The following is a 57,671-nucleotide window of genomic DNA, read 5'->3' on the forward strand; positions in this document are numbered from 1 at the left end:
TTGCCGACCGGACGGATGGCCGTCCTGCCCCGGACCGTGGCGGTCGCCTTCGCGGTCGGCCTGCTGGTCACGGTGGTGAGCGCGTACGCGCCGGCCCGCCGTGCCTCGCGTATCCCGCCGGTTCAGGCCATGCGCGAGGAATTCGCCTCCGCGGGTGATTCACTGCGGGCGCGCACGGTGACCGGAGTGGTACTGGCGGTGGTGGGCATCGTGCTGGTGATCCTGGGCGCCCGCCACACCGGCGGTAGTGCGGCGGCGGTGGTCGGCGTCGGTGCGCTGGGCCTGATCCTGGCCGTACTGTTCGCCTCGCCCGCCCTGTCTCGTCCGGTGCTGGCCGGGCTGGGCTGGCTGATCCGGCCGTTCGGGTCGATCGGGCGGATGGCGCGCAACAATGCCATCCGCAATCCCCGCCGCACCGCCGCCACCGCCTTCGCGCTGACCCTGGGCCTGATGCTCGTCACCGCCATCGGGATGCTGGGCGAATCGGCGAAGGTCAGTATCTCGCGTCTGGTGGACCAGGGTATCGAAGCCGACTACGTCCTCACCGGACCGCAGATGATGGGGGTGCCGACCGGTGCCGCCGCCGCGGTGCGGGCGAAGGTACCCGACGTGGCGCAGGCTGTGGGCCTGCGTGGGGTCGCGCTGAAGATCGGTGACGACGACGAGTTCGGCACCGCACCCGACGGCACGCTGGATCAGGTCGTGAACCTGGACATGCTGAGTGGTTCGCCGACATTGGGGGATTCCGACATCCTGCTGGGCCAGGACGAAGCCGAAGAACACGGGGTGAGCGCCGGCGACCGGCTCCCGGTGAAAACCTTCGACGGTACGGAGATCCCGCTGACTGTCTCCGGGGTCTACGTGGACTCGCAGGTCCTGGGCCCGCTCATCGTGCCGCCGACGGTGTACGAGCGGGCGGTGCCGGTCGCCATGCGGGCCGATGCCGCGGTGCTGATCAAGGCCCGGCCCGGTGCCGACCTCGCGTCCATGCGCACCGACCTGGAGCGCGCCACCGAGGAATTCGTGATCGTGCAGGTCCAGGACCGCGAGGAGTTCAAGGGCGAAAACGCCAAGCAGATCAACAATCTGCTTGCCATCCTGTACGGACTACTCGCGCTGGCGGTGGTGATCGCGGTACTCGGCATCGTCAACACCCTGGCCCTGTCGGTAGTGGAGCGGCGCCGCGAAATCGGCATGCTGCGCGCGGTGGGCACCCAGCGTTCGCAGGTGCGTCGCACGATCTATCTGGAATCCATGTTGATCGCGGTGTTCGGCGCCCTGGTCGGTGCGGTCCTCGGCCTGGGGCTCGGCGTCGGATTCCTGCGCACCCTGCGCGATCTCGGCTTGGACCAGATCGCGGTGCCATGGGATCAGCTGGTGTACATGCTGGTCGGCTCGGCCGTCGTGGGTGTGCTGGCCGCACTCTGGCCCGCGATCCGCGCCGCCCGCACCCCACCGCTGGCGGCGATCGCCGACCTCTGACGCGCCCGTGGTCCGGTCCCGCACGGGCCGGACCACGGAGACCCTGGATCGCGCGTTCGTCCCCAGCGTCAGCAAAGCAGACGGCTGGATCATCGAGTCAGGTCGGAAGCGTCAGCGTCAGAACATCGAACGTGGGCGCGTCATCCCACCCTGGCCGGAGTGCACCGACCCGATACCAACCCCACTTCCGATACCGGCCATAGGCGCGGTCGTTGTCCGGCTCCACCAGCAGCGTCGCCCGCTGCTCCGTCCGCCCCCTCAACAGTTCGTCATGCAACCCGCGCGCGATCCCGCGCCCGGTGTACTCGGTGCACACCATGATCTCCGACAGCGCGAACGTCCGCGCACCCGTCTCCGCGGTGAACGCCGCGGGATCACCGTCGTCGAGTTGCAGGCCACCCCACCACGCGGCGCCCGGCTGCAACGGCCACCCCCATGACTGCCCCGCCGGCGCACCGTCCACGCGTGCCAGCACCAGTTCGAACCCGCTGCTGCGGTCGGGGTTGGTGTAGGCGTCGAACCGGCGCATGAACTCGGCCGGTGAATCGAACGGGTCCCCGGACGCGATGGCGTCCACATAGGAGCGCTGGTACACGTCCTCGACGGTGTCTCGGATGCCGCGGGCCTGGGCGGCGGTGAAGTGCTCGAACTCGGTCATACGATCGCTTTCTGCTGCATGCTGGCCGCAAGGACGTCGAACCGGTCCCGGAACTCCGCCCCCGCAGTGGTTTCCGCTGCGGACCGTACCGGACCCAGAACCTCCAATGTGCGTGCGCTGGCAATCGTTTCGAGCCGCTCCAGCACCGGGATACCGACATCGAGCGCGGTGCGCGCGTCACCGAGGTCCGCATGCGTGGCCGCTACCCATGCGTGGAGATGAGCGGCATTGCGGTCGCTGGCTTCCTCCTGCATCGCAACGTCGAACAGCCCCAGGGCACGCGCCGATTCTCCGACGTCATGCCAGCCGCGGGCCTCATGCCCGCGTATCTCCGACGGCGTCACGAACCGCAGCCACTGCGGGCACTCCTCCACCGGTTCGTACTGCTGGGCGTGCTCGACCTCCCGCCAAGCGGTCAATATCGCCCGCCCGAATGCGTCACGGTCCCCGATGAATCCCCGTGCTTGTGCCTCCCGGACCGCGATCAATGCGTGAATTCGGCCCGGCGCCCGGCCGCGCACCAAGACACGGGCCCGGTCGATCAGCTTCAGCGCATGGTGCGCGCCCCCGCCACGACCGGCGCGCGTCAACGCAATCGCCTGATTGGCCCAGTACAGGCAGGCGCACGCGGTCAGATCCTCATCACCGGCTTCGGTCGCCAACGCCAACGCATCGGTGTAGCAGCGGCGCGCGAGCGGCTGCATCCCGGAGTCGTAGGCCAACCAGCCAGTGAGCACAGCGAGATGCCCGGTAGCGGACGCGAACGCATCCCCGGTCGCACCGTCGTAGGTGCCGGTATCGAGTGTGTGTTTCGCGCGCGCCAACTGCTCCACCGCGAACGCCACCAACTCACCGCTACCGGACACCTGGTCCTGCGCCTCCAACGCATCCACACCCGCGAGGAGCCTCCGCACATCGGCCATCCCGATACGCTCCCTGAACTGCCAACCCGCCGCCATCACGGCGCCGGCCGCGGCTGCCAATATCCCGAACTCGCGACGTTTCACGTCTGTGTGCACTTCCCACGCATAGAGGCCGAGCCCGTCGCTCGACCGGACCGCCGTACCGTCCTCACTGCGCGAGCGGGGCGCGGCCATTTCGGCCGCGAATCGGGCTCGCTGTTCGTCGGTGAGGTTCCGCAGGATGGTGTCCAAACACTCCGCCGCCGGGCCCCGTAACGGTTTCTCGGGTCCGACCCGATGCCATTTCTTGATTGACGGCAATAGATATCCGGCGCGCTCAGCGAATTGCTCCTGCGTTTCGCGGAGCGCGGCAATCCGCAATGCGCGAACTTCCGTCTTGGTCCATCTGCTGACGATCATCCCAGCCCCTTTGGGTGCGCCCACAAGCTCGATATCCAGAGAGTATCTGGTGTGTATCAGCTCTGGGACTCCAACCGAGCAGCCGAATAGGAAACGCTGAATTCAGCCCCGGCGCCGGTTCGACAACCGTCCCAGCTGTACACCTCCGCATACCGTCGGCCGACGAAAATCGCCGGCGCCGGGTGCCTTCCAACGTCGAGCACTGGGAGACATCAACAATGGAACACCTGCCACACCGAGCGTTCCCCCGACCAACGCCGGTGAATCGGGCTATGGCCCAAACCCTCACGATGTGGGACAACACCCCACGCACCATAGAGCGTGTCCATGCTGGGCTGTGCGCCATGGACGCGGGAGAGCCGCATGTCCACTGACCACTGCTGCGAAGCGTCAGCCGGACCGTGGATCTGGGCGTCGGCCTGCGGGATGATCTGCGTCCACAGTGGACGACTGACGCAAGCCAATTGCCCGTCCCGATTCTGCCCACCCCAGTTGGTCCCGCTGGACGAGCACGGCCGCCTCACCGCACACGACGGATTCGTTCCCGGGACTTGCCCATGGATCGGGGTGCGTGTCTTCCTTGGTCCCGGAATGGCACCCGAGGACTTCGAACCGAAGCGGGCGCAGTCATGAGCGCGATCGCCACGGCCGCCCCCACCTGTGTGTGCGCACGGCCATGGGTGAGTATCGCGATGCTAGGCGGTGCCCGTAAACAGCACGCCGACGGCACTTTGATCGTGTCCTGCCCGGACCGTGAGCATTGCCTGCGCGGTGCACCGGTCCAGCACGGCCATTTGGGTGCGCATTGGCGGAACATACCGGCGGCCTGTGCGTGGCCCGGTATCCGGATCATCGACGCCGACACCTGCCCGGGGTGCGGGAAACGCCCATGGGTCCCGGCGACCCTGCTGCGGGTCCGTCGGGCCCTGGCAACCGGGGCGCCGGTAGTGGATGTGTTCTGCCCGTACCTCCGCAGCTGCGGACTGGTGACGGTGGTCGGCGACCGGATCATCGACCAGCACGAGTACACCATGTACGGATACCGGCGGGAGCCCTGCCCGTGGAGCCTGGTGCGTGTCCGTGAAGCACAGTGACCGCCGCCGAGATACGTGCCCGGATCGAACGGGACAGCACAGCCAACCGGTACGTCAACACCGCACATTTCGCCGAGTCCGCCGGTGTGGAACCGCGGCAGATATCGCGGTGGCTGCACACCGGCACGGTATGGGTACCGCGCCCCGCCGTCCTGCTGGGGCGCGCCGCTCAACCCGGGTGGGAACCGGCCGCGATCGTGGACTGGACACCGGGATTGCCCGGCGTGGATCGGCCCGAACCGATTCGGCATCTGTCCACGCCGGAGATGGCCGAGAAATGGCACACCTCACCGCAGCAGCTGTGGATCGACATCGGCGGCGAGTTCGTCCCTGCCCCTGATCTGTGGCTGGGTGGCCGCCCCGGGTGGCGCCCATAGAGCTTCCCGGCATCAGGCCGGGGATAGAAGAAAAGGAGTGACACCTGCCCGTGCACCGCCGAGAGGGGGCGGAGCGCGGGCCGGGTTGCACCCCGCCCTCATATGGTCCGCGCCGTGGCAGTGATCTGGCGGCGTAAACGCAACCCCACCACCGACTCGGCACCCGGGCCGCTGGTTTCGGATGTGTCCAGGCTGACCGCGGCTTCCGCTCCGCGAGTCTGCGATTCTGCCCCGAGGCCGCGATTTCGCCCGGTGTCAGCGGTTCTCGGTGCCCCAGTGCAGGAGATCGCCCCGATTCAGCGCCTGGGCCAGCAGATCCGGGAACCGGTCGGGGGTGCAGGCGAACGCCGGAACACCGAGCGCCGCCAGTGCCGCCGCGTTCTCGCGATCGTAGGAGGGCGCGCCGTCGTCGGAGAGCGCCAGCAGCACCACCACCTGCACGCCGGACTCCTTCATGGCGTGTACGCGACGCAGCATCTCCTCCCGGACCCCGCCCTCGTAGAGATCGGAGATCAGGAAGAACAGGCTGTCGGCGGGCCGGGTGATCAGCGTCTGGCAGTAGGCGATGGCCCGGTTGATATAGGTTCCGCCGCCCAGTTGGGTGCCGAACAGTACATCGACAGGATCGGACAGCTTTTCGGTGAGGTCCACGACCTCGGTGTCGAAGACCACCAGCGAGGTGCGCAGCGACCGCATCGACGCCAGGACCGCACCGAAGACCGAAGAGTAGACGACACTGGAGGCCATCGACCCGGATTGGTCGATCGCCAGGATCACATCGCGGTGCACCGCCTGGGCGCGCCGACCGTAACCCACCAGCCGCTCGGCGATGATGGTGCGCTGCTCCGGTAGATAATTCGCGAGGTTCTTGCGGATCGTGCGGTCGAAATCGATATCGCGCGGTTTGGGCCGGGAGGTCCGGGCCGATCGGTTCAGCGCCCCGCTCACCGCGGCCACCGTCCGGGTCGCGATCCGTTGCTCTATCTCCCTGACCACCTTCGATACCACCATCCGGGCGGTCGCCTTGGTGGTCTCCGGGATCACCCGGTTCAGGCTGAGCAGCGTGCCGACCAGGTGCACATCGGGTTCGACCGCCTCCATCAGTTCCGGTTCCAGCAGCAGCTGGGTGAGGTTCAGCCGCTCCACCGCGTCACGCTGGACGACCTCGACCACGGTCGACGGGAAGTAGGTGCGGATATCACCGAGCCATCGGGCCACCCGCGGCGCCGAACCGCCGAGACCGCCGGCCCGATCGCCGCGCGAACCGCCCGCCCCACTGTCGTAGACCGCGCCGAGGGCTTTGTCGATGGCCTTGTCATCGGCGGTACCGAGTCCGCCGAGAGCCGGTTCGGCGGCCGAACCGAGGACGAGACGCCAGCGACGCAACCGTGCCTCGTCGGGGAGCCCGTGCGGTGCGTTGGTGTTCATGCGGGCACTCCCAGGATGTCGGCGACGGTGCGCAGAGCGAGTAGGCCCCGCTCGGGGTCGGTATCGGTGGGGGCGGCGGGCGCGGCCGGGCGTCCGTCGCGCACGGCTTCGCCGATCGCGCGGCGCTCCCCGGACTCGAAGGCGCCGAAAGTGCGGCGCAGCAACGGGACGACCTCGACGAACTGCGCTTCGGACAGCCCGGCGAGCCATCCGTCGACGAGTTCCAGCAGGGCACGGTCGTGCACCAGCACCAGCCCGCGACCGCCGACGAAACCGTCGACCCAGGCCGCTTTCGCGGCCGCTGTGTTGCCGACCGACAGGGCCGCCGCCAGCCGCCGGGCAGCCTCGTCGGTATCGAACCGGTCGGCATCGCAGAGCAGGCGTACCGTCCGGCCCACCAGCAGTCCGTGTACATCCGGCCGGTCGGCCAGCCGGGCCAGCACCGTCAGCCACTGTTCGGTGGATGCGGCGTGGTCTCGGGTGTGTATCGCGGTGGTGGCGGTATCGAGCTGATCGCGCAGCGCCGCCGCGGTGTCGTCACCGAGACCGGTGACCGCGGCGGGGAGCCCGGCGCAGATCCGGACGAGCATGCTGTCCGCGACGTGGGTGAGGGCGGAGGTATCGGTACCCCGGACGTCTCCGTACCGCAGCGTGCGGAGCACACCCGGCAGCGCCGCCAGCAGATGAGTCATATCGTGGTCCACCGCGGCTGCCGAACCGAGCCGGGCGATCAGTCCGTCGAGGGCACCCGGAAGTTCGGCGAGCAGCGCGAATTCCAGTGCCTCGGTGAGTTCGGTGACCCCGCTACCGGGCCGCGCGGCCGTATCGAGGATCTTCGCCTCGGCCGCCACCCGCACCGTGGTGCCCCACCGGGACGCCTCGATCACCCGGACCGCGAACTCCGGCTCCCAGCGCAGCTCCCAGGTCTCCCGGAATGTGCCCGTCGACCGCACGGTGCCGGCGGCGGGCGTACCCCAGTGCACGCCCAGCAGCCGGAGCCGGTGCAGCAGCCGGGATCTGGCGATATCGCGCTCCTTGCGCAGATCCAGGTCGAGGGTCCGGACCAGGGCTTCCTGTTTCAGCCGCAGGGTTCGGGCCTCGGCTCGTAGATCGGCTTCCAGCGGTACCGTCGGTGCCTCGGGTGGTACGGCGCCGAGGGCCTCGCCGACCACCAGTTCGGAACCGACCAGGCGCAGCATGGTCTCGTCGCCCTCACACAGCACCGCCCGGGTCGCCTCGGTGACCTCGGACAGTCCGGCCAGTGGCCGGGCTCGCAGTGCGGCCAGGGTTTCGGCCAGTCGTACGGCCTCGATGATGTGGGCACTGGACACCGGTAGATCGTGGCCCCGCAATACGCCCGCGACCTTGGTGAGCCAGGATGCGATCGGCCGCTCGGTTTCGCTGAACAGGTGGTGATACCACCCCGGCGAGGTGATCCCCGCGCCGTAGCCGGATGCCGCGGCGAGCCGGGAATGCGTCCACGGCACCCAGGTCAGGGTGGCCTTGACCTTCGGTAGGCCTTTGAGCAGGCGGATATCCGCGGCGGCCGGGCCGAGCGGCTCCTGGAGTGCGGGAGCGTGCCACGCGCCGCAGACGACGGCGATCCGGCGGGCGCCGTCTTTGCGCGCCTTGCGCAGGACTTGTCGCATGTGGGCTTCCCGGATCAGGGTGTGCCGATCGAGTACCAGCGGATCGGGTTCCGGCGGCGCCGGGTCGGGATCGCCCACCCCGCCGACCGATTCGGCCGGGGTCGCCCCGGTCGGCGCGTCGCCCGGCTCGGCGATTACGGCAACAGATTCCGGCCCATCGGTGGATTCGGAGCCGGTATCGGATTCCGGCTCGATGAGCGCGGTCTCCCGGAGCGCGGCCATGGCCTCGATGATGGCTTCGAAGGTCCCGGTGTCCGAACTCGATTCGACCACCGCGTCCCACCAGCGCTCGGCATCGTCGTATCCGCCCGCGGCCGCCAGTTCGGCGAGTGCGTCACGACCGCCGGACCTGTCGTCGGCGGCCAGCACCTGGGCAGCGGGCAGATCGCAGAACCGGACCGGCACATCGTTGTCGACTGCGTAGCGCAGCGCCTGCCATTCCGGGGAGAACACCGCGTAGGGCCAGAACGCCGCCCGCGCCGGTTCCTCGGATACGTAGCCGAGCAGCGCGACCGGCGGTGCCATCGATGTGGCGGCGGTATGGATCACCAGCGGGTCCGCGTCCGCCGGGCCTTCGATCAGCACCGTGTCCGGCCGGAACTCCTCCAGTGCCAGACGCAGCGACCGGGCCGATCCGGGGCCGTGATGCCGTATTCCGTAGATCCGGGTCTGTCCGGGGTCGCCCGCGTCCGCGGGGCTCATCCGTTGATCTCCCGGCAGGCCCGGTAGAAATCGGACCATTCGCGGCGTTCGCGCACCACGGCCTCGAGGTATTCGGTCCATACGACCGAATCGGCCGCCGGATCCTTGATCACCGAACCGATCACCGCGCCCGCGATATCGGCGGCCCGCAGCACCCCGTCACCGAAATGCGCGGACAGCGCCATACCGTTGGTGATCACGGAGATGGCCTCGGCGGTCGAGAGTGTGCCCGACGGGGACTTCAGTTTGGTCCGGCCGTCGGCGGTGATGCCGGCGCGCAGTTCCCGGAAGATCCGCACCACGCGCCGCACCTCCTCGGCGGCGGCCGGGACCTCGGGCAGTTCCAGTGCCGAACCCAGTTGCTCGACCCGGCGGGTCACGATATCGATCTCCTCGGACTCGCTGCCCGGCAACGGGAGCACCACGGTGTTGAACCGGCGGCGCAGCGCCGAGGACAGCTCGTTCACACCGCGGTCCCGGTCGTTGGCGGTCGCGATGATGTTGAAACCCTTGGCGGCCTGCACTTCCATGCCGAGTTCGGGAACCGGAAGAGTCTTCTCCGACAGGATCGTGATCAGGGCGTCCTGTACATCCGAGGGGATCCGGGTGAGCTCTTCGAGCCGGGCGATCGCACCGGTGCGCATGGCGTTGAGGATCGGTGAGGGCACCAGCGCGGCTTCGCTCGGACCTTCGGCGAGCAGCCGGGCGTAGTTCCAGCCGTACCGGATGGCCTCCTCGGCGGTACCCGAGGTGCCTTGGACCAGCAGGGTCGACGAACCGCTGATGGCCGCCGAGAGATGTTCGGAGACCCAGGTCTTCGCGGTACCGGGTACCCCGAGCAGCAGCAGCGCGCGATCGGTGGCCAGGGTCGCGACCGCGACCTCCATGAGCCGCCGCGGACCCACGTACTTCGGCGTGATGACGGTGCCGTCCGTGAGGGTGTCGCCCAGCAGATAGGTCACCACCGCCCAGGGCGACATCGTCCAGGACGGTGGGCGCGGCCGGTCGTCCACGGCGCGCAGGGCGCGCAGTTCGTCGGCGAAGGACTGTTCGGCGTGCGGGCGCAGCAGCGCCGGGGCGGGTTCGGTGGCGACGGTGGTCATTTCAGCTCCTCGAGCATCACGGATCGTTGGTGGAGGTCGTGGGCGAGCAGCCCGAGGGCCTCGGCCCAGTCGTCGGCTGCACAGCGGCCGGCCAGTGCGGTGACCTCGCCCGCGCATTCGGGTGGCAGATGGAGTGCGGCGGTGTGCAGCAGCGAGCGGTGCGCACTGGGATAGGTCCCGGGCGCGCCCCGCCGGGCCGCGGCGGTCCGGGCGCGTTCCTCGAACAGGTGCAGCAGATGCCGGGCCAGTTCCGGTGGCCAGGGGTGGGCCACCGCGGGCAGCAAGGATTCGAGTTCGGACAACCAGGCCGAACCCAGCCGCAGCAGATGCCGGAGCTGCTCGCCGGGCGGTATCAAGGCGAACAGTTCGCGACGGCGCAGGATCGCCAGATTCGACGGCATACCGACGGTGAACAGCGCGTGGCCCCATTCGGTATCGCGCTGGGCGAGCGCCGCGTCCATCCAGCCGTCGAACAGCGGTTGCCGGAAGCGGTCGTCCACCCGCGTCGCGACGGCGCGGACCGGTGGCCCGAGTGGTCCGCGCCAATAGCTCAGCGGCAGTCCGGCGACGAGTTTCCGGAGCCTGGTCGCGGAAAGATCCGGTTGTCCGTTCCAGCGGTACCCGAACTCCGTGGTGCTATCGGTGAAACCGTCGCGGATCGCGCCCTTGTCGAGGGTTTCCGGGATATCGACGATCAGCTCGGATCCCTCGCCGGAACCGGCGTCCGCGCATTTCGACCAGGCGGCAGCGCGACCGGCCATCCGCTCGGCGAACGCCGAGCCGGGCAGCCGGGCGAGCAGCTCGGCGGCCGTACGGCGCACATCCCCGCGACGATCGTCGAGCGCGCGTTCGAGCAGATCCTCGTCCGCGGGGCCCAACCCGTCGGCCAGTACACCGAGCAGTCCGGCTTTCGGCGCGCCCGATTCCCGGGGCCACGCCTCGGCCAGGGCATCGCGTGCGGCAGCCGGGTCGCGGCGCCGCGATTCGATCAGCCACCGCAGGCGTTCCGGCGGCCGGCCGAGGTGCCAGGTCTCGTTCCCGGCCTCCGGTTGTGCGGTATCGCGCCGGGCCAGATCGTGCCAGCGTGGAATCCACCCGGCCAGCCAGCGGCCCCGGGCACCGGCCAGCCGCAGCGCCGCCTCACGCAACTCACCGTTGCCCGCGGCGAACTCGAGCAGCTGTCCCGTGAGCCGCTCCGGGGCGCGGTAATCGTGCGGCGCCGCCGCGGCGAACCATTCGGGGAGGAAATCGGGCCTGGATCCGATGAGCAGGGCCAGCCGGTCGGCCGCCGCGCGAGGGAGCGCCGGACGTGGATCGTCGGCGGCCGGTTCATCGGGCACCTCGACCCGGTGCGGCAGATATCCGCCTCGGGACCAGGCCATTTCCAGGGCGGTGGTCCCGAGCAGCCGGTCGGCGGTATCCCGGCCGGACAGTGCGGCGACAGCCGCGGCGACCGGATCGGGGAGTCCCGGCGGGGTGGCCGCACCTCGCGCGGTGCCCAGCAGGGCGATCGAGGCCGCCTCGGGTGTCGCAGCGATCGCGGAGCCGGTGGAATCCTCGGTCGGGCCCGCATCGTGGAACTCACCGCCGGCCACCACCGAGATCACTTCGAGTCGCCGGCCCGTCCAGGTACCGAAGACGGCCACCGGCCGGCCCCCGGACAGCGCGAGCAGCCGCCAGGGTTGCGCAGGGGATTCCAGTGGTAGTGCCGTACCGTCGCGTTCGGCGAGCAGCCACTCCGCTCCCTGTCGGGCGGGTGTTACTCCGCGCAGCAGTACAGGCCAGGTTTCGAGCCACGGATCGGCGGCCGCCGCGGTGGCGAAATCTGCCAATGCCCCGGCGATGGTGCCGGATCCGGCGGTCTCCGGCGGCTCGGCGGCTACGGGTGCCGCCGGCTCTCGGCCCGGTCCGACCACCGCGCGCAGCGGTGCCGCGACCGGATAGAAGTGCACATCGTATTCGGCCGCCAGGCCGACCGGTGGGGTGCTCGTGATGAAGACCGGGGACCCGAACGAATGGTCGACCAGCAACGCCAGGCGACCGGTGCGCATTCCGTAGAGCCAGGTCAGGCGGGTGTGCACCCGCTCCTCTTCCTCGGTGCGCATTCCGACGGTCAGCCACCGGTCGGCTACCGCGGGTTCGGCCTGTACCGAGTCCGCGGAAATCGGATAGCCGATACGGTTGCGGACGGCGGCCGCCAACGGCGCGGGTAGCTGGTCCAGTCTCCTGTGTGCGGCGATGAGCAGGTGCAGCCACGAGAACCGGCCCAGTATCACTTCCGGCCAGTCCGACCTGCGCACCACCGCATCGGGCAGCCGGCGCATCGCGGCTGCCGGGCCCGGCGCCTGAGCATCCACCAGCCGCGCCGCCACGGCTTCGAACGCGCCATGAGAGCGATCTGTCTGGGCCAGTCCGGTGCGAATCTGGTCGGTGAGCCAGGTATCGAGCTCGGTGAGCCCGGCCTCGACCCGTCCGTGCCGCTGCTGCGCGGTCGCCGGATCGCTGCCGCGGGCCTTCTTCGGCGGCGCGGCCGCCTTCTCGGTTCGCCGGCTCATCCATTCGGCGGCGAAATCGGCCGTATCGGCGGTCTCGGCCACTGTGCCCGCCGACCAGTTCATCAGCAGCGAAAGGGCGTGTTTGCACGGGAACTTCCGGCTCGGGCAGGAGCAGCGGAAAGCGGGGCCGGCCAGATCCACGATCGTCTGGTACGGAGTATTTCCGCTGCCCTTGCACAAGCCCCAGAGCGCAGTCCCGGACCAGCCTGTACCGGACCATTTTCCGGCCAGTTTGCGCGCGGCGGTGAGTGAACTCGTATCGGGTGCGAGTGCTGTCACCTGGTTCTCGGTCCACCGTTGTGTCATCCGGCGGACCTGTTTCGGTCGGTCATCGTGCCCCCGTTTCTCGGTCGCAAGATTTCTATCGCACCCCACCGACAGAATCGCGACGCGGCTCGGCCACCAGTGGAAGAGGTTGTCGCCGAGCCATATTCGAGTTGGTGGGATTCCCGTAAATGTTGCGCGATCCGAGTGTCTCTGGCATTCTGTCCTGTTCGGCCAGACCGAGCCGCCCCTGAAGGGTGACACACCGACGAGCTACCCGACGGGGTTGGCGAGGGGTGGCCATCGGCAGCCGATCGGCCCGGCCGATGACCAGATCCCATCCCCGCGGGTCAGTTCGCGCCATCGACCGCGCAGTTCCCGCGCGCCCGGTTCCGGTGTGGTGTCCGCGACCGTCCGGGACGGCGCCGCGAACAGGCTCTGTCAGGATCGGCCGTCATCGGGTAGCGTTTCGCACAGCTTTCGACCGTACGACCACACACGGGGGCTCGACAGGCGTGTGGCCTCGAGGGGGTGGAGAACTTCGTGAAGCCTGGGCGTGACAGATCCGGGGAGACATCGGTCCGGCCGACCGAATTGATCACGCGCCGCATGGATACCGATCCGGAGATTCCCGGCGAGGTGGCAGCGGTCGTTCGTGCCGCCCTGGATCCGCCGACCGGCGCGGCCGAATCCGTCGCGGGGACACCGGACCCCGGGCTCGACGGGGTCTTCCTGACCGCCATCCGGGTGCGGGGATTCCGGGGTATCGGCCCCGAGACCACACTCGAATTACCCGCCGGGCCGGGGCTGACCCTGGTGACCGGTCGCAACGGTAGTGGGAAATCGAGTTTCGCCGAGGCCGCGGAACTCGCGCTGACCGGTGGTAACCGCCGCTGGGACGGCCGCTCGGCCACATGGCGCGAGGGCTGGCGCAACCTGCACCGGTCCGGGCCGGTCCGGGTGGAACTGGAAATGCGTACCGACGGCCCGGAATCCGGGCTCACCGTCGCGCGGGAATGGGACACCGGCGAACCGCTGCCGGGCGGTGCCTGGACCCAGCGTCGCGGCGACGGTCCGGAGCAGGCGTTCGCCGATGGTCAGTGGGCGATACCCATGGAGTTGTACCGCCCGTTCCTGTCCTACAGCGAGCTCGGCGCATTGGTCGACGGTAAGCCCAGCGAACTCTTCGACGCCCTGCACCAGTTGCTGGGCCTGGACGAACTCATCACCGCGCACGAGCGGATCCGGGTCCGCCGTCTGGATCTGGAGCGTGCGGCCCGGACCGCGCGTCGCGAACGGCAGACCCTCTCGGCGGAACTCGCCGGGGTCACCGATCACCGCGCGCTGCGCGCGGGCGCGTTGCTGCGCGATCCGGCACCCGATATCGCCGAACTCGAGGAACTGGTGGCCGATACCGCCGCCGGCCCGGAACCGGCGGCGTTACGCGCGGTGCTGGCCCTGGAACTACCCTCCGCGGAGCGGATCGCGGTGCTGGCCGGGCGGATCTCGGCCGCCGTCGCCGCCGTCGCCGGGGCGACCGCACCCGAAGTGGTCGCGGATCTGCGCATCCTCGAGCTGTTGCGCGCCGCGTACGCGCACGTCGTGGACCATACACAGCTCGCGGCACCCGTGGATATCCCGGATTCCGCCGATCCGGCGCTGCCCGGCGGCCCCGCCGCCGTCGACGGCCGGACAGTCGAGAGCGCCGGGCCCGGCGCGCACGACGTCGCGCTCTGCCCGGTATGCGGTCACGGCACCCTGGACCGGCAGTGGTTGCTCGATACCGCCGCCGCGATCGACGGCCTTTCGGCGCGTACCGCGGAACTGGCGCGGGCGCGCTCCGATCTCACCGGAGCACTCGCCGATCTCCGGGCGTTGGCGGTGGACCTGCCATCGGAACTCACCACCGCGGCCGAAACGGCCGGTCTCGATACTGTGGGACTGGTCGAAACCTGGGCCCAGTGGGCCGGTCTATCCGAATCCCGGGAACTCGTCGGGCTGCCCGGCCGCCTGCGTACCGTGCACGAGCGCCTGTGCGTGGAGCTGGGATTCGCCCAGCATTGCGCCGGAAAAGAACTCGACCGGCTCGACGAAGCCTGGGCACCGTTCGCGCCGCGGCTGCGCGCCTGGCTCGAACTCACCCGCACCGTCACCACCCAGGCCGCGGAGCTGCAGACCGCCCGCGCGGCGGAGGAGTGGCTGAAAGCTGCCACCGCCCGAATACGCGACGAACGGCTGGCCCCGTTGGCGGGTACCGCGCGGTGGGTATGGCAGACCCTGCGCCAGCAGAGCAGTGTCGAACTCGGCGGAATTCATCTGCAGGGCAACGCGAACAGCGCCCGCCGCGTGCATCTGGAGGTGACCGTCGACGATGTGGACGGTGCCGCGCTGAGCGTGATGAGTCAGGGCGAACTGCATGCGCTCGGGCTGGCACTGTTCCTGCCGCGCGCCACCGTCGCGGCGAGCCCGTTCCGGTTCGTCGTGATCGACGATCCGGTTCAGGCCATGGATCCCGCCAAAGTCGACGGCCTGGCCCGGGTATTGGCCACCGTCGCCTGGGAGCGGCAGGTGGTGGTGTTCACCCACGACGACCGGCTGGCCGAGGCGGTGCGGCGAATGCAGATCGATGCCCGGATCATCGAAGTGCAACGGCGGGAGCGGTCGGTGGTGGAGGTCCGCCCCGCCGGCGACCCCGTGCACCGCTACCTCGACGACGCCCGCGCCCTCCTGCGCACCCCGCAGCTGCCGCGCACCATCGCCGACGAACTCGTCGCGACGTGTTGCCGTTCCGCGTTGGAGGCGGCCAGCCTGGCCCGGGCCAAACGGGTGCTGCTGGCCGATGGAACGGATCACCGGGAGGTGCAGCGGCGCATCGACCGGGCCCAATCCACCCGGGCAATGGTCACTCTCGCGGTGCTGGGGCCCGGGCACCGGATCGAGGACCTGAACAAACAGCTGGCCAAGGAGGGCCGCTGGGCGGTCGAGGTCGTCCGCGACGCCACGGCCGGCGCGCACGTTCCGATCGATCGCGATCTCGCCGAGCTGATCGCGGATACCGAACGCTTCGCCGAGTGGCTGGCCCGGTGAACGGGCGCAGGTCGCAAGGGGCGGGCCGGCGCGGGCGGAGCCGTCCCGGACGGGCGCGGCACCGGCCGACCGGTGATCCGGTACCGCGACTCAGCATCGGCGAAAGGCTGGCGGCGGCGGATCGGCTCCTCGACGGCTCGGTACCCGCCGCCGGCGGCGTCTGGTCGCGCGCGACAGCGTGGATCCTGCGAATCGCGCTCGAGCAGGCGGTGGACGATCTGTGGTCGCGCACCGAACCGGAGTTGGCGCGCTGCCCGATGCGCGCCCAGCTCCTGGCGCTACGGGTCGTCACCGATCCGTTCACCGCGGCCCGGATCGCCGCGCTGTGGACCAGCTTGTCGCACGCCACCCATCATCACGACTACGAACTCGCGCCGGGCGTCACCGAACTGCGCCGCTGGCACGACGACACCGCCCGGATAGCCGCGGAACTGGCCGCCGTGCCCGGATGAACGAACCGATTCCGGTGGGTCCCGGCCCGCCGGGCAGAATCGGGCTGTGGACGATACGATGCCGTGCCCGTGCCGCCGTGGCGAAACCTTCGGCGAATGCTGCGGTCCGCTGCTGGCCGGTCGCCCGGCGCCCAGCGCCGAGGCGCTGATGCGTTCCCGGTTCACGGCGTTCGCCCTAGGCGACACCGGCTACCTGCTGCGTTCCTGGCATATCACTACCCGACCCGGCGAACTCGAACTCGATCCCGACCGCCGCTGGCTATTCGTGGAGATCCTGCGTACGGCAGCGGGCGGCCCGTTCGACGAATCCGGGACGGTCGAATTCACCGCGCACTATCGTGATCCGGCCGGTCCCGGCCGGTTGCACGAGACCAGTAGGTTTCTCCGGGTCGACGGATTCTGGCAATACCTCGACGGTGAGATCGAACGATGGTGACCCCGTGGCGTCGCCGCGGCCGCCCGGCCGCGGGGCCCGCGCGCCGGTAATGTGCCCCTCATGCCGCGTATCGCCATCGAATACTGCACCCAGTGCCGCTGGCTGCTGCGCGCGAGCTGGATGGCCCAGGAACTCCTGACCACCTTCACCACCGATATCGGGGAGGTCGCGTTGATCCCGGGCGAAGGCGGCGTCTTCCGCATCACGGTCGACGAGGTACAGGTGTGGGAGCGCAAAGCCGACGGCGGCTTCCCGGATATCGCCGTCCTCAAGCAGCGGGTTCGTGACCGGATCGACCCGGCGCGCGATCTCGGTCATAGCGACCGTGACCGCGCCGCCGCGGATCCCGACACCGCGAGATGATCCGTGGGCGGGCCGGAGCGGTCGGTATCAACCGGCGAACCGCAGTCCGTTTCCGGCCGCTCATATGTACAGAACCCGGCCCGGGACCGGAATCAGGCGCAGCAACCGCCACCGCAGCAGCCGCCCGCCGGCGCGGCGGGCGCGGATACGGCCGGAGCGGCCGCGCGGCCGGTGGTCGCGAACGTGGTCAGCAGTTTGACCGTGTCGTCGTGACCGTGCGGGCAGCGCGCCGGATCCGAGGCTTGTGCCATCGGACGGTTGACCTCGAAGGTATCGCCGCAGCTGCGGCAGCGGAACTCATAACTCGGCATGGCCGAATTCTAGAGCCGTCCGGCGGCCCGTATTCGCGGAGCGACGCGACAATTCTGAAACCGAAGTGTAACCACTTCGGTCGTACCCTCGAATGCACAGGTAGAGGAGGTCTGCGATGAACGTCCAGTGCTTCGAGGTGACGCCTGCGGTGGGCGATGAGAGCGCCCCGGTGGCGCGGACCGAGTTCGGTACGGTCCGCGGTACCCGGGAAGGCGCGGTATCGATCTGGCGTGGTGTCCCGTACGCCGCCGCGCCCGCCGGCCCGCGCAGGTTCCGGCCACCGCGGCCACCGAACAGCTGGGACGGAGTGCGCGATTGCGTGGTGCCCGGGCAGATCGCACCGCAGGACATGGCCAACACCGTGCCGATCGACCGGTCGCTGGCCATGGGGGAGGACTGCCTCTGGCTCAATGTCTGGGCACCGGCCGCGGCCGCCGCGGAACCCCGCCCGGTGATGGTGTGGTTGCACGGTGGCGCGTACTGCCTCGGATCAGCCGCGCAGGCCGTCTACGACGGCCGGCATCTGGCCGAGGCCGGGGACGTGGTGGTGGTCACGGTGAACTACCGGGTGGGCGCGTTCGGGTTCCTGGACCTGTCTTCGCTGTCCGACGAGTTCGCCCCCAATCTGGGCCTCCTCGATCAGCTGGCCGCCTTGGAGTGGGTGCGGGACAATATCGACGCCTTCGGCGGCGACCCGGGCAATGTGACTCTTTTCGGAGAATCCTCCGGGGCCGGTTGCGTCACCGCGCTGCTCACCGCGCCGCGGGCCGCGGGCCTGTTCCAGCGCGCCATCGCGCAGAGCCCGCCGGCGACCACCGTGTACGGCCGGGAACGCGCGGCCGGCGTAGCCGAACGATTCCGCCAGTTGATGGATCTCCCCCACGCTCGGATCGGTGAATTGCTGGAATGCCCGTTGGAGCGGATCGTGCGGGCCGCGGCCGTGCTGATCGACGAGGTACCGCTGGAGGCTCCCGGGACGCTGGCCGCGGCCCCGGTGGTGGACGAGGACCTGCTGCCCGGCTACCCGACCGATCGTTTCCGGGACGGCCGCTCGCATCGGGTCCCCCTCATCATCGGTACCAACAAGGACGAGGCGTCGCTGTTCCGGCTGTTCCGGTCGCCGATCATGCCGGTGACCCCGGAAGCGGTGAACACGATGCTCGAACAGGTGCAGGCCGGGCATCCCGGACTGTCGGCCGAACGACTCGCGGAGATCACCTCGGTGTACCCGGACCTGGCCAAACCGCGGGGAGCGCTGGCCATGTCCACCGACGCCGCGTTCCGGATGCCGGCGCTGTGGGTCGCCGACGGGCACGCCCAGCACTCACGAACCTGGATGTACCGCTTCGACCACGCCACCCCCATGCTGCGCGCGGCCCGGGTCGGTGCCGGCCACGCCACCGAACTACCGTACGTTTTCGGCAATTTCGGCACCTTCGACCACGACCCGACTTTCTGGCTCGGCGGCCGCAAACAGGCCGTCGAGGTCTCGGGCCGGATGATGCGCCGCTGGCTGGCCTTCGCCGCCCACGGGGTCCCGGCGGCCCTGGACGGCTCCAAACACTGGCCGCCCTACCACCCCGAATCCCGGGAGACGTTGCTGATCGACACGATCGATCGGGTAGTTCCCGATCCAGAGGGTGATCTGCTCACGGCTTGGGGGGAGCGGGCTGTCGGCTTTGCGTGAAGGGCGGTCGTCGGATGCAGCTCTGGTCTGCGGGTCCAGCGGCCGACATCCCTCGGCGGGGCCCGCCCCGGTTCTGGAGCGACGTAGCGAAGGAGCGCAGCGACTGAGCGAAGGAGTGAAGAACCGGGGTTGATAGGGCTCCGCCCCGCGGCGCCGAAGGCGCCGCCAATAAACACAGCTACACGTCGGTGGAGAAACGGATACCGCCGTCGGGGATCTCCACCCCGGGCCATACCCGGGCACCGCGCAGCAGTTCGCAGCGGGCACCGATACTGGCGCCGTCGCCGATCACGCCGTCGCGGACCAGCGCGCGGGGGCCGATACGGGCGCCGAAGCCGATGATGGATCGTTCGACTGTGGCCCCGGCCTCCACCTTGGCGCCGTCGAACAGGATCGCGCCGTCGAGTCGGGCGCCGGCGCCGACTTCCGCACCGCGGCCGACGACCGTACCGCCGATGAGCAGTGCTCCGGGTGCGATACCGGCGCCTTCGTGTACGAGGGATTCGCCGCGCTGGCCGGGGAGAGCGGGGGAGGGGGCGATACCGCGCACGAGGTCGGCGGAGCCGCGGACGAAGTCCTCGGGGGTACCCATATCCCGCCAGTACGAGGTGTCGACGTGTCCCTGGACGCGGGCGCCTTCGGTCAGCAGGGCGGGGAACACTTCGCGTTCCACCGACACCGGGCGCCCGGCCGGGATCTTTTCGATGTACTCGCGCCGGAAGACATAGCAACCGGCGTTGATCTGGTCGGTCGGCGGGTCCTGGGTCTTCTCCAGGAAGGCAGTGACGCGGCCGTCGGCGTCGGTCGGTACGCAGCCGAAGGCGCGCGGGTCGCTGACCCGTACCAGGTGCAGGGTGACGTCGGCCGCGGTCTTCTCGTGGGTCTCCAGGATGGACCGCAGATCGGTACCGCCGAGGACGTCACCGTTGAACACCATGACGTTCTCCGCGGTGAGCCGGGACAGCACATTGCGGATACCGCCGCCGGTGCCCAGCGGTTCGGTCTCGGTGACGTACTCGATCTCCAGACCGAGGTCGGCACCGTCGCCGAAGTGCTCCTCGAAGACCTCGGCCTTGTAGGAGGTGCCCAGCACCACATGGGTCAGGCCGGCGCCGGCGATCCGGGTCAGCAGATGGGTCAGGAACGGTACCCCGGCCGTCGGGAGCATCGGTTTGGGCGCCGACAGGGTGAGCGGCCGCAGCCGCGTCCCCTTTCCGCCGACCAGAATCACCGCGTCCGCGCCTGCTTGTGATGCCATGGAGCTCCCTTGTTCCCATTCGATCATCGACCCGGCACGGAACCGGTGGTTGTCTATCCGGCCAGTTCCCGCTCCCGTGCACGCAGAGCGGATCGAACCGCAATCCGGCAGCGCACCGCAAGTCCGGCCTTCAGCGCCCAGCGCAGCGGGGCCTGCCACCAGTGCGGATGCCGGTCGGCCTGGAAGCGGTAGGCGCTGGCGTGGTGGGCGGGCAGCATGGTCTCGGGGTGGCGGCCGGCGGCGTGTCCCTTGGCGTGGGTGACCTCGGCGCCGGGGACGAAGACGTTGTGCCAGCCGGCCCGGCCCATCCGGTCACCGAAATCGACATCCTCCATGTACATGAAGTAGCGGGAATCGAAGCCCTCGATCGAGTCGAACGCCGCGCGCCGCACCAGCAGGCACGAACCGGACAGCCAGCCGACGGTGCGTTCGGAGATCTCCTCGTTCTCCTGGCGGTAGCGGCGGGTCCAGGGGTTGGTCTTCCAGACGGCGCCGAGAATCGCGTGACCCGCGCCGTCGAGGATCCCGGGGACCGACCGGGCGGAGGGGTAGACGCTGCCGTCGGGTTCGAGGACCATCGGCCCGATGGCACCGGCCCGGGGCCAGCGCTGGGCGGCCTCGAGCATGATGTCGATGGAATCGTTGCCCCAGCGGATATCCGGGTTGGCGATCAGTACGTATTCCAGATCGGGGTCCAGTTCGGCGACGGCCCGGTTGATGGCACCGCCGTAACCGATATTGCCGCCCGTCGGTAGGAAACGCACATGGGCGTTGGCGTCTGCCACTAGTTCGGGGACGCCGTCGGTGGAGCCGTTGTCGGCCAGAATGACCTGCGGCTTCTCCGCGGTGGCCGTTGTCAGGGTGCTGATGAAATGCTCGAGATGTTCGCCCGGCGAATAGGTGACCGTGACCACTGCCAGACGTGGGCGGTCGTGCGGGTTATCGGAAGCGCTCACAGCGCACCACCCTAATGGGAGGCCCGGGTCAGTGCCTCGGTCAGCGCGGATTCCCACGGGCGCAAGGGTGTCAGTCCGGCGTCACACCAGGCGGTGCCGGACAGTACGGAGAATGCGGGCCGGGAGGCGGGCCGGGGGAATTCCGAGGTGGTGCACGGCCGGACGCGTTCGGGATCGGCGCCGATCCCGGTGAACACCGCACGGGCCAGATCGAACCAGCTGGCCCGTCCCGCGTTCGTGGCGTGCAGCACAGCGGGCGCCGCGGGATTCGCGGCCAGTTCGAGCAGACCGGCGGCCAGATCGGCGGCGAAGGTGGGAGAGCCGATCTGGTCGTTCACCACCGATACGGTGTCGCGTTCCCGCTCGAGCCGGCGCATGGTGGCCACGAAATCGCCGCCGGTCCCGGAGTACACCCAAGCCGTCCGCACGATGTGGGACCGTGGGCAGAGTCCGCGGACCGCGCGTTCCCCGGCGAGTTTGGAGCGGCCGTACACGGTGGTGGGTCCGGTGGGATCGGACGGTTCGTACGGAGTGGTCGCGGTGCCCGGGAAAACGTAGTCGGTCGAGACGTGGACGAGCCGGGCACCGGCGCGGGCACAGGCCGCCGCCAGTACCGCCGGGCCGGTCTCGTTTCCGGCGAAGGCGGCGGCGGGTTCGGATTCGGCCAGGTCGACCGCGGTGAACGCGGCACAATTGAGGACGGTATCGCCCGGGCGGACCACTGATTCCACGGCTGCCCGATCGGTGATGTCGAGCTCGGACCGGGTGAAAGCGCGGACAGCGGGTATCAGCCGGAGTAGTTCACCACCTACCTGGCCACCCGCCCCGGTGACGAGGAGGCGGTCGGCTGATTCGGTTCCGGGCGGTACGGCGGCGCTCACCGGCTCAGTCTGGCACGCCGTCGGCCGCCGAATCGGGGTCACCCGGGCTGCTGTTGGTTAGCCTGCGTGGTGCGGAAGGTGTTTTCGGCGGCATACGCGAAGTGGGTCGGGGTCCTCGACCGATCCGTAAGGGGAGAGGAAGTCGAAGGTGGCGCAGCGTGGGGAGCCGACGTTGTGGAGTCCGGTGCGGGTTCTGGTCGCATCGGTTGCTCTGATTGTGCTGATCGCGACCGGGTTCGCCTGGCGCGGTGTGGATTCCTTGGTCTCGAATATCGAGCGGATCAGTGATCTGGGCCTGGGCGGGCATACCGACGGCGCGGTGGACATCCTGCTCGTGGGCGTGGATTCGCGGACCGACGCCAAGGGGAATCCGCTCAGCGATGCCGAGCGGGCCATGCTGCACGCCGGTGACGAGATAGGCACCAATACCGACACCATCGTGCTGGTCCGCGTTCCGAACGACGGCCGGTCGGCCACGGCCATCTCGATTCCGCGGGACGCCTACGTCGCTATCCCGCGCATGGGTAAGGGCAAGATCAATTCCGCGTACGGGATCACCAAACAGACCGTGCAGGACGATCTGCTGGCCGAGGGTGCCTCCGCGGAGGACGCGGAGGCGCAGTCGACGCAGCGCGGGCGGCAGGCGTTGATCGAATCGGTGGCCGGACTCACCGGTATCACCGTCGATCACTACGCCGAGGTGAGTCTCCTGGGCTTCGTTCTGCTCACCGACGCGGTCGGCGGCGTGGACGTCTGTCTGCGTCATGCGGTGGACGAACCGATGTCGGGAGCGTATTTCCCGAGCGGCCGGCAGAAACTGGACGGACCCCAGGCGCTGAGCTTCGTGCGGCAACGTCACAATCTCGAACGCGGCGACCTGGACCGGATCGTGCGCCAGCAGGTGTTCATGGCCCAGCTGGTCCATCAGGTGGTCAGTGCCGATTCGTTGAGCAATCCGAGCCGCTTGCGGGAGCTCAGCGACGCGGTGGGGCGCACCGTGGTGCTCGACGAGGGCTGGGATCTGCTCGGGTTCCTGAACCAGCTCCAGGACCTCGCCGCCGGCGAGGTGACCTTCGAGACCATTCCGGTCGCTGATCTCAACGGCACCACGTCCAACGGGGAATCGGTGGTCCGGGTCGATCCCGACGAAGTGCACGAGTATGTCGCGGCGCTGGTCGGCGAAGAGCCCACCAGCCGCCCCGCGACCGAGACCACCACGCCGAACGTCAACCCGTCGAATGTCGAAGTGTCGGTCTACAACTCGAGCACCGTCTCGGGGTTGGCGAACGCGGTCGCCCAGGAACTCATCGATCTGGGTTACACCCAGGGGGCCGTGGGTAACTATTCCGGTGGGTCGTCGGTGTCGCAGAGTCAGGTGCGCGCGCCCTCGGCGTCGGATCCGGGCGGGAAGGCGGTCGCGGCCGCGCTGGGCGGGCTTCCCGTCGTATCGGATCCCTCGATCGCGACGGGAGCGGTGAACGTGGTTCTGACGAGCGGCTACGCTGGCCCCGGATCCGGTAGCGGAGACGTGATCGATTTCGGCAGTACGTCGACCTCGGCCACCCCGGTACCGCCCGCGCCGCCTATCGCGGCGGCCGAAGACGGACCCACCTGTGTGAATTGAGCGCCGAAAGCAGACGATGCGTGACATAGACCAGGCAACGACCCTCCCCGAAGCGGTACTCGAGCCGATTCTGGAACGCGACCCCACGGGCCCCCGTGTGACGTGGTACGACGATGTGACCGGTGCCCGGATCGAGCTGTCCGGGCTCACCCTGGCCAACTGGGCCGCCAAGACCGGCAACCTGATCCGTGACGAATTCGGGCTCACCCCGGGCGCGCGGGTCGCGGTGCTGCTACCCGCGCACTGGCAGACCGCGGCGGTCCTGCTCGGCTGCTGGTGGGCCGGAACCGAAGTGGTCCTGCACGCCGATCCCGACGCGGAACTGGTGTTCGCGGCCGCGGAGCGGCTGGGCGAGACCGAGGACGCGCCCGAGGTGGCGGCGCTCTCACTGGACCCGATGGGCGGACCGGTCCGCGATCTGCCGATCGGGGTCACCGATTACGCGACCGCCGTGCGGGTGCACGGCGATCAGTTCCTGCCCGGCGGCACCGGTGCGGCCCTGGACGGTATGCCGGTGTCCGAGGTGCTCACCGAGGCCCGGAAATCGGCCGCGCGGCAGGGTCTCTCGGAAGGCGATCGGGTGCTCTCCAGCGCCACCTGGGACACTCCGGCCGAATTGATCGACGGCTACCTCTCGGTGCTCGTCGCGGGCGCCTCCCTCGTACAGGTGGCCGATCCCGATCCGGCGCTGCGGGATCGGCGCGTGGAAAGCGAACGGGTCACCCACATCCTCTGACACGATTTCTCCTACCACGGTAGGTCCTGGGTTCCGCCTCCGGCAGGTTCCCGGGCCGCCGTGCGGTGCGTAGCGTTCGTAGCGGTGGTCCTCCGGTGCCGGTGGACGTCGAAGACAACCGGGCCGACGGCCGCCGCACGCGCGTCACGGGATCGCCGGGCGCGACGTCGCGCAGGGAAGCCGTCGGCACGACAGGAGTGGGTGGGATGAAGCCGGAATATATTTTCCGCTGGGTGAATCAGCACGGGCTGATCCGGGTCGCGAAGAAGGCGCAGCTGCGCCGGGGGGATCTGTTCGCCCGCCTCAACGGCGGGCCGGAGGGAATCACGAACCCGTATGCGTTGATCGAGGAACTGCGTGGAGAGGGAGGATTGCACCGGGCCGGGCCGGTCTGGATCACCATGGATCACGCGTTGGTCCGGGAGATACTGCGGGACAACCGGTTCGGAGCGGGTATGCCCGCGCTGCTCCGCCCGCCGGGGTTCGCCCGCCGGGCGCTCGCCCGGCGTCCGATCCCGGCCAACCCGGTCGATCCGCCCTCCATGCTGATGATCGACCAGCCGGAACACACCCGGATGCGTAAACCGGTCGCGGCGGCGTTCACTCCACGCGCCATCGGCCGCCTGCGCGATCGCGTCGTGACGGTCACCGATGAACTGCTCGCTGCGCTGCCCGATGACGGGCCCGCCGATCTCGTCGGGCAATTCGCCGCGCAGGTGCCGATCGCCATCATCTCCGAGATGCTCGGATTCCCGGACCGCGATCGTGAGATGTTCCTGCAGTGGGGCGACGCGATCAGTCCGCTGCTGGATCTCGGGATTTCCTGGAACGCCCACGAACGTGCCATGCGCTCCTCGGAAGAGGTGCAGCGTTATCTGCTCGCCCATATCGAGCGGCTGCGCGCCGAACCGGGCGACGATATCCTCAGCAGCCTGGTCGGCAAGGGCGAATTGTCCACCTACGAACTCTGCGCGTCGGCGACCTTGCTGATGGGCGCGGGTTTCGAAACCACGGTCAACCTCATCGGCAAGGGCATCGTGCTGCTACTCGAACATCCCGACCAGCTGGCCCGGTTGCGGGTCGAGCCGGAACTGTGGCCGGGCGCGGTCGAGGAGATCCTGCGATTCGATCCCCCGGTGCAGACCACCGCCCGCGTGGCGCACGCCGAGATGGAACTCGCGGGCCGCCGGGTGCGCAAAGGCGCCACCGTGGTGTTGTCGCTGGCGGGTGCCAACCGCGATCCGGTCATGTTCCCGGACCCCGCCCGCTTCGATATCACCCGTGCCAATGCCAAGGAGCACCTGGGCTTCAGCAGCGGTATCCACGCCTGCCTCGGTGCCAGCCTGGCCCGGATGGAGGCGGCCCACGCACTGCGCGCCCTGTTCGAACAGTTCCCCGATCTGCGGCTCAGCGGCCCGCCGCGCCGGCGGCAGCTGTACACCCTGCACGGTTACGAGGCACTGCCCGTCCACACGGGTCCCCGTGCCCGTGCCCGGCAGCCCATCGGCTGATCCCGGGCGGTGATGGCACAGTCGCCGGCCAGGTGGACCGGGCATTTCCGGGGAGACCGGCCACCGGTCCGGACGCTGACCGGCGTCGCAGCTCTGGCGCTGCCGACCATGCTGTTCGAGGTGGACGCGGTGGCCGTCCGACCCTGATCCTCGCGGCGAGGCAGAATCGGAGGATGGCGGATGTCGTAGTGGTAGGTTCCGGCCCCAACGGCCTCGCGGCGGCGGTCACCATGGCCGCCGCAGGGCTCGATGTCGAGGTGTACGAAGCCGCGGAAACCCTGGGCGGCGGTTGTCGTACCGCGGAGACGACCCTGCCCGGTTTCCGGCACGACGAATGCGCCGGCGCGCATCCGATGGCGTGGGCCTCGCCCTTCTTCCAGGCCTTCGACCTGCCCGCGCACGGGGTCGAACTGCTCACACCCGAGGGCTCCTACGCACATCCGCTCGACGGCGGCACCGCCGGCGTGGCATGGCGAGATCTGGAGCGGACTGTGGACGGCCTCGGCGTCGACGGCAACGCCTGGCGATCACTGTTCGGCCCGCTGATCCGGGACTGGCCGAGCGTCGTGCGGACAGCGATGTCGGATATGCGGCGCGTCCCGTTGAGCCCCGCCACTATCCGGTTCGGCCTGCGCATGCTCGAACAGGGCTCCCCACTGTGGAACGTCCGGTTCCGGGGGAGCGTCGCGCCCGCGTTGTTCACCGGTGTGGCCGAACACGTCATCGTCCCGCCCCGCACGCTGCCCGCGGTGGGCGCGGGCTTGCTGCTGGCCACGCTCGCCCACGCCGACGGCTGGCCGGTGCCGCGCGGGGGCAGTCAGGCGATCATGGACGCGCTCGCCGCCGATCTGCGCCGGCGTGGCGGCCGCCTGCACACCGGGCACCGGGTGGACTCGCTGGAACAATTCCGGACCGCCCGCGCGATCCTCTGCGATATCGCCCCCGCCGAACTCGTCCGGATCGCCGGTGACCGTCTACCGGCCGGATACCGCCGCCGGCTCGACCGCTACCGCTACGGCGGCGGCTCCTGCAAGGTGGACTTCGCGTTGTCGGGTCCGGTGCCGTGGCAGGCGCCCGGATGCGCGGAGTCCGGCACCCTGCACCTGGTCGGCAGCCGGGCCGAAGCGATGGCCGCCGAACACGCCGTGGCCGCCGGAATCCACACCGACCGGCCCTTCACCCTGGTCATCCAGCCCGGAGTCGTCGACCCGACCCGCGCCCCCGCCGGACAGCACACCCTGTACGCCTACGCCCACGTCCCGCACGGCTCCGACCGTGACGTCAGCGAACTCGTCACCGCCCAGATCGAACGATTCGCCCCCGGATTCCGCGACCTCGTCCTCGCGAAACACGTCCGTACAGCCGCCGAAATGCCCGCCTACAACGCCAACTACGTCGGCGGCGATATCAATGCCGGAGCGATGACCCTGGCGCAGACCGTGTTCCGCCCGGTACCGCGCTGGAACCCGTACAGCACCGGAGTACCGGGCGTCTACCTGTGCTCTGCGGCCACCCCACCCGGCGGCGGGGTCCACGGTATGAGCGGCTTCCACGCCGCCCGCCACGCGTTGCGCACGGTATTCGGCAATCGCACCGACCCTTACCGCCTGCTCACCGCGAACCCCGCGCCGAACCCGGAAGACTAGGCCTCGCGCGCGATCTCTCGATACAGATCCGGCTCCAGGTAGATGATCCGCGCCGCCGGCACCGCCGCGCGCACCCGGCTCTCCGCCGCATCGATACCTGCCGCGATCTGCGCGATATCCAGCCCCGGCGTCACCGCGACCTTCGCCGCCACCAGCAACTCTTCCGGCCCGATGTACTGGGTCTTGATATGGATGAGACGGTCGATGGTCGTTCCGTCCACCAGGTTCTCGCGAATCGCCCGGTCCTCAGCGGCGGTCGCGCCCTCGCCGATCAGCAGACTGTGCATCTCGATGATCAGCACGATCGCGATAACACCCAGCAGCGCGCCGATCGCCAGCGTGCCGACACCGTCCCACACCGGATCACCGGTCACCATGGTGAGGCCCACACCTCCCAGCGCGAAGATCAGACCGATCAGCGCGCCGGTATCCTCCAGCAGCACCACCGGCAGCTCCGGGCTCCGCGAATTCCGGATGAACTGCCACCAGGTCGCCCGCCCCTTCAACGGCGCCGATTCCTTCACCGCGGTACGGAAACTGAAGGTCTCCAGCACGATGGCGATCACCAGAATCACCACGGCAACGATCGGTGAACTCAGCTCCTCGGGATGCTGGACCTTGTGCACACCCTCGTACAAGGCGTACACCGAACCCAGCGTGAACAACACCAGCGCCACGACGAACGAATAGAAATAGCGGCTCCGGCCGTATCCGAACGGATGCAGCTCATCGGCCTGCTGTTCGGCGCGATTCTGCCCGAACAACAACAACCCCTGATTGGCGGTATCGGCGACCGAGTGCACACCCTCCGCCAGCATCGACGCCGACCCGGTGATCGCGGCACCCACGAACTTCGCGACAGCGATCCCGGCGTTCGCCGACAACGCGGCGAGAATCGCCCTCTTACTTCCACCAGCCGACATCCGCCACCCTCCTGTACTGCGACGCCCGAACCACGCGCACCGCTCCGATACGACAGCCGCGCAACAGCCTATGCTGTGTTTGTTTGCGGCGCCTTCGGCGCCGCGGGGCGGGGCCCTGTTAACCCCGGTTCTTCACTCCTTCGCTCAGTCGCTGCGCTCCTTCGCTACGTCGCTCCAGAACCGGGGCGGGCCCCGCCTACGGAGGTGGACCATCCGGAGTAGACGGAAGGTGTGTGGATGCGTTTTGCGGGTCACCTGAGCAAGTTCCGGAAACCGTGCGCGCTCGAGGTCACCGATCCCTGGTTGGCCGCCGACACACCCTGGAGCACCGAGGGACTCTGGAGCACCGAGGGCACTCACGCGGAGGCACACAGAGGACTCGGACGCCGAATGCCGACGCAACCGCATGCGTCGAGTTTTACGAGACACCTCAAAGGGTTGAGGCCGTCTCGCCGTTCAGGCCTCGAAGCGCATGCGCGAAGCGCGAGTCTCGAGGCCTGAACGGCGAGACTCAGGGCCTCAACCCCCGCGCGCGCCAGCGCGCCGAAAACACAGCACCTTTGTGGGTGGGTTCGCGTGTTGGCGTTTGTGGGTGGGTTCGCATGCTCGGGTTCGGGGGTGGTTCACATCCCCATGTTCGCGAGCGGAGTCACTTCTCGTCTTCGCGAGCAGGTCGCACGTGACCGATCCGTGGACCGACCGGAGCGGGCGATCACCCCTGCCGTCAACGTTTCGACCAACCCTCCGACGGTACTTCGAGGTCATACCGCGCCGACGCAGGCGCAGAACAGAGTGGCCGGTCCGTCGGGTGCCTGTGCGCAGATGTCCTTGTCGGCGGCCGAGATCCAGGCGGCCGTGCCCCGGCTGAGCGACACCGTGGAATCGCCGTCCAGCAATCGGGCCGATCCGGCCGTGCACAGCACGATTCCCGGGCCCGCGTCGGTCATGGGTACCAGAGCCGGACCTGCGGTCAGGTCGAAGCGGCGCAGCGCGAATTCGGGGGCGGGAGTGGGGTAGCGGACCGAACCGTCGCCCGCCGGTTGTGGGAGCACCAGCGGTAGGTCGATGGGTTCGAAATCGAGGACTTTCAACAACTCCGGGACATCGACGTGCTTGGGTGTGAGGCCACCGCGCAGCACATTGTCGGAGTTGGCCATGATCTCGACGCCGACGCCGTGCAGGTAGGCGTGCAGGTTACCGGCGGCCAGGAACAGGCCCTGGCCCGGTTGCAGGGTGATCCGGTTCAGCAGCATCGCGGCCAGGACTCCGGCGTCACCGGGGTAGGCCTCGGCCAGTTCCAGGGTGGTGCGGGCCTCGGCGGCGAATTCGCGTTCGGAACCGGACAGATAGCGCACGCAGCTGTCCAGCACGGTCGGCAACAGGGTGTCCAGCACGGTCGGCGGGAGGGTGATCCAGCTGGTGAACAGGGTGCGCAGGCCGTCGGAATCGGGTTGTGCGGCGAGTAGATCGGTGTAGTGGGCCAGCTCGGCGATATCCAAGGCCCGGAACAGCTTCACGGTGCGCAGCGGGTCGCGGAAACCGGCGAGCGCCTCGAACCGTTCCAGGGCCACGACCAGTTCGGGCTTGTGGCTGTCGTCGCGATAATTGCGCATCGGTGATTCGAACGGCACCTCGGTGCGGTTCTCCCGGGCGAACCCGGACCGCGCCTGCTCGGCGCTCGGGTGGGCCTGCAGCGACAGCGGTTCCTCGGCGGCCAGAATCTTCAGCAGGAACGGCAGCCGGTCGCCGAAACGCTCGGCGGCCGCGCCGAGTTCTTCGGCGGGATTCTGCGAAATCACCTCCAGCAGTGAGCGGGTGCCGCTGTCGGTGCGGAGGTGAGCGGGGTCGGCCGGATGGGCACCGAACCACAATTCCGCTTCCGGGTGCGCCGACGGAACCGGGCGGCCGCAGAGTTCGGCGAGCGCGGTGCGGGAGCCCCAGGCGTACGAGCGCAGTGCACCCACTAGTTCGTGCACTAGTAGTGACCCCCGTCGTAGCTTTCCGGACCGCTCGTCGCGATCGTCCGCCCGCCGACGAGCCGCAGATAAGCCGCCGCCATCTCCCAGCGCAGCGCGAGTACCGCGAGCCGTTCCAGTTCGCCGCCGATCGGCGCGGGAACCGGCTCGGGGACCGGTGATCCGGCGCGCGCCGGATCGGCCTGGATCGATTCGAGATCCGCGGTGACCAGGTCGGCATCGACGGTGCCGCCGCCGGCACCACCGAAGACGGCGATCTTGCGGCGGGCCGTCACGATATCGGAATCCGCGCTGCACACGAAGATCCGCTTCTTCTCCACCGGCGGCGGTCCATCGAGCTGCTCGTCGTGGAAGAGGGGATCGTAGTCGGGAGCGGCTACGGTGGCGGCGTTCACCAGACGCGGCAGCGCTGTCACCGCGACAGCCAGTTCCACTGCGGTCGCGGTGCGGCCCGCCGATTGCAGCAACACCTCGGCCGCGTGCACCGCCAGTTCGGTGGTGGCCCCGGTGTCCCCGGCGAGGATCAATCCGCGCTGCTGGGTCCGCGCGGCCAGATTCTTGGCGGGATTGTGGAAAACCTCGTGCTGTGGACCGTCACGCAGCGCCTCGGTGTCGAGAACATCGGCGAGCTCGCCCAATTCGGGCAGGAATGTGGCGCTGCGATGTCCGTCGACAGCCCGCAGCACCGCTATCCCGACACCGAGGTAGCGCAGCAACCGGTTTTCGTCGAGTACCGGGACCCGGGGCGCCAGCAGAGCCGCGCGCCCGGCGACGGCGGCACGCAGCGGACCTTCGTCCGGGGCGGCCACGACCACTTCCGCGCCGCGGCGCAACGCCCGGTCGGCCGCATCGATGAGCCGTGGATCGCCGGCGTCGTCCCCGGCCACCAGCACCACGTCCAGCGGGCCCGCCCAGGAGGGCACGGTGGTGACTTGAACCAGGGGCAGCCCGGTCCGGTCGCCGAGTGCCGCGACGAGCAGGGCAGCGGCCCGGCCCGCCCGGCCGGGACCGGACACCAGCAGCAGACTTCGTGGCCGCAGACCGTCCAGCCGGGTGAGCGCACCTTCTGCCACGGCTGCCGCGGTGGCACGCACCTGGGCGCCACCGGACGCCGCCGAACGGAGGGCACCGCCGGTATCGGCGGCCTCGAGCATTGCGGCGTCGTCCAGATCGAGTACCGGGGTATCAGCGATCATCGGGCGTGGCACCTCCCCTCATCGCGCTGTTGTCGGTCTCGGCCGCCACCGCCCGCGTCGTGGACACTGGGCCTGGTACGGGCGAATCCACGGTGTGTATTTCCACTATTCCAGTCAGGCGCGGACGATGCGCAGGATCTCGGTCACGAGTACGTCTACTTCCTCCTGTGACCTGGCTTCGACGTTGAGCCGCAGCAGCGGTTCGGTATTGGAGGCGCGGAGGTTGAACCAGGCATGGGCGGGTAGCTGGACGGTGACCCCGTCGAGGCGGTCCACCGAGACCGCGCGCCCGGCGAACGCGTCGATGACGGCGGCGGTCCGCGTGGCGGCGTCGTCCACGGTCGAATTGATCTCACCGGAAGCCGCGTAGGCGGTATAGGACGCCATCAGCTCGGAAACGGGCCGTTTGTCCTCACCCAGGGCCGCCAGGACGTGCAGGGCGGCCAGCATGCCGGAATCGGCACCCCAGAAATCCCGGAAGTAGTAGTGCGCGGAATGCTCTCCGCCGAATACGGCCCCCGAACTGGCCATCAGTTGTTTGATGAACGAATGGCCCACCCGCGACCGCACCGGGTGACCGCCCAGCTCGGTCACCAACTCCGGGACCGCCCGCGAGGTGATCAGATTGTGGATGATGGTGGCGCCGGGCTCTTTGGCGAGTTCCCGCTCCGCCACCAGCGCGGTGATGGCCGACGGGGAAACCGGATCACCCAGTTCGTCCACCACGAAGCAGCGGTCGGCGTCACCGTCGAACGCCAGGCCGATATCGGCGCCGGAATCGCGGACCAGAGCCTGCAGGTCCACCAGATTCTTCGGATCGAGCGGGTTGGCCTCGTGGTTGGGGAAGGTGCCGTCCAGTTCGAAGTACAGCGGTACGACCGTGATCTGCGACAGCGCACCGAGTACGGCGGGAACGGTATGCCCGCCCATACCGTTGCCGGCGTCCACCGCGACGGTCAGCGGTCGGATACTGCCGAGGTCCACCAGATCGCGTAGGAAGGCGGCGTAGTCGTCGAGCAGGTCGACCTCGGTGGCTGCGCCGGGCTCCCCGTCGTACTCCGGCACCCCGGCGATCAGCTCGTCCGCGATGGTCGCCAACCCGGTGTCCTGACCCACCGGTAGCGCGCGCGCCCGGCAGAGCTTGATGCCGTTGTAGCGCGCCGGGTTGTGGCTGGCGGTGAACATGGCACCCGGGCAGTCGAGCCGGCCCGAAGCGAAGTACAGCTCATCGGTGGACGCCAGCCCGATCTGGACCACATCCAGACCCTGCGCGAGCACGCCCTCGGCGAAGGCGGCCACCAGCTCGGGAGACGAGGCGCGCATATCGTGTCCGATCACGATGCGCCGCGTGCCCTCGCCCCGCATCAGCCGGGCGAATGCCGCCCCGGTGTCCCGGATGAAGCCGGTGTCGAGTTGGTCGGCGACCACACCGCGGATGTCGTAGGCCTTGATCACCGCGTTCACGGACTCGGCAGAGCGGGCGACTGTCATGGCGACTACCCTAGTGCGGTGTTTTCGGCCCCGTCTTCGGCGGGGCAAATAGACACAGCTCAGCTGGGGGGATCGGGGAGTACGCGGAGATGGCCGCGGCGGCCGGTGCGGGTGGGGCGCGACGGCGGGGTGTGGTCGCGGTAGCCGCGTTGGTCGGGTTCCGGGGGGCGGCGGCGCAATCCGGCCTCTCGTACCGCCTCGGCGAGCGCGGTCAGATCGTCGTCGTCCGGGCTGGTGGAGAATCCGCCCTCGTGCCGGACCATGTCCCAGCCTTTGGGAGCGGTGATCCGGGAGGCGTGGGTTGCGCAGAGATCCCAGGAGTGCGGTTCGGCCACGGTCGCCAATGGGCCCACCACCGCGGTGGAGTCCGAGTAGACATAGGTGAGCGTCGCTACGGCCGGATTCTTGCAGCCTGGTCGGCAGCAACGACGCATGGAGATCACGCCGATGAGCGTAACCCGGCGCACCGGTCCGAGTGGGGCAGACACGCTCATGGATATACTCACGCGCGGCGCGTCGAGGTGTGATTCGTACCGCTTTCGGCATGTTTCGCGACCACTGGGGAACTGCGCCCGCTGCCCCGGCCCGGCTCCGGAGTGGGCGGACGACCGAGCCCCTCCGCAAGGCGCCCACACCCCATCAGAGCAAGAATGTGTTCGATGTAGGCGGGAACATCGCAGGCGCCCGGGTAGTCCAGTTCCGGCCCGCCGAATTCGGCGAGCGTGGGCGGCTCACCATCGGCAGTCCACTTCAAAGGTCCACCTCGGTGGGCGGGCCCGCCCAGTTCTGGAGCGACTCGGCAAAGGAGCGTAGCGACCGAGTCCGTGCAGTCGGCTGTTCGGAGTTCGGCGGCTCTTTCGGCACCACGGGGCCGTGTGTCCAGCCAGGCTGCTCGAGGCCCGCGTCTGCACTCGCCTTCCGTCTACTCCGGATAGTCCACCTCCGTAGGCGGGGCCCGCCCCGGTTCTGGAGCGACGTAGCGAAGGAGCGCAGCGACTGAGCGAAGGAGTGAAGAACCGGGGTTAATAGGGCCCCGCCCCCGCGGCGCCGAAGGCGCCGCAAATAAACACAGCTATTCCGGTTCCGGATCGATCACGTCCGGGTCGACTCCGAGATATGTCGCGATCTGCTGCACCAGGACCTCGCGTAGCAGTTCCACCAGATCGTCCGGGTCGCCGGCGCGTAGTTCGAGGGGTTTGCGGAACAGCACCACCCGGGCGCGGATGGGAGTGCCGTGCCGGTCGACACCGGCGGGGATGAGGCGGGACAGCGGGACCGGGCCGTCGGCGACGACCTCGTCCGGCCAGGTTACCGAATCCGGGTGCAGCGGACGGATTTTGGGCACATCGTCCACGGCGATATCGAGTTTGGTGAGGCGGTCGTGCCAGCGGGTGTCCAGGGGTGCGAACGCCTCCAGTACCAGCCGATCGAATTTCTGGCCCCGGGTGCGCCAGGCGGGGACGGTCGGCGGCAGCATCGGGCCGCGCACGCCGCGGCCGCGACGGCTGACCGACCGAGCGGTCGGGGGTCTGCGGTTGCGGGATCGTGCCATGACCAGAACGTTAGTCAGTGATCGCCGATCGCGACGGCCCGCCCCGGCCACGTGCTCCGGGGCGCACCGACGCGAGCGGTGTGGCCGCATGCGGGGTCGCCGATTGTCAGCCGATACCGCGCTTGAGGCGCCGGCGCTCCCGCTCCGACAGGCCGCCCCAGATTCCGAAGCGCTCATCGTGCGCGAGCGCGTATTCCAGGCATTCGTCGCGGACCTCGCATCCCAAGCAGATGCGTTTGGCCTCGCGGGTGGAGCCACCCTTCTCCGGGAAGAAGGCCTCCGGGTCTGTCTCCGCGCAGAGTGCGCGTTCTTGCCATTGTTCTTCGATGGAGCCGAACATCTCGTCGAAACCGGTCACGATCAGGCTGAGCCGGGGAGCTGATTCACGCTCACTCCGATCAGTGCCGGACCAGCCGTATTCAGCAGCGACGCCTTGTGCTGCGCCTGCTGTGGAATCGGTTCGCGATACACCCACCGGAATGCCGGTCGGGGCCAGATCATCGGCCATCGCTCCGCCTCCTCACTGTGTGTTAGCGCAGAATGAATTCATTTCCGTCGATCAACGCGCATACCGACGGCCGAACTCCGCGACGTTGTCTCGCGGACTTCCCCGAACCTGCCATTCCAATTCGAACATCTGTTCGAGTTTCCGTACGCGCCTTGCACTTCCCGCGCGACCCGGAATGACATGTCTGTGATTAGACACGCCGCCAGTGGTGATGGTCAAGCCACCGTCACTATTCCGTTACTATCCCGCGCGGCATTCCGAGTCGATCTTGTGACCCGAATAGCAAATGAGCGGCAAATATAGCGGAACGCGCACTATTTCCGGTGCGGCATAGGGTGTACAGATGTGACTTCACAACAAGCGGACATCGCACCCGCCAATGGTCCTCGTATCGTCGTCCTGGTCGGCGGAGTCGGTGGCGCGCGGTTCCTGCAGGGCGTTCGGGAGCTGCTCCCCGAGGCGGATGTTTCCGCGATCGTCAACGTGGGCGACGATGTCTGGATGCACGGGCTGAAAATCTGCCCCGACCTCGATACCTGCATGTATACGCTCGGCGGCGGAATCGACCCGGGGCGCGGCTGGGGCCGGTTGGGCGAAACCTGGCACGCGAAGGAAGAGCTCGCGAAATATCATGCGCAGCCGGACTGGTTCGGGCTGGGGGACCGGGATATAGCGACGCACCTGGTTCGTACCGAAATGTTGCGCGCCGGGTATCCGCTCTCGGCGGTTACCGAGGCCCTCTGCAATCGATGGCAACCGGGTGTGAAACTGCTCCCCGCAACCGACGATCGCTGTGAAACGCATGTTGTTATCAGCGATCCGGAGAGCCCTGGCGAACGCCGCGCGATCCATTTCCAGGAGTGGTGGGTTCGCTACCGCGCCGACGTCGAAACCTACGGATTCGCCACAATCGGGGCGGATGACGCCAAACCGGGCCCAAATGTGACCGAACTCATAGCCGATGCGGATGCTGTATTGCTCGCTCCCTCGAACCCGGTGGTGAGCGTCGGATCGATTCTCGCGGTGCCCGGGATCCGGGGCGCGCTGCGTACCACCACGGCCCCGGTGATCGGGGTATCGCCGGTGATCGACGGGAAGCCGCTGCGCGGGATGGCCGACGAGTGCCTATCGGTGATCGGTGTGGAGACCTCGGCCGAGGCGGTCGGGCGCCATTACGGATCACGTTCGGCCACAGGCATTCTCGACGGCTGGCTGATCCACACGACCGATACCGCCGAGGTTCCGGGTGTCCAGGTGCGCAGTGTTCCCCTTTTGATGACCGATCCGCCCACCACCGCCGAGATGGTGCGTGAGGCTCTCGATTTGGCAGGAGTGAAGCCGTGATCAGCGTGAATCCGTTGGCAGAGAACCAGTTCGCCGATCATGGCACGGCGCAATTGCAGATCCTGCCCATCACCGGACTGCCGGAATTCCGGCCGGGTGACGATCTCGCCGAACATATCGCCGCCCGGGCCCCCTGGCTGGCCGACGGCGATATCCTGGTCGTCACCAGCAAGATCGTCGCCAAGGCCGAGGGCCGGATCGTCGCGGCACCCACCGATCCGGAAGAACGCGATTCCGCGCGGCGCCGCCTGGTCGAGCAGGAGGCGGTGCGGGTGGTGGCTCGCCGTGGTCGCACCCTGATCACCGAGAACCGCCTCGGCATAGTGCAGGCCGCGTCCGGGGTGGACGGGTCCAATGTCGAACACGACGAATTGGTATTGCTGCCCACCGATCCCGACGGCAGCGCAAAAGGTTTGCGGTCGGCGCTGGGCATACGGCTCGGTGTGGAGATCGCGGTGGTGGTCACCGACACCATGGGCCGCGCCTGGCGTAACGGGCAGACGGATGTGGCGATCGGTTCGGCGGGATTACCGGTGCTGTACGACTACGCGGGCGCCGTCGACGGGCAGGGCAACGAACTCCAGGTCACCCAGGTGGCGATCGCGGACGAGCTGGCCGCTGCCGCCGACCTGGTCAAGGGGAAGCTGGGTGGTGTCCCGATCGCGGTGGTACGGGGGCTCACCCCTGCCGACAACGGTTCCACAGCAGCCGATCTGGTGCGCCCGGGAACCGACGATCTGTTCTGGCTCGGCACTGCCGAGGCGATCGCGCGGGGGCGTGGCGAAGCGGTCCTGCTGCGCCGGTCGGTCCGCGCTTTCGCACCGGATCCGGTGGACCCGGAACAGGTACGCAGGTCGGTCGCGGTGGCTCTCACCGCACCGGCTCCGCACCACACCCGACCGGTGCGGTTCGTCTGGTTGCGGGACCGTGACCGGCGACAGGCGCTGCTGGACGCGATGGCCGGGAAGTGGCGGGCCGATCTCGCGGCGGACGGGCTGGAACCCGACCGGATCGAGCGGCGGGTGCACCGCGGTCGGCTCCTCTTCGACGCCCCGGAGGTGATCATCCCCTTCTGCGTTCCCGACGGGGCACACGACTATCCGGACGAGCATCGCCGGGACGCGGAACGCACCATGTTCACCGTCGCGGTGGGCGCCGCGGTGCAGGGACTGCTGGTCGCACTCGCGACCGAGGGGCTGGGCAGTTGCTGGATCGGATCGACCATCTTCGCCCCTGAGGTGACCCGGGAGGTACTCGGCCTGGACAGTGAATGGGTCCCGCTGGGGGCCGTCGCGATCGGGCATCCCACCGAAGAACTCACCCCGCGTGCGCCGCGCGACCCAGGTACCGGTCTGGTCGAGCTGTGACCGCCGAATCGCTACACGCGTCGGCCACCGAACTGCTGACCGAATGGAAACCGGACACCGGCTCCGATGCCTCGCTGCGGGAGGCGATGCTCGCGTTCCTGGGGTCGGCTCCCCGGGGTTGCCTGCGTGAGCACGCGCCCGGTCATATCACCGCCTCGGCGGTGGTGCTCTCACACGACGGCCGAGAGGTGCTGCTGACCCTGCATCCGCGGGTCGGCCGCTGGATCCAGCTCGGTGGGCACTGCGAGACCGGTGACGAGACCGTGGCCGACGCCGCGCTGCGCGAGGCCACCGAGGAATCGGGAATCCCGGGATTGCGGCTGGATCCGGACCTCTATGGAGCCCAGGCGCATCCGATCACCTGCTCGCTCGGCGTACCGACCCGGCATCTGGATCTGCTGTTCCGGATCACCGCGCCGCCGGGCGCGGTCCCGGTGCGCAGTGCCGAATCCGTCGACCTGCGATGGTGGGCGGTGGACGCATTGCCGCCGGACGCCGATGTACTGATCCGGTGAGCTCGCCGCCGCTCGGCCGATCACGGCCGAGCGGCGGGTTCGGTCGCCCGCGGCCCAGGGCCACCCGCTACATAACGTATGCGTGTACCCGAATCCGTTCTTTACCGAACTCATAAACGTCTCTGCTCCGGGGCCTCCTCGCGCTTACCGTCGGAAGTGAGTGTGGTGCGTACGCGACACAGCGCCGCGTGCGGAAATGAGACCAGCAGCGAAGCCTGCCGAGCCCTACCCGAGGTGAGACGGCTATGTCTGACGAGCCCGACGAATCCACTCCGCCCGAATCGTGGCACGATCCCAAACGGTATCTATGGCTGTGGGGCCTACTGGCGCCCACCGGACTGTTCACGATCGGGCTGCCGCTGGTCTGGGTGCTCTACGCCGTCGGCAGGCCCGGCCTCGTCCATATCGTTTTCTGGCTCGGTCCGATCGTGCTCTACCTCGTCGTTCCGATCGCCGACAGGTTCGTCGGTCCGGATGGATCCAATCCGCCCGAGGAGGTCGTGGCGGCCTTGGAGAACGACAAGTACTACCGCTACCTCACCTATCTCTACCTGCCGTGCCAGTACGCGACCCTGATCACGGCCGGCTACCTCATGACCGCCGACAATCCCCACCTACCGGTGATCGACGGTGGACTGGACACGGTCGACAAGATCGGGCTGGCCGTCACGCTGGGGGTGATCGGCGGGCTCGGGATCAACACCGCCCACGAACTCGGGCACAAGAAGGTGGGGCTGGAGCGGCGGCTGTCCAGGATCGCGCTCGCGCAGAGCGGGTACGGCCATTTCTATATCGAGCACAATCGTGGTCACCATGTGCGGGTCGCGACCCCGGATGATCCCGCCAGCGCCCGTTTCGGGGAGGGTTTCTGGGCGTTCTTGCCGCGATCGGTCGGAGGTGGTGTGCGTTCGGCGTGGGCGCTCGAGCGCACTCGATTGCAGCGGCTCGGCTGTGGGCCGTGGAATCGGCGCAACGACATATTGACCGCGTGGCTGCTGACCGTGGTGCTGTTCAGTGCGCTCGTCCTCGCGTTCGGGCCGGAACTGCTGCCCTATCTGCTGCTGCAGGCGGTGGTCGGATTCAGCCTGCTGGAGGCGGTCAACTACATGGAGCACTACGGTCTGGCGCGACAGCGCACTCCCGGCGGGCGATATGAACGCCCCGCCCCCACACACAGCTGGAACAGTGACCACCTGGTCACCAATATCTTCATGTACCACCTGCAACGGCACAGCGACCACCACGCGTTTCCGACCCGCCGCTACCAGGCACTGCGCACCTGGGAGCAGGCGCCGACGCTACCCGCGGGATATGCGGGCATGATCGTGCTCGCCTATGTTCCACCGCTGTGGCGGCGCGTGATGGACAAACGGGTGCTCGCGCACTATGACGGCGATATCACCCGTGCCAATATCCATCCTCCGGCGCGGGCTCGGGTGCTCGCGCGCTACGGCGCGGCCACGGTGGAGGTGCCCGAATGAGCGAGTACCGCTGTCCGGTGTGCGACTACGTCTACGACGAGGCCACGGGCGCTCCGCATGAGGGTTTCCCGCCGGGTACGCCCTGGTCGGTGGTACCCGACGACTGGTGCTGTCCGGATTGCGCGGTCCGGGAGAAGATCGATTTCGAGCCGTTACCCGCCCGATCGTGAGCCGGGGGAGCCCGATCAACCGAAAGGCCGGTGAACCCATGACCGAATACAAGCTGTATCAATGCGTCCAGTGCGGATTCGAATACGACGAGGCGCTGGGGTGGCCCGACGACGGGATCGCGGCCGGTACACGCTGGGACGATATTCCCGATGATTGGACATGTCCGGATTGCGGCGCAGCCAAGTCGGATTTCGCCATGATCGAAATCGAGCGAACTTGAAACTTTGACTCACGCAGTGCGTTCGTGCCAGTGTCGCTGATATGCCGAGCACCGGATCCCGGAATGCGAACCAGGGGTCTGCGCGTGAGTTGCTGCGCACAGCCATCCTCGACGCGATGCGAGAACTGTTGTTGCAGCGTGACTGGTCCAAGATCACGCTCACCGATGTGGCGGCCGGGGCCGGGGTGAGCCGGCAGACTCTCTACAACGAATTCGGCTCCCGCGGCGGCCTCGCCGAGGCCTATGCCATCCGGCTCGCCGATGATCTCGTGGACCATGTGGAAACGGCGCTGGCCGCCAATATCGGCGATGCGCAGGCGTCCATCCGGAAGGGTCTCGCGAGCTATTTCCGCGATTCCGCGCAAGATCCGCTCGTGCAGTCGCTGCTGCTCGGCGAGGTGAAACTCGATCTGCTCCGGCTCATCACCCTCGACGCCGGTCCGTTGATCGCGCACGCCACCGAACGGTTGTCGACCGTGGTGCAGCGCAGCTGGATCGCGCTGACCCCGGCGCAGGCCCTCACCTTCGCGCATGCGCTGGTCCGCCTGGCGATCAGCTATATCCCCACACCGCCCCCGGCCGATCACGACGCCCCGGCCGAACTCGGGCGGGTTTTCAGCCCGTACGTCGCCGCTGTGCTCGCCGAACGCGAGTTGCGCTGAACTCGCTGAGGCCTCCCGTCCCCGGGGAAGTATCCAACTGCCTGCGGATTCTCCGGTAACGGATGGTGTACGGAGTACCCGTGTCGCCGCGGCGGCAAACCGCCGGTACGGTATCTCCCGTGTAACAGTGCCCACGTTCGGGACGAACAAGCACGCATCAGTGACGCAGGTTCTGCAAATATGTAGGCCGCTGTAGGTTCGGTTCTCAATAGCGGGGCAAAAGTGCAATTGGTTGGCAAGTCGGCTGGATCGGCCGATCCCAAACGCCATCTCTGGGTTCTCGGGCTGATCGCCCCGGCGTGCGCGCTGCTGCCCTCGCAGCTGGTGTTGCACACCGGTCTCGAGTTCTTCTGGTGGCTCGGGCCGATCGTCGTGCTGGTGATCATTCCGCTGCTGGATGTGCTGGTCGGCGACGACGGCACGAATCCGCGCGATGAGGATTACGAATCCCTCTCCGATGACCGCTTCTACCGCTGGTGCACCTATCTGTTCCTGCCCTTCCAACTGATCGGGCTCACCCTCGCCGGTTATCTGTGGTCCGGCAACGGACTGAGCATCGTCGATAAGATCGGGCTCGCCACCACCCTGGGCCTGGTCTCCGGGATCGGTATCAACGCCGCCCACGAACTCGGGCACCGGGTAGAGCGTGTCGAGCGCTGGCTCGCGAAGATAGCGCTCGCGCAGTCGGGGTACGGGCATTTCTTCGTCGAGCACAACCGGGGCCACCACGTCTGGGTAGCGACTCCCGACGACCCGGCCAGCGCCCGGCTCGGGGAGAGTCTGTGGAAATTCCTGTCGCGCAGTGTGAGCGGCGGGTTCCGCTCCGCGATCGCCCTCGAACGGGAACGGCTACAGCGGGCCGGCAGCGGCTGGTGGAACCCACGCAACCATATTCTGCAGGCCTGGTCGATGACCGTAGCGCTCTTCGGCGCCCTGATGCTCGTCTTCGGCTGGCAGATCCTGCCGTATCTACTGTTGCAGGCCGTGATCGGCGCGGGTCTGCTGGAAACGGTCAACTACATCGAGCACTACGGACTGCTGCGGGAACGCCGTCCCAACGGCCGGTACCGCCGCTGCACCCCACGGGACAGCTGGAACAGCGACCGTCTGGTGACCAACATCTTCCTCTTCCATCTGCAGCGGCACAGTGATCACCACGCCAACCCGGGGCGTCGATATCAGACGCTGCGCAGTTCGGACGAGGCGCCGCAGCTGCCCGCCGGATACGCGGCGATGGTGGTATTGGCCGGGATTCCGCCACTGTGGCGGCGGGTCATGGACAAGCGAGTACTCGCCCACTACGACGGCGATATCACCAGGGCCAACGTCGCACCCGGTAAGAGCCAGCGCATTCTCGCGGCCACGCGGAGGCAGGTCGCGGCCTGATCACCGGCCTCGCCGAGCGTTACCGAGCGGCTATCGCGCCGACCGGCACACCCGCACCACAGGGTCGGTGGAACCCGCTAGCCTTGCGGTCGAGACCGATACCGAGAGAAGGCTGATCCACGCTGATGACGACCTCCGAACTGCCTCGAACCTCGCTGAGCACCGATACCCGTAACGGTGTCGAATACAAGGTCGCGGATCTGGCGCTGGCCGAATTCGGCCGCAAGGAGATCCGGCTGGCCGAGCACGAGATGCCGGGGCTGATGGCCCTGCGCCGCGAGTACGCCGATGTCGCCCCGCTGAAGGGCGCGCGGATCTCCGGTTCGCTGCATATGACGGTGCAGACCGCTGTGCTGATCGAAACTCTCACCGCGCTCGGCGCCGAGGTGCGGTGGGCCTCCTGCAATATTTTCTCCACCCAGGACCATGCGGCCGCGGCCGTCGTGGTGGGCCCGCACGGCACCATCGACGCGCCGCAGGGCACTCCGGTTTTCGCCTGGAAGGGCGAGACGCTGGAGGAGTACTGGTGGGCGGCCGAACAGATGCTCACCTGGCCGGGCGAACCGGCCAATATGATCCTCGACGACGGTGGCGACGCCACCATGCTGGTCCTGCGCGGCGCCCAGTTCGAGAAGGCCGGTGTAATTCCGCCCGCAGACGAGGAGCATTCCGCCGAATACACCGTTTTCCTGAACCTGCTGCGGGAGAGGTTCGAAACGGACAAGGGTAAGTGGAGCGCGCTCGCCGGGAGCATCAAAGGCGTGACCGAGGAGACCACCACCGGTGTCCTGCGGCTCTACCAGTTCGCCGCGGCGGGTGAGCTGACCTTCCCGGCGATCAACGTCAACGATTCGGTCACCAAGTCGAAATTCGACAACAAGTACGGCACCCGGCATTCGCTGATCGACGGCATCAACCGTGGCACCGATGTCCTCATCGGCGGTAAGAAGATCCTGATCTGCGGGTACGGCGATGTCGGCAAGGGCTGCGCGGAATCGCTGGCCGGTCAGGGCGGCCGCGTCCAGGTCACCGAGATCGACCCCATCAACGCCCTGCAGGCGCTGATGGACGGTTTCGACGTGGTCACCGTGGAGCAGGCCATCGCCGACGCCGATATCGTCGTCACGTCCACCGGCAACAAGGACATCATCACCCTCGACCATATGAAGGCGATGAAGGACCAGGCCATTCTCGGCAATATCGGCCATTTCGACAACGAAATCGATATGGCGGGCCTGGAACGTTCCGGCGCGACGAAGTTGAATATCAAACCCCAGGTCGACCTGTGGACGTTCGGTGAATCCGGTAAGTCCATCATCGTGCTGTCGGAGGGGCGCCTGCTCAACCTCGGCAACGCCACCGGCCACCCCTCGTTCGTGATGAGCAACAGCTTCTCCAACCAGGTGATCGCCCAGATCGAACTCTGGACCAAACCGGAGGAATACGACAACGAGGTCTACCGCCTGCCCAAGGTGCTCGACGAGAAGGTCGCCAAGATCCACGTGGAGGCGCTCGGTGGCACGCTGACCAAGCTCACCAAGGATCAGGCCGAGTACATCAACGTCGATGTCGAGGGCCCGTTCAAGCCGGAGCACTACCGGTACTGATCGGGTAGTGCCGGGAGGCCGTCGGCGCCGGGAGGCGTCGGCGGCCGCTGCTGTCGCGGCGGGTATCGGCTGTGCCGTACCGGCCGGGCCGGCACAAGCGAGATCCTCATTCCGCCCAGTCGGTGCAGCCGGGAAGAACCGGCGAGAGGATCCGCGTACGACGGGGGTATTCTGCCTGGGCATGGGAGTGTTGATAGCCATCGAGGGCCTGGACGGGGCGGGTAAACGCACGCTGATCGGCCATCTGGCGGAGGCACTCGAACAGCGCGGACTCCGCGTGGACACCTTGGCTTTCCCGCGATACGGCCGGTCCGTGCACGCCGATCTGGCCGCCGAGGCACTGCGCGGCGAACACGGCGATCTGGCCGCATCGGTGAACGCCATGGCCGCCCTGTTCGCGCTGGACCGGGCCGGGGCCGTCGACGACCTCGCAAAATCACTCGCCGGTAATGATGTGGTCCTGCTGGACCGCTACGTGGCCTCCAACGCCGCCTACAACGCCGCGCGGCTGGGCCAATCCGCGGATGGGGAAATAGTGCGTTGGGTCGGCGAATTGGAATTCGGCCGTTTCGAGCTTCCGGTGCCGCGGGTGCAGGTGCTCCTCGACGTGCCGATGGAGGTGGCTGCCCTACGCGCCCGCCGCCGAGGTGAACTCGACGAGTCCCGTGCGCTCGACGCCTATGAGCGCGACGGCGGATTACAGAAACGTACCGCCGAGGTGTACCGTGATCTTGCTCGGCGGGATTGGTATGGAACCTGGTGGGTTTTCCGGTCCACCGAAGAAGAAGGTTCCGGCCGGCTCGCCGAGGAAATGAACTCATTGGCCGCGCGGCTCGCCGCATTGGTCGCGAATTAGTGTTGGATATCCGGCGGGAACGCGCCACTGTGTGGCGTGGCGGCCCGTTACGAGCGCGGGAGATGACAACATAGTAACTATGAAGCCGAAGATTCTGGTCGTCGACGACGATATGGCGCTCGCGGAGATGCTCACCATCGTCCTGCGGGGCGAGGGGTTCGATCCGCACGTGGTCGGCGACGGCACCCAGGCGCTGTCGGCAGTCCGTGAGATCCGGCCCGACCTGGTGCTCCTCGATCTCATGCTGCCCGGGATGAACGGCATCGACGTGTGCCGGGTGCTGCGCGCCGACTCCGGTGTGCCGATCGTGATGCTCACCGCCAAGACCGATACCGTCGATGTGGTGCTCGGCCTCGAATCCGGGGCCGACGACTACATCGTCAAACCGTTCAAGCCGAAGGAACTGGTGGCCCGGGTGCGAGCCCGGCTGCGCCGCACCGAGGAAGAGCCGGCCGAGCTGCTGAACATCGCCGATATCGTGATCGATGTTCCGGCGCACAAGGTCACCCGCGAAGGCGCGCAGATCTCGCTCACGCCGCTGGAGTTCGACCTGCTGGTGGCACTGGCCCGCAAACCCCGTCAGGTGTTCACCCGCGAGGTGCTGCTGGAACAGGTCTGGGGTTACCGGCACGCCGCCGATACCCGTCTGGTGAACGTCCATGTACAGCGACTTCGAGCGAAGGTCGAGAAGGATCCGGAGAATCCCGAGATCGTTCTGACCGTCCGCGGTGTGGGGTACAAGGCCGGTCCGCCGTGATCCGGCTGGAGTTTCCGGGGCCGAAGGCACCACCTTGCGCGACCACATAGGGTCGGGCGCCGGTCGGAAAGTCGGTGGATCCGGGCGTCTCGCCGACGTGCGGCAGGCGTTGACGCCGGTCAACGAATGGTTCCAGCACGTCGGCAAATCGCTGGGTCTGCTCTGGCGGCGCTCGTTGCAATTGCGGGTCATCGTCTCGACGCTGACGCTGTCGCTGATCGTGATCATGGTGCTCGGTGTTGTGCTGACCAGCCAGATCACCGATCGACTGCTGGACGCCAAGATCGCCGCGGGGGTCGAGGAGATGGACCGCGTCCGCAATACGGTCGAAACCCAACTGACGGGGGTCCACGACATCACCAGCCAGCAACAGCGGCTGACCGATGCCCGTGAGTCACTCTCCAACCGGCGCGATTCGAGCCGGACCGGCGGCGAGGCGGGCAGTTTCGATTCGGCGCTGAGCATGATCGGCGGGACCCCACAGCAGGTGATCACCGCCGGGCCGATGACAGAGGTGCCCGACGCGCTGCGCCGGTTCGTCCAGCGAAACCAGGTCAGCTACCAGTTCGCCACGGTCGCGGATCCGGACGGCTATCACGGCCGCGCGCTCATCATCGGCAGTCCCAGCGCCGAGGTGCCCACCCTGGAGATCTATCTGATCTTCCCGCTGGGCAACGAGGAACGTAGCCTGGCGCTGATGCGCGGCACCATGCTGGTCGGCGGTGTGGTGCTGCTGATCCTGCTGGCCGCCATCACGGCCCTGGTGACCCGTCAGGTGGTGCTGCCGATCCGGTCCGCCGCCCGGATCGCCGGTCGCTTCGCCGACGGGCGGCTCAAGGAACGCATGCTGGTGCGCGGCGACGACGATATCGCCCGGCTGGCCAAGGCTTTCAACGAAATGGCCGAGAGCCTGTCCAATCAGATCAATCAGCTGGAGGAATTCGGCAATCTGCAGCGGCGCTTCACCTCCGATGTCAGCCATGAACTACGCACCCCGCTGACGACGGTGCGGATGGCGGCCGATCTCATCCACGGCAGTAGCGACGATCTCGATCCCGCGCTGGCCCGCAGTGCCGAACTGCTGGTCACCGAACTGGACCGGTTCGAAGGACTGCTCAACGATCTGCTGGAGATCTCGCGCCACGATGCCGGCGTCGCCGAACTCCAGGTCGAATCGCTGGATGTACGGATGTGCGTCCGCGCGGCCATCTCCACAGTGCGGCATCTGGCGCGGGACGCCGCGACCGAGGTGGTTATCGACCTGCCCGAAGAACCGGTGGTCGCCGAGGTCGATCCGCGGCGTGTGGAGCGGGTGCTGCGCAATCTGCTCGCCAACGCGATCGATCACAGCGAGGGCAAACCCGTCCTGATCCGGATGCGCGGCGATACCGAAGCCAATGCCCTCGCCGTGGTGGTGCGGGACCAGGGTGTCGGTCTGCGGCCGGGGGAGGAAAAGCTGGTGTTCAGCAGGTTCTGGCGGTCCGATCCCTCGCGGATGCGCCGCTCCGGTGGGACCGGGCTCGGCTTGTCGATCAGTGTCGAGGACGCCAACCTGCACGACGGCAGACTCGAGGCCTGGGGACGTCCGGGCGTCGGCGCGAGTTTCCGGCTGACCCTGCCGCTGGTCCGTGGTCAGAAACTGGGCAAGAGCCCGCTGCCCCTGGAACCCGGGATGCGTCGTGCGCCTCGGCCGCCGGACGGCGACGGTGATCGAACCAGCGGCGAGCGGGTGGAACTCGGCCCTCCGGTCACCGAAACCGAGCCCTGGGCGCCCCGCCCGGCAGTGGCTCCCGAGGCCGCGCCACCGGCTTCGTCGGCACCAGGCGCTACCGCGGATTCCGGGACCGCGGAACCGGCCCCGGCGGCGACGGATGTTCCGGTGCCCGGTCCGGATCCGGATACTGCCGCGTCCACTGCGCCGGAGAGCGGCGCCGCCCCGGATGGTTCCCCGGAGAGCAGTTCCGGGGAGACCGGTACGGATTCCGATACGCCCACGCAGGATCCGGATCGCGGGAAACCGGGGCCGTCGGATCCGGCGGACGGAGGCTCTGTGATCACCGACAGCGGAGACCAGAAATCATGACCGCGCGCATTCGGCGGTTACGGCTGCTCGTCGTGATGGCCGCGGTGCTCGGCCTGGCCACCACGGCCGGTTGCGCGAATCTGCCCGATTCCTCGCAGCCCCAGGCACTCGGCACGATCAACCAGGAACCCATCGCCGAGGGCCCCCCGCTCCCCACCAAGGGCCGTGACCCGGATCTGCTGCTTCGGGATTTCCTACAGGCCACCGCCGACCCTGCCGACGGTCATCTGGCCGCCCGGCAGTACATGACCCCCGCCGCCTCCACCCAGTGGAACGATGTCGACTCCCATGTGATCGTGGAACGGGCGGACACCCTGCGGGAATCACGGACCGAGAACGAGGCGACCTATGTGCTGCGCGCGCGCAAGGTCGGGGAACTCTCCGAGGACGGTTCGTATCACGCGGTCGACGGGATCATCGAGAACAAGATCGAGATGACCCGGATCGACGGCCAATGGCGGATCGACGAACTGCCCGACGGTGTGATGATGGAGTACAGCGCCTTCACCCAGTCCTACCGCCGGCAGGCCCTGTACTTCGTCACCGCCGACGGCCAGCACGTGGCCCCGGATCTGCGCTGGATCGCGGGCCGCCCGGACGAACTGGCCCAGCAGTTGGTGAACAAACTGATCGCGGGCCCGCAGCCGTATATCGCCCCGGCCGTGCGTAATTACCTGGCTCCGCCCGTGGCGGTGCGCGGTACGGTCACCAAGGCCAACGGCGATCCGGTCGGCGTCGGAGTGGGGCTGGGCGGGGTACGGATCGATTTCACCGGGATCGGCGAGATGAGCCCGCGTGACCGCGAATTGTTCGCCGCCCAAGTGGTACTCACCCTCGCGAGCGCCGATGTACTGGGTCCCTACATGCTGCTCGACGACGGCCGGCCCTTGGACGAGCGGTTCGCCGGCAACGGCTGGTCGGTCGACGATCTGGGCACGCTCGCCGACTCCGTGCAGCCGGGGGCGCTGATCGGCTTGCACGCGCTTCGCGACGGCAAGCTGGTCAAGGTCGAGGCGAACCGGGCCCCGGCCCCGGCTCCGGGATATTTCGGCGAGGTGCAGAACCTGCAATCGGTCGGCCTGTCACCGGACGGCAAACTGGTGGCGGCCGTCGCCGACGCGGGCCGCCAGCCGCCGCAGCCGCAGCGCACGCTGATGGTGGGCAGCTACGGGGGCAACGCCTTCCCGGTCGCCGAGGGCGGTGCCATCACCCGCCCGTCCTGGACCGACGACGGCAGTGCGGCCTGGGCTGTCATCGACGGGAACCGGGTGATCCGAGCGGTCACCAATCGCGATACCGGCACCGTCTCGGTCCAGGAGGTGGATACCACCCAGCTGACGGCACCGGATTCCGGACCCGCTTTCGAACTACCGATCACCGAACTGCGGATTTCCCGCAACGGGGTGAGCGCGGTACTGATCGCCGACGGGAAGGTGTACGTCGCCATGGTGCTGCGCCGGCCGGACGGTACCTTCGCACTCACCTCACCGCGGCAGATCGCCATCGAACTCAGTACCGCCGCGACCTCGGTCGACTGGTTCAGCGACGATACGATCATCCTGGCCACCGCCGGTAACGTCGACCCGGTCCGTACGGTGAAGATGGACGGCTCCGGAACGGCCTCGCTCGGCGGTCGTAACCTCACCCCGCCGGTCCGCCAGGTCACCGCCTCCATCGAACGGCAGTATGTCGCCGATTCGCGGGCGGTCCTGGAATTCACCCGAACCCCCGAGGGGGGCGACCCCTACTGGCGCGAGGTTCCCGGCCTCGGCGCGGATGCCGTCCCGGTGCTGCCGGGCTGATTCCCCCCTCGTGGTGTCGGTCCCCACCGGCACACTGCGGTCATACGGACCCTGCTGGATCTGGTCGTACCCTCCGAATGCGCCGGCTGCCGGACACCCGGGACACCGTGGTGTGCCGGGTGCGCGCGCAGTGTCACCGGCCCGCCGATCCGGGTGTACCCACGGTCGGACCCGGGCGTGCCTTGCTGGGCGCTGAGCCGCTACCGCGGCCCCGCCCGGCAGGCCGTGCTCGCGGCCAAGGAACGGAACCGGCGCGATCTCGCCCGGCCGCTCGGACTCGCTCTCGCCGCGGGACTGGCCGAGTTGCGAGACCCGGACCGGCCCCTGATACTTGTACCCTCGCCGAGCCGGAGCGCGGCGGCACGGCGCCGTGGCGGTGACCCGGTACTGCGATGCGCGTGGATCGCGGCGCGGTCGCTGCGCAGTTGCCAGGTCCTGCCCTGTCTGCGAGTCTGGTGGGGAGTACGTGATTCGGCCGGTTTGACGGCGCGCGAGCGCGACCGCAATCTACGCGGCCGGGTGAACGTTGTGCCTTTCCCCGGCCATGCGGCGAACGCACAGGTCGTTCTGGTCGACGACGTGTTGACGACAGGCGCCACGGTATCGGCCTGCGCCCGTGCCCTCGTTGCCGCAGGAACACGCCCTGATGGCGTATTCGTGACGTGTGCCGGGTGAATCCGGGAAATTTGCGTGAACAGTGGCGAACCTTCGATCCTCGTACTAGCGTCGCGTTCACACACCCGATCCGGGAGTTTGGAGGTGGGCCTCGTACATCACGTGCCGGCCGACTGGATCCGACATGGCCGGCACCGTTTCATCCCGCCGCATGCGACGACAAGTGTGTGGCCAGATCCGGGAGGTACGCGTGACGACTACTTCACGACCTTCAGTACAGGACACAGCCCAGACGGAGTTGGAGGACCAGCTCGACCGACCACGGGACACCCGTGCGGAGATCGTGGTCAAGGGCCGCAACGTCGAGGTGCCCGACCATTACCGAATCTATGTGTCGGAGAAGCTGTCCCGTCTGGAACGCTTCGATCCATCGATTTTCCTCTTCGACGTGGAACTCTTCCACGAGCGCAACCGTCGTCAACGCAAGAGCTGCCAGCGGGTGGAGATCACCGCACGCGGCAAGGGTCCGATCGTTCGTGCCGAGGCCTGTGCGGATAGTTTCTACGCCGCGTTCGAGGCCGTGACCGCCAAGCTGGAGAGCCGGCTGCGTCGCACCAAGGACCGCCGCCGCGTCCACTACGGCGAGAAGACCCCGGTCTCCGTGCACGACGCCACCGCCGAACTGGCCGAGGACGCGCTACTCGCTGATCTCTCCGATCTCCCACACGATCATTCCCCACATACCCGGAGACGTTCCGATTTCGCGGCCGACTACCCCGAATACGAGGGGCCCGGTCATATCGTGCGGACGAAGGTGCACTCGGCGATCCCCATGACAGTCGATGATGCCCTGTACCAGATGGAGTTGGTGGGTCACGATTTCTTCCTGTTCCAGGACAAGGAAACCGATCGACCGTCGGTGGTCTACCGCCGGCACGCCTTCGACTACGGCTTGATAAGGCTCGCATAGCCGACGCTGCAGCCGACCGGTCCCTACGGGCCGGTCGGCTTTCTCATTTCCCGGTGGCGCCGGTGTACCGCTCCCGGTGCACGGCGGCACTCAGCGGTCGCCGGTCGCGCCAGCCGAAACGTTCCAGATCGGGAACGTGCTGGAATTCGGTGACCGGGCCGATACAGAGCCAGGCAACCGGCCGGATATCCGCGGGCAGATCGATCAGGCCGGCGAGGAAAGGTTCGTCGTAGAACGACACCCAGCCCACCCCGATCTGCTCGGCGGTGGCGGCCAGCCAGAGGTTTTGGATCGCGAGAATCGTCGAATACAAACCGGTTTCGGGTACGGTCGCCCGGCCCAGCACCTGTGGTCCACCCCGCGAATCGTCGTGCACGACCACGATGCCGGTGCCGCTCTCCTCGATTCCCTCGATCTTGACGGGCGCGAAGGTATGTGCCCGCTCGGTGGGTAGCGATCGCGCGAAATCGAGCCGCCGCTCGGCCACATGGGCCGCGAACTCACGCAGTGTCACCGGTTCGCGAACGACAACGAAATCCCACGGCTGCGAATTACCGACACTCGGCGCGCAGTGCGCCGCCTCCAGAATCCGCCACAGCGTGGAATCGTCGATCGGCTCCCCGGTGAACTCCGCCCGCACATCTCGCCGGGTCCGAATAGCCTCGTAAACGCTCATCACAGCGCCATTGTGGACGCCCGGTCCGCGGTGGGACGCGGCCGGGGCCCCGCTATCCCCTGGGCCGTCACCGCATCGCGTTGCCTCGGCATACGGTGTGTCTCGACCACCGAGCCTGCCTCGTATCCGATCGCCTCCACGAACTGCCGCTCTTACTCGGTGGCGAGTCCTACGAGGTCGAGTAGCTCGGCGAGGCGGCGATCCACCCGCCCCGCGCGGCCGTATCCGGGTGGGGCGGGTGGTTACTCACCTTGTCAGCCCGCGAGAGCCACCGCGCGGCGGCGGAGCCGACGACGGCCTTCCGCGATCGCAGTGCGCAGACCGCGCCGCTGTCCGGTGACCGGATCGAACGTGGATACCGCCTGTCCGTTGAACTTCCGCTCCGAGGCGGTTTCGGGGGCGTCGTCGGAGGTGTGCCGCAGGTATTTGTCGGGCAGCGACAGTTTCGCGATGGTGCGCCAGGCCTTGAAATACTGGACCGGCAGTGAACCCGTGGTGTACGGCAGGTCGTATTTATCGCACAGCTCGCGCACCCGGACCGCGACCTCGGCGTACCGGTTGCTGGGGAGATCGGGGAAAAGATGGTGTTCGATCTGGTGGCTGAGGTTCCCGGTCATGAAGTGCAGGAGCTTGCCGCCGGAGATATTGGCGCTGCCCAACATCTGCCGCAGGTACCACTGGGCCTGCGATTCGCCGTCGATATCGGCCTTGGTGAATTTCTCGGCACCGTCGGGGAAGTGGCCACAGAAGATGACCGCGTTGGTCCAGATGTTGCGGACCACGTTCGCCGCGAGGTCGGCGGTGAGGGTGTGGAAGAACGAGGGGCCGGTCAGCAACGGGAAGACGACATAATCCTTCAGCACCTGCTTTTTGATCTTGGCCTTCACCTCGCCGGCCTTACGATCGAATTCCGCGCGCTGCGGGGTTCCCGGTTCGAACTTTCCGGCCGCGAGTTTGCCGAGTTCGAGGTGCTGGATCGCGACGCCGTATTCGAACAGCGATTGCAGTACCAGGTTGTAGACCGGGTTACCGATATAGAACGGCTTCCAGCGCTGGTCGCGGGTGACACGCAGCAGGCCGTAGCCGATATCGTCGTCCATTCCCAGGACATTGGTGTACTTGTGGTGCAGGTAGTTGTGGGTGTGCTTCCAGTGCTTGGATGGGCCCGCGTTATCCCATTCCCAATGCGTGGAGTGGATCTCCGGATCGTTCATCCAGTCCCACTGGCCGTGCATCACATTGTGCCCGATCTCCATGTTCTCGATGATCTTGGCGGTGCCCAGTAGCGCCACGCCGGCCAGCCAGGCCGGGGGCAGGAAACTGGCGAACAATACAGTACGGCCGCTGATTTCGAGGGCGCGCTGCAGTCTGATGACGTTGCGAATGTATCGGGCATCCCGCTCGCCCCGAGTCGATTCGATGTCCCGGCGAATCGCGTCGAACTCTGCTCCGAGAGCCTCCACGTCCGCTTCGGTGAGATGCGCGTATTCCTTGACATCCGAGATAGCCATGGCGGCTACCCTACCGTAAGTTACGACACCGTAGGTTTGGGGCTTCGGTCAGAAAATGTGGCGTGTACCCTATTGCGCGTCCCAAAACAGAATGATAGGTCGAGCACAACCGCCATCGTAGCGCGTCACACTTGGGCCTCGAAGGTAATGATCGCATCCCGTGGCAGCCGTGTTACACCCGCCACGCGATCATATTTCCCGAAAGCGGACGCCGGTCAGGCGGAGTACGAGGTCTGTGATTTGCGCAATGCGTGCCGGGCTCGCCGGAGCAGATCCTTCTCCTGCCGGGCTTTGGCCCGAAAAGTCCGCTCGGCGCTGCGCAGCACTTCTCGCTCCTGCTCGGCCTTGGCGCGCAACGCGATTTTCGCCTCGTGCATCGCCCAGCGCAGCCCACGGCGCTTTCCGGTCGCCGGGTCGATACTCCACGGCAAATTCTCCGAGCCCGCATGCAGCGTGACCCCGGCGAATTTGCGTTCGGAGGAGGTTTCCGGCGCGTCGTCGGCGGTGCGGCGCAGGAACCGGTCCGGCAGGGCGAGTTTGTGGATGGTGCGGAAGGCCAGCAGATATTGCTTGCCCAGCGATCCGGTGGTGTAGGGCAGATCGTATTTCTCGCAGAGTTCGCGTACGCCCGCCGCGACCTCGGGGTAGCGGTTACTGGGCAGGTCCGGGAACAGGTGGTGTTCGATCTGATAGCTCAGATTGCCGCTCATGAAACCCATGACCGGACCGGCCGAGAAGTTCGCGCTGCCGAGCATCTGCCGCAGATACCATTCACCGGGCGTCTCGCCCTCGAGCTGTTCCTCGGTGAACTTCTCCGCACCGTCGGGGAAATGGCCGCAGAAGATCACGGCGTATGCCCACAGATTGCGGACCAGATTCGCGGTGGCGTTCGCTTTCAGAGTCGACATGAAAGCGGGCCCGGTGACCGCCGGGTAGAGCAGAAAGTCTTTGGTCACCTGCCGGGCGATCTTGCGGGCGAACAGTTTGTTGGGCTCGGAGAGGACCTGGTACCGCGGTGTGTCGGAGAGCTCCTTGTCGATGGTCCAGTCGTGCAGGGCGATGCCCCATTCGAAGGCCGCGGCCAGGACGATATTGGCGAACGGCTGCACCAGATGCACCGGCCGCCACGGTTCGTCACGCGTCATTCGCAGGATGCCGAAGCCGAGGTCTTCGTCCTTGCCCAGCACGTTGGTATAGGTGTGATGGGAATAGTTGTGGGCCCGCCGCCACTGCGCCGACGGGCCGGTCATATCCCATTCCCAGTTGGTCGAGTGGATCTCCGGATCGTTCATCCAGTCCCACTGGCCGTGGCTGATGTTGTGGCCGAGCTCCATGTTCTCGATGATCTTGGCGACCGACAGCATGGCGGTGCCGGCCACCCAGGCCCAGCGGTTGCGGCTGCCGAACAGCACGGCGCGGGCGGCGAGTTCCAGGCCGCGCTGGGCGGCGATGCTGCGCCGGATGTACCGCGCGTCCCGCTCACCCAGGGATTGCTCGACGGACCGGCGGATCGTGTCGAGTTCCTGGCCCAGTGTCTCGACATCCGCGGCCGTCAGGTGGGCAAAGGCTCTGATGTCGGTGATGGCCACCGGCGTCCCTTCTGTAGGCGCTGTATGCGAAGACGAGGTCGGATCAGGCGTACCTCCGCCTTCGCTCCGGCCGTGCGCGTTCGTATGCTGACACTCCGTCCACACGGCTGGTCTGTGTGGGACCACGCGTACCTCCGCCTTCGCTCCGGCCGTGCGCGTTCGTATGCTGACACTCCGTCCACACGGCTGGTCTGTGTGGGACCAGGCGTACCTCCGCCTTCGCTCCGGCCGCGCGTTCGTATGCTGACACTCGTCCGCCTGCTGGTCCGTGTCGGACCCGGGCGGACACCGGAAGAGGGTTTCGGGGATCTTCCCGGAATGGGAAGCAGCCTACGTTCACCTCGAGGGTACCGCTGTGTACTGGTCTCGGGGCGAACGTGTCCGGTCATACCTCCAGCGTGCAGTCGCCCGCCGCGGCCGAGATGCATGTCTGCACTTTCTCTCCTTCGAACCGCTCGATCCCGTTGCGAAGATCGCGGGCGTGTCCCGAGCTCAAGGTGACCACACAGGTCTGGCAGATACCCATCCGGCAGCCGAACGGCAACTGAACACCGGTCGATTCACCGGCTTCCAGCAGGGTGGTGGCGCCGTCCACGGTAACCGTGCGACCGCTCTTACCGAAGGTGACGGTGCCGCCCTCGGTGGTCGCCGACCGCTCCACCTCGAACCGTTCCACGTGCAGTGCCGATTCGAGACCGGCCGCGTGCCAGTGCTTCTCGATCTCGTCGAGCATGCCCAGGGGGCCGCACGCCCAGGTCTGGCGTTCCCGCCAATCCGGGTAGAGCTCGTCCAGCGCGTCGGTGGCGAACTTGCCCTTCTCGCCGGTGAGGTGCACATGCGAGACGAATCCGGGATGCCGGGCGTGTAGATCGTCCAGTTCGGCGGCGAACATCACGTCCTCGGCGGTACGCGCCGAATGGATGTGCACCACATCGGTGACCGCGTCGCGCCGATCCATGGCCCGCAGCATCGACATCACGGGTGTGATCCCGGAACCGGCGGTGAGGAACAGCACCTTCGGCGGTGGCGGGGACGGCAGGACGAACGCGCCCTGCGGTGCGGCCAGCCGCACGACGGTGCCGGGCGACACCCCGTTCACCAAGTGGCTGGACAGGAAACCCTCGGGCATCGCCTTCACCGCGATGGCGATGACCTTCTTGCCGTAGCGGGGGTCGTTCCAGTCGGGCGGGCTGGTCAGCGAGTACGAACGCCAGTGCCAGCGACCTTCCACGAGGATCCCGATACCGATGTACTGCCCGGGTTCGTAACGGAAATCGAAGCCCCACCCGGGTTTGATCACCAGTGTCGCCGAATCGGCGGTCTCCTTGCGGACGTCGACTACGCGGCCGCGCAACTCCCGCGCCGACCACAACGGGTTGGCGAGGTGCAGATAGTCGTCGGGTAGCAGGGGGGTGGTGACCCGTGCCACCGCCCCTCGCAGCAGATTCAGTTTGCCGCCGCGTTCGGCGATACCGGCCGCCGGTGCCTCCAACCAGTCCTTGACACCGCGCACCGTCATCGCGTTCGGTTTCCTGCCCATTTGCGCTGTTCTTCTCCTGTGTCCTCCGCGCCCGGGGCGCGCCGTGGCACCAGGTTACGGCATCGTAGGTTCCCCTGGGGTCGCAGGCGAGTGGCGCCCGGGGACCCGGTTGTGACTCACAGCTGTCGCGCGCGGCGGCCGTCCTCGGTCACAAGTGCCGGGCTACAACAGGTCGATCAGGAAGGGCAGTTCCTGGGTGGCGTACCAGGCCAGCTGATGGTCCTCGGCGTCGCCGAGGACGAACTCGGCGTCCTCGTCGCCCAGGTCGGCGGCATCGATGATGTCGACCGCCTTGGCGACCGCAGGTTCGGCCTCGGCCAGGTCCATATGAACCGAGGCGATCCGCTTGTACTGGATCGGTCCGTCCAGTTTCACGACCGCGTCGTCGAGGTCCGGCCGCAATATCGCGCCCGTCACATCCACCGCGATCACCGCGCGGCGATACATCGGGGGAGTGGAACCGTGTACTTCCTCGGCCAGCAGCCGCAGCACCGCCCGCGCCGCCTCGGCCATGGCGACCTCGGCCAACTCCTCCTCGTCGCCCGATGCGTAGGCCTCACGCAGTGCCGGGGTGAGCGCGAAGGCCGTCCCGCCGACCGCGTGCAGTTCGTGTGTGTCCACGAGTTCGCGCAGCATCGGCACGGTGGCCGGCACGTACACCCGCATGGTCTTGCGGTCAGAGGCAGGCACCGAGTATCTCCTCCATCGATTCGGGTACCGACGCGGCCAGAACCCCGATATCGGCCATCGCCTCGCGGTCGGCGTTGAGTCCGTAGCAGACCCGTCCGTCGTAGGACGTGATCCCGATACTCGTCGCCTGGTTGCGCAGCAGTGGCGAAACCGGGTACATCTCCAGCATCCGCGCGCCGCCGACGAACATCGGTGTCTGCGGGCCCGGCGCGTTGGTGATCACCAGATTGAACGTATGGTCTGCGAACGTACTCGCCGCCCGCACACTCATCGCGTGCAGGCTGGCCGGAGCGAAACCGGCGAGATGCACCAGGGTCGAGGCCCGGACGCCGTGGCGGCCGCGGGCATCCTCGGCGGTGGCGTGCGCGATATGGGAGAGCCGCATCACCGGACTGGGTTCGCCCACCGGGAGGTCGAGGAGGAACGGGGTGATCCCGCTGGGCAGTGTGCGCCCGGTGCCCGGATCGCCGCTGTAGCCCGACATCGGGACCACCGCACGCAGCACGCTCGATTCGGTGAGGCCCTTGTTCCGGGACAGCAGCCAGTTGCGCAGCGCGCCGGTCACGACCGCCAGTACGACATCGTTGATCGTGCAGCCGT

At 67.9% G+C, this 57,671-nt stretch carries 52 protein-coding genes (2 of these 52 cut by a window edge); 28 read left to right on the plus strand and 24 right to left on the minus strand.

Annotated elements, in window-relative coordinates:
- Positions 1 to 1,482, plus strand: partial view of an ABC transporter permease gene (locus IEY68_RS11480; RefSeq protein WP_058854534.1) — the 3' portion only. 1,047 nt of this gene lie to the left of the window's left edge; the window shows 1,482 of its 2,529 coding nt (coding positions 1,048–2,529); its start codon lies beyond the left edge, outside the window; it ends in the stop codon at positions 1,480 to 1,482.
- 97 nt (positions 1,483 to 1,579) lie between these two features.
- Here IEY68_RS11480 and IEY68_RS11485 read toward each other — a convergent pair whose 3' ends face one another.
- Complete coding sequence (locus tag IEY68_RS11485; RefSeq protein ID WP_058854467.1) at positions 1,580 to 2,140, minus strand: GNAT family N-acetyltransferase; 561 nt, start codon at positions 2,138 to 2,140, stop codon at positions 1,580 to 1,582.
- The gene (locus tag IEY68_RS11490) at positions 2,137 to 3,462 is read right to left on the minus strand and encodes an NsdA family TPR-like regulatory protein (RefSeq protein ID WP_058854466.1); all 1,326 of its coding nucleotides are present in this window, start codon (positions 3,460 to 3,462) and stop codon (positions 2,137 to 2,139) included. The genes IEY68_RS11485 and IEY68_RS11490 overlap by 4 nt, the downstream gene beginning before the upstream one ends.
- A 629-nt stretch (positions 3,463 to 4,091) precedes the next feature.
- Here IEY68_RS11490 and IEY68_RS11495 point away from each other — a divergent pair.
- Both IEY68_RS11495 and IEY68_RS11500 read left to right on the plus strand, forming a co-directional pair.
- Positions 4,092 to 4,556: a hypothetical protein gene (locus IEY68_RS11495; RefSeq protein WP_058854465.1), complete on the plus strand. Its 465-nt coding sequence runs from the start codon at positions 4,092 to 4,094 to the stop codon at positions 4,554 to 4,556.
- Positions 4,553 to 4,933 carry a hypothetical protein gene (locus tag IEY68_RS11500; RefSeq protein WP_058854464.1) on the plus strand — a complete coding sequence of 127 codons (381 nt, stop codon included), beginning with the start codon at positions 4,553 to 4,555 and terminating at the stop codon, positions 4,931 to 4,933. The genes IEY68_RS11495 and IEY68_RS11500 overlap by 4 nt, the downstream gene beginning before the upstream one ends.
- A gap of 255 nt (positions 4,934 to 5,188) precedes the next feature.
- Here the strand turns inward: IEY68_RS11500 and IEY68_RS11505 are convergent, their stop codons facing one another.
- The 4 genes from IEY68_RS11505 to IEY68_RS11520 are packed head-to-tail and all read right to left on the minus strand — an operon-like array spanning position 5,189 to position 12,676.
- The gene (locus IEY68_RS11505; RefSeq protein ID WP_058854463.1) at positions 5,189 to 6,361 is read right to left on the minus strand and encodes a VWA domain-containing protein; all 1,173 of its coding nucleotides are present in this window, start codon (positions 6,359 to 6,361) and stop codon (positions 5,189 to 5,191) included.
- A complete protein-coding gene (locus tag IEY68_RS11510) occupies positions 6,358 to 8,712 on the minus strand; it encodes a DUF5682 family protein (protein ID WP_058854462.1) in 2,355 nt (784 codons plus the stop codon). The genes IEY68_RS11505 and IEY68_RS11510 overlap by 4 nt, the downstream gene beginning before the upstream one ends.
- Positions 8,709 to 9,815, minus strand: coding sequence for an ATP-binding protein (locus tag IEY68_RS11515; protein ID WP_058854461.1), 1,107 nt, complete (start codon positions 9,813 to 9,815; stop codon positions 8,709 to 8,711). Before IEY68_RS11515 ends, IEY68_RS11510 begins: the two co-directional genes overlap by 4 nt.
- On the minus strand, positions 9,812 to 12,676 hold the full coding sequence (locus IEY68_RS11520; protein WP_058854460.1) for an SWIM zinc finger family protein: 2,865 nt from the start codon (positions 12,674 to 12,676) through the stop codon (positions 9,812 to 9,814). The genes IEY68_RS11515 and IEY68_RS11520 overlap by 4 nt, the downstream gene beginning before the upstream one ends.
- A 567-nt stretch (positions 12,677 to 13,243) precedes the next feature.
- Here IEY68_RS11520 and IEY68_RS11525 point away from each other — a divergent pair.
- Genes IEY68_RS11525 through IEY68_RS11540 form a run of 4 tightly spaced genes read left to right on the plus strand, consistent with a single transcriptional unit; the run spans position 13,244 to position 16,972 of the window.
- Positions 13,244 to 15,721: an AAA family ATPase gene (locus IEY68_RS11525; RefSeq protein WP_082681281.1), complete on the plus strand. Its 2,478-nt coding sequence runs from the start codon at positions 13,244 to 13,246 to the stop codon at positions 15,719 to 15,721.
- Positions 15,706 to 16,173 carry a hypothetical protein gene (locus IEY68_RS11530; RefSeq protein ID WP_229718729.1) on the plus strand — a complete coding sequence of 156 codons (468 nt, stop codon included), beginning with the start codon at positions 15,706 to 15,708 and terminating at the stop codon, positions 16,171 to 16,173. Before IEY68_RS11525 ends, IEY68_RS11530 begins: the two co-directional genes overlap by 16 nt.
- 58 nt (positions 16,174 to 16,231) lie before the next feature.
- Entirely contained in the window at positions 16,232 to 16,609 is a 378-nt protein-coding gene (locus tag IEY68_RS11535) for a YchJ family protein (protein ID WP_058854531.1), read from the plus strand.
- A gap of 60 nt (positions 16,610 to 16,669) precedes the next feature.
- Positions 16,670 to 16,972: an Rdx family protein gene (locus tag IEY68_RS11540; RefSeq protein WP_156426131.1), complete on the plus strand. Its 303-nt coding sequence runs from the start codon at positions 16,670 to 16,672 to the stop codon at positions 16,970 to 16,972.
- A gap of 92 nt (positions 16,973 to 17,064) precedes the next feature.
- Here the strand turns inward: IEY68_RS11540 and IEY68_RS11545 are convergent, their stop codons facing one another.
- A complete protein-coding gene (locus IEY68_RS11545; RefSeq protein WP_058854458.1) occupies positions 17,065 to 17,283 on the minus strand; it encodes an FmdB family zinc ribbon protein in 219 nt (72 codons plus the stop codon).
- A 116-nt stretch (positions 17,284 to 17,399) separates the two neighbouring features.
- On the opposite strand from IEY68_RS11545, the gene IEY68_RS11550 reads away from it, so the two are divergent.
- Positions 17,400 to 18,971: a carboxylesterase/lipase family protein gene (locus tag IEY68_RS11550; protein WP_082681280.1), complete on the plus strand. Its 1,572-nt coding sequence runs from the start codon at positions 17,400 to 17,402 to the stop codon at positions 18,969 to 18,971.
- A gap of 178 nt (positions 18,972 to 19,149) precedes the next feature.
- Here IEY68_RS11550 and manB read toward each other — a convergent pair whose 3' ends face one another.
- From manB to rfbD, 3 genes are read right to left on the minus strand one after another with little or no spacing between them, the layout of a single operon-like run.
- A complete protein-coding gene (manB, locus tag IEY68_RS11555; RefSeq protein WP_058854457.1) occupies positions 19,150 to 20,229 on the minus strand; it encodes a mannose-1-phosphate guanylyltransferase in 1,080 nt (359 codons plus the stop codon).
- Positions 20,230 to 20,282: 53 nt separating this feature from the next.
- A complete protein-coding gene (locus IEY68_RS11560; protein WP_058854456.1) occupies positions 20,283 to 21,185 on the minus strand; it encodes a glycosyltransferase family 2 protein in 903 nt (300 codons plus the stop codon).
- Positions 21,186 to 21,196: 11 nt separating this feature from the next.
- Positions 21,197 to 22,066: a dTDP-4-dehydrorhamnose reductase gene (rfbD, locus tag IEY68_RS11565; RefSeq protein WP_058854455.1), complete on the minus strand. Its 870-nt coding sequence runs from the start codon at positions 22,064 to 22,066 to the stop codon at positions 21,197 to 21,199.
- Between the two features lie 148 nt (positions 22,067 to 22,214).
- Between rfbD and IEY68_RS11570 the strand changes: the two genes are divergently transcribed.
- The 5 genes from IEY68_RS11570 (at position 22,215) to IEY68_RS11590 (ending at position 27,583) form a co-directional block, all read left to right on the plus strand.
- Positions 22,215 to 23,690, plus strand: a complete 1,476-nt coding sequence (locus tag IEY68_RS11570) for an LCP family protein (protein WP_058854454.1) — start codon at positions 22,215 to 22,217, stop codon at positions 23,688 to 23,690.
- A gap of 16 nt (positions 23,691 to 23,706) precedes the next feature.
- Positions 23,707 to 24,426 (plus strand): TIGR03089 family protein, encoded by a 720-nt coding sequence (locus tag IEY68_RS11575; protein WP_189094219.1) that lies wholly within the window; start codon positions 23,707 to 23,709, stop codon positions 24,424 to 24,426.
- 206 nt (positions 24,427 to 24,632) lie between these two features.
- Positions 24,633 to 25,937 carry a cytochrome P450 gene (locus IEY68_RS11580; protein ID WP_058854528.1) on the plus strand — a complete coding sequence of 435 codons (1,305 nt, stop codon included), beginning with the start codon at positions 24,633 to 24,635 and terminating at the stop codon, positions 25,935 to 25,937.
- 12 nt (positions 25,938 to 25,949) lie between these two features.
- Complete coding sequence (locus IEY68_RS11585) at positions 25,950 to 26,084, plus strand: RidA family protein (protein ID WP_229718730.1); 135 nt, start codon at positions 25,950 to 25,952, stop codon at positions 26,082 to 26,084.
- A 26-nt stretch (positions 26,085 to 26,110) separates the two neighbouring features.
- Positions 26,111 to 27,583 (plus strand): phytoene desaturase family protein, encoded by a 1,473-nt coding sequence (locus IEY68_RS11590; RefSeq protein ID WP_058854453.1) that lies wholly within the window; start codon positions 26,111 to 26,113, stop codon positions 27,581 to 27,583.
- Here the strand turns inward: IEY68_RS11590 and IEY68_RS11595 are convergent.
- The 8 genes from IEY68_RS11595 to IEY68_RS11630 all read right to left on the minus strand — a co-directional run bounded on the left by IEY68_RS11595 (position 27,580) and on the right by IEY68_RS11630 (position 35,061).
- Positions 27,580 to 28,506, minus strand: coding sequence for a cation diffusion facilitator family transporter (locus IEY68_RS11595; protein WP_058854452.1), 927 nt, complete (start codon positions 28,504 to 28,506; stop codon positions 27,580 to 27,582). The genes IEY68_RS11590 and IEY68_RS11595 overlap by 4 nt on opposite strands.
- A 761-nt stretch (positions 28,507 to 29,267) precedes the next feature.
- Positions 29,268 to 30,482 carry a mannose-6-phosphate isomerase, class I gene (manA, locus tag IEY68_RS11600; RefSeq protein ID WP_058854451.1) on the minus strand — a complete coding sequence of 405 codons (1,215 nt, stop codon included), beginning with the start codon at positions 30,480 to 30,482 and terminating at the stop codon, positions 29,268 to 29,270.
- Positions 30,482 to 31,678, minus strand: coding sequence for a hypothetical protein (locus IEY68_RS11605; protein WP_058854450.1), 1,197 nt, complete (start codon positions 31,676 to 31,678; stop codon positions 30,482 to 30,484). The genes manA and IEY68_RS11605 overlap by 1 nt, the downstream gene beginning before the upstream one ends.
- Positions 31,679 to 31,792: 114 nt before the next feature.
- Positions 31,793 to 33,169 carry a phosphomannomutase/phosphoglucomutase gene (locus tag IEY68_RS11610; protein WP_058854449.1) on the minus strand — a complete coding sequence of 459 codons (1,377 nt, stop codon included), beginning with the start codon at positions 33,167 to 33,169 and terminating at the stop codon, positions 31,793 to 31,795.
- Positions 33,170 to 33,228: 59 nt separating this feature from the next.
- Positions 33,229 to 33,603: a DUF3499 domain-containing protein gene (locus tag IEY68_RS11615; protein WP_373292975.1), complete on the minus strand. Its 375-nt coding sequence runs from the start codon at positions 33,601 to 33,603 to the stop codon at positions 33,229 to 33,231.
- 68 nt (positions 33,604 to 33,671) lie between these two features.
- Complete coding sequence (locus IEY68_RS11620; protein WP_189094220.1) at positions 33,672 to 33,923, minus strand: hypothetical protein; 252 nt, start codon at positions 33,921 to 33,923, stop codon at positions 33,672 to 33,674.
- Positions 33,924 to 34,241: 318 nt separating this feature from the next.
- Positions 34,242 to 34,721 carry a metallopeptidase family protein gene (locus tag IEY68_RS11625; RefSeq protein ID WP_168165638.1) on the minus strand — a complete coding sequence of 160 codons (480 nt, stop codon included), beginning with the start codon at positions 34,719 to 34,721 and terminating at the stop codon, positions 34,242 to 34,244.
- Between the two features lie 106 nt (positions 34,722 to 34,827).
- A complete protein-coding gene (locus IEY68_RS11630) occupies positions 34,828 to 35,061 on the minus strand; it encodes a WhiB family transcriptional regulator (RefSeq protein ID WP_030523343.1) in 234 nt (77 codons plus the stop codon).
- A gap of 513 nt (positions 35,062 to 35,574) precedes the next feature.
- Here IEY68_RS11630 and cofD point away from each other — a divergent pair.
- The 15 genes from cofD to hpf all read left to right on the plus strand — a co-directional run bounded on the left by cofD (position 35,575) and on the right by hpf (position 51,065).
- Positions 35,575 to 36,573, plus strand: coding sequence for a 2-phospho-L-lactate transferase (gene cofD, locus IEY68_RS11635; RefSeq protein ID WP_058854447.1), 999 nt, complete (start codon positions 35,575 to 35,577; stop codon positions 36,571 to 36,573).
- 5 nt (positions 36,574 to 36,578) lie between these two features.
- Positions 36,579 to 37,940 (plus strand): coenzyme F420-0:L-glutamate ligase, encoded by a 1,362-nt coding sequence (locus tag IEY68_RS11640; RefSeq protein WP_058854527.1) that lies wholly within the window; start codon positions 36,579 to 36,581, stop codon positions 37,938 to 37,940.
- Positions 37,937 to 38,455, plus strand: coding sequence for an NUDIX hydrolase (locus tag IEY68_RS11645; protein WP_058854446.1), 519 nt, complete (start codon positions 37,937 to 37,939; stop codon positions 38,453 to 38,455). The genes IEY68_RS11640 and IEY68_RS11645 overlap by 4 nt, the downstream gene beginning before the upstream one ends.
- A 245-nt stretch (positions 38,456 to 38,700) precedes the next feature.
- Positions 38,701 to 39,936, plus strand: a complete 1,236-nt coding sequence (locus IEY68_RS11650; protein ID WP_058854445.1) for an alkane 1-monooxygenase — start codon at positions 38,701 to 38,703, stop codon at positions 39,934 to 39,936.
- A complete protein-coding gene (locus tag IEY68_RS11655; RefSeq protein ID WP_058854444.1) occupies positions 39,933 to 40,106 on the plus strand; it encodes a rubredoxin in 174 nt (57 codons plus the stop codon). The genes IEY68_RS11650 and IEY68_RS11655 overlap by 4 nt, the downstream gene beginning before the upstream one ends.
- Positions 40,107 to 40,144: 38 nt before the next feature.
- Positions 40,145 to 40,327, plus strand: a complete 183-nt coding sequence (locus IEY68_RS11660) for a rubredoxin (RefSeq protein ID WP_058854526.1) — start codon at positions 40,145 to 40,147, stop codon at positions 40,325 to 40,327.
- Positions 40,328 to 40,368: 41 nt separating this feature from the next.
- Positions 40,369 to 40,989, plus strand: coding sequence for a TetR/AcrR family transcriptional regulator (locus IEY68_RS11665; protein ID WP_058854443.1), 621 nt, complete (start codon positions 40,369 to 40,371; stop codon positions 40,987 to 40,989).
- 228 nt (positions 40,990 to 41,217) lie between these two features.
- Positions 41,218 to 42,375 (plus strand): alkane 1-monooxygenase, encoded by a 1,158-nt coding sequence (locus IEY68_RS11670; protein WP_229718731.1) that lies wholly within the window; start codon positions 41,218 to 41,220, stop codon positions 42,373 to 42,375.
- A gap of 125 nt (positions 42,376 to 42,500) precedes the next feature.
- Positions 42,501 to 43,982: an adenosylhomocysteinase gene (ahcY, locus tag IEY68_RS11675; protein ID WP_058854441.1), complete on the plus strand. Its 1,482-nt coding sequence runs from the start codon at positions 42,501 to 42,503 to the stop codon at positions 43,980 to 43,982.
- Positions 43,983 to 44,163: 181 nt separating this feature from the next.
- Positions 44,164 to 44,838, plus strand: a complete 675-nt coding sequence (locus tag IEY68_RS11680; protein ID WP_058854440.1) for a dTMP kinase — start codon at positions 44,164 to 44,166, stop codon at positions 44,836 to 44,838.
- Positions 44,839 to 44,917: 79 nt separating this feature from the next.
- Positions 44,918 to 45,595, plus strand: coding sequence for an MtrAB system response regulator MtrA (gene mtrA, locus IEY68_RS11685; RefSeq protein WP_033243239.1), 678 nt, complete (start codon positions 44,918 to 44,920; stop codon positions 45,593 to 45,595).
- Between the two features lie 97 nt (positions 45,596 to 45,692).
- Positions 45,693 to 47,678 (plus strand): MtrAB system histidine kinase MtrB, encoded by a 1,986-nt coding sequence (gene mtrB / locus IEY68_RS11690; protein WP_156426140.1) that lies wholly within the window; start codon positions 45,693 to 45,695, stop codon positions 47,676 to 47,678.
- Positions 47,675 to 49,480: an MtrAB system accessory lipoprotein LpqB gene (gene lpqB, locus IEY68_RS11695; protein ID WP_058854439.1), complete on the plus strand. Its 1,806-nt coding sequence runs from the start codon at positions 47,675 to 47,677 to the stop codon at positions 49,478 to 49,480. The genes mtrB and lpqB overlap by 4 nt, the downstream gene beginning before the upstream one ends.
- 177 nt (positions 49,481 to 49,657) lie before the next feature.
- Positions 49,658 to 50,155, plus strand: coding sequence for a ComF family protein (locus IEY68_RS11700; protein WP_308434960.1), 498 nt, complete (start codon positions 49,658 to 49,660; stop codon positions 50,153 to 50,155).
- 190 nt (positions 50,156 to 50,345) lie between these two features.
- Positions 50,346 to 51,065: a ribosome hibernation-promoting factor, HPF/YfiA family gene (hpf, locus tag IEY68_RS11705; protein ID WP_229718732.1), complete on the plus strand. Its 720-nt coding sequence runs from the start codon at positions 50,346 to 50,348 to the stop codon at positions 51,063 to 51,065.
- 43 nt (positions 51,066 to 51,108) lie between these two features.
- Here the strand turns inward: hpf and bluB are convergent, their stop codons facing one another.
- From bluB to IEY68_RS11735, 6 genes are all read right to left on the minus strand, one after another.
- On the minus strand, positions 51,109 to 51,741 hold the full coding sequence (gene bluB / locus IEY68_RS11710) for a 5,6-dimethylbenzimidazole synthase (RefSeq protein ID WP_058854436.1): 633 nt from the start codon (positions 51,739 to 51,741) through the stop codon (positions 51,109 to 51,111).
- Positions 51,742 to 51,995: 254 nt separating this feature from the next.
- Positions 51,996 to 53,252: a fatty acid desaturase family protein gene (locus IEY68_RS11715; RefSeq protein ID WP_058854435.1), complete on the minus strand. Its 1,257-nt coding sequence runs from the start codon at positions 53,250 to 53,252 to the stop codon at positions 51,996 to 51,998.
- Between the two features lie 215 nt (positions 53,253 to 53,467).
- Positions 53,468 to 54,841, minus strand: coding sequence for a fatty acid desaturase family protein (locus IEY68_RS11720; protein WP_058854434.1), 1,374 nt, complete (start codon positions 54,839 to 54,841; stop codon positions 53,468 to 53,470).
- A 385-nt stretch (positions 54,842 to 55,226) separates the two neighbouring features.
- A complete protein-coding gene (locus IEY68_RS11725) occupies positions 55,227 to 56,381 on the minus strand; it encodes a ferredoxin reductase (RefSeq protein ID WP_373292970.1) in 1,155 nt (384 codons plus the stop codon).
- A 162-nt stretch (positions 56,382 to 56,543) separates the two neighbouring features.
- The gene (locus IEY68_RS11730; protein ID WP_058854432.1) at positions 56,544 to 57,047 is read right to left on the minus strand and encodes a DUF6912 family protein; all 504 of its coding nucleotides are present in this window, start codon (positions 57,045 to 57,047) and stop codon (positions 56,544 to 56,546) included.
- A 10-nt stretch (positions 57,048 to 57,057) separates the two neighbouring features.
- Positions 57,058 to 57,671, minus strand: partial view of a WS/DGAT/MGAT family O-acyltransferase gene (locus IEY68_RS11735; RefSeq protein ID WP_058854431.1) — the final stretch only. It continues 796 nt past the right edge of the window; 614 of the gene's 1,410 nt are visible here — the last part of the coding sequence; the start codon falls outside the window, past its right edge; the stop codon is at positions 57,058 to 57,060.

This window comes from Nocardia jinanensis, assembly GCF_014645735.1.
Lineage (GTDB): Bacteria > Actinomycetota > Actinomycetes > Mycobacteriales > Mycobacteriaceae > Nocardia > Nocardia jinanensis.

Excerpts from the sequence above, each read along its gene's own strand:
- IEY68_RS11490 (WP_058854466.1), bottom strand. The coding sequence starts at position 3,462 with ATGATCGTCAGCAGATGGACCAAGACGGAAGTTCGCGCATTGCGGATT.
- IEY68_RS11510 (WP_058854462.1), bottom strand. The coding sequence starts at position 8,712 with ATGAGCCCCGCGGACGCGGGCGACCCCGGACAGACCCGGATCTACGGA.
- IEY68_RS11540 (WP_156426131.1), top strand. The coding sequence starts at position 16,670 with ATGCCGCGTATCGCCATCGAATACTGCACCCAGTGCCGCTGGCTGCTG.
- IEY68_RS11650 (WP_058854445.1), top strand. The coding sequence starts at position 38,701 with ATGTCTGACGAGCCCGACGAATCCACTCCGCCCGAATCGTGGCACGAT.
- IEY68_RS11680 (WP_058854440.1), top strand. The coding sequence starts at position 44,164 with ATGGGAGTGTTGATAGCCATCGAGGGCCTGGACGGGGCGGGTAAACGC.
- IEY68_RS11495 (WP_058854465.1), top strand. The coding sequence starts at position 4,092 with ATGAGCGCGATCGCCACGGCCGCCCCCACCTGTGTGTGCGCACGGCCA.
- IEY68_RS11665 (WP_058854443.1), top strand. The coding sequence starts at position 40,369 with ATGCCGAGCACCGGATCCCGGAATGCGAACCAGGGGTCTGCGCGTGAG.
- IEY68_RS11610 (WP_058854449.1), bottom strand. The coding sequence starts at position 33,169 with ATGACAGTCGCCCGCTCTGCCGAGTCCGTGAACGCGGTGATCAAGGCC.
- IEY68_RS11725 (WP_373292970.1), bottom strand. The coding sequence starts at position 56,381 with ATGGGCAGGAAACCGAACGCGATGACGGTGCGCGGTGTCAAGGACTGG.
- IEY68_RS11550 (WP_082681280.1), top strand. The coding sequence starts at position 17,400 with ATGAACGTCCAGTGCTTCGAGGTGACGCCTGCGGTGGGCGATGAGAGC.
- IEY68_RS11505 (WP_058854463.1), bottom strand. The coding sequence starts at position 6,361 with ATGAACACCAACGCACCGCACGGGCTCCCCGACGAGGCACGGTTGCGT.
- IEY68_RS11730 (WP_058854432.1), bottom strand. The coding sequence starts at position 57,047 with ATGCGGGTGTACGTGCCGGCCACCGTGCCGATGCTGCGCGAACTCGTG.
- IEY68_RS11485 (WP_058854467.1), bottom strand. The coding sequence starts at position 2,140 with ATGACCGAGTTCGAGCACTTCACCGCCGCCCAGGCCCGCGGCATCCGA.
- IEY68_RS11585 (WP_229718730.1), top strand. The coding sequence starts at position 25,950 with ATGGCACAGTCGCCGGCCAGGTGGACCGGGCATTTCCGGGGAGACCGG.
- IEY68_RS11575 (WP_189094219.1), top strand. The coding sequence starts at position 23,707 with ATGCGTGACATAGACCAGGCAACGACCCTCCCCGAAGCGGTACTCGAG.
- mtrA (WP_033243239.1), top strand. The coding sequence starts at position 44,918 with ATGAAGCCGAAGATTCTGGTCGTCGACGACGATATGGCGCTCGCGGAG.
- IEY68_RS11595 (WP_058854452.1), bottom strand. The coding sequence starts at position 28,506 with ATGTCGGCTGGTGGAAGTAAGAGGGCGATTCTCGCCGCGTTGTCGGCG.
- IEY68_RS11520 (WP_058854460.1), bottom strand. The coding sequence starts at position 12,676 with ATGACACAACGGTGGACCGAGAACCAGGTGACAGCACTCGCACCCGAT.
- lpqB (WP_058854439.1), top strand. The coding sequence starts at position 47,675 with ATGACCGCGCGCATTCGGCGGTTACGGCTGCTCGTCGTGATGGCCGCG.
- IEY68_RS11630 (WP_030523343.1), bottom strand. The coding sequence starts at position 35,061 with ATGTTCGGCTCCATCGAAGAACAATGGCAAGAACGCGCACTCTGCGCG.
- bluB (WP_058854436.1), bottom strand. The coding sequence starts at position 51,741 with ATGAGCGTTTACGAGGCTATTCGGACCCGGCGAGATGTGCGGGCGGAG.
- IEY68_RS11655 (WP_058854444.1), top strand. The coding sequence starts at position 39,933 with ATGAGCGAGTACCGCTGTCCGGTGTGCGACTACGTCTACGACGAGGCC.
- IEY68_RS11615 (WP_373292975.1), bottom strand. The coding sequence starts at position 33,603 with ATGCGTCGTTGCTGCCGACCAGGCTGCAAGAATCCGGCCGTAGCGACG.
- IEY68_RS11545 (WP_058854458.1), bottom strand. The coding sequence starts at position 17,283 with ATGCCGAGTTATGAGTTCCGCTGCCGCAGCTGCGGCGATACCTTCGAG.
- IEY68_RS11580 (WP_058854528.1), top strand. The coding sequence starts at position 24,633 with ATGAAGCCGGAATATATTTTCCGCTGGGTGAATCAGCACGGGCTGATC.
- IEY68_RS11590 (WP_058854453.1), top strand. The coding sequence starts at position 26,111 with ATGGCGGATGTCGTAGTGGTAGGTTCCGGCCCCAACGGCCTCGCGGCG.
- ahcY (WP_058854441.1), top strand. The coding sequence starts at position 42,501 with ATGACGACCTCCGAACTGCCTCGAACCTCGCTGAGCACCGATACCCGT.
- IEY68_RS11715 (WP_058854435.1), bottom strand. The coding sequence starts at position 53,252 with ATGGCTATCTCGGATGTCAAGGAATACGCGCATCTCACCGAAGCGGAC.
- IEY68_RS11525 (WP_082681281.1), top strand. The coding sequence starts at position 13,244 with ATGGATACCGATCCGGAGATTCCCGGCGAGGTGGCAGCGGTCGTTCGT.
- IEY68_RS11515 (WP_058854461.1), bottom strand. The coding sequence starts at position 9,815 with ATGACCACCGTCGCCACCGAACCCGCCCCGGCGCTGCTGCGCCCGCAC.
- IEY68_RS11660 (WP_058854526.1), top strand. The coding sequence starts at position 40,145 with ATGACCGAATACAAGCTGTATCAATGCGTCCAGTGCGGATTCGAATAC.
- IEY68_RS11535 (WP_058854531.1), top strand. The coding sequence starts at position 16,232 with ATGCCGTGCCCGTGCCGCCGTGGCGAAACCTTCGGCGAATGCTGCGGT.
- IEY68_RS11625 (WP_168165638.1), bottom strand. The coding sequence starts at position 34,721 with ATGGCACGATCCCGCAACCGCAGACCCCCGACCGCTCGGTCGGTCAGC.
- manB (WP_058854457.1), bottom strand. The coding sequence starts at position 20,229 with ATGGCATCACAAGCAGGCGCGGACGCGGTGATTCTGGTCGGCGGAAAG.
- IEY68_RS11605 (WP_058854450.1), bottom strand. The coding sequence starts at position 31,678 with ATGATCGCTGATACCCCGGTACTCGATCTGGACGACGCCGCAATGCTC.